Source organism: Pseudomonas fluorescens (assembly GCF_040448305.1).
Lineage (GTDB): Bacteria > Pseudomonadota > Gammaproteobacteria > Pseudomonadales > Pseudomonadaceae > Aquipseudomonas > Aquipseudomonas fluorescens_BH.
The window spans coordinates 3335710-3393380 of sequence record NZ_CP148752.1 but is presented as its reverse complement, the minus strand read 5'-3'; the positions used below and the strand labels follow the sequence as shown (position 1 = coordinate 3393380).

The window sequence follows — 57671 nt, the reverse complement described above, 5'->3', positions numbered from 1 at the left end:
TTACACTTGGATCAAACTGGCGCAACGGGTGCCGGTGCGGATCGAGATCGATGCCGACTATGCCGGTAAAAACAATCTGAGGGCCGGAACCACGGCCACGGTGACCGTCCAGGAAAACCATCGCTAACCCCTGTAGGAGCGAGCCTGCTCGCGATGGTCGACAACGATGACGCGGGAGGCCTGAAAAAACGCGGCGCCCTGGAGTTTTTCGCGAGCAGGCTCGCTCCTACAGGGGTGTGAGGTGTTTTTGAGAGCCAAAAAAAGCCCCGCGACCGAATGAGACGCAGGGCAAAGGAATTTGGTTGGTTGCGGCCAACCAAAGGAGCACTTCAAGACATCGGGTTAATTGCTCGCGACCGTCTCCGGCTGCCAGCCGCCACCGAGGGCCTTGTAGATCGCGACGATGCCGCGATACAGGTCGACTTCGGCCTGGGCCTGGGTGTCTTCGGCCGCCAGGCGTTCACGCTGGGCGTCGAGCAGCACGAGGAAATCGGCGCTGCCTTCGCGGTAGCGGATCTCCGCCAGGTCGGCGGCCGAGCGACTGGACTCGCTCTGGCGAATCAACGAGATCAGGCGCTGCTGGCGTTTGCCGTAGTCGCTGAAAGCGTTTTCAGATTCTTCCAGGGCCAGCAACACTTGCTGCTCGTAGGTCGCCAGGGCGCCTTCGGCATCGGCGTCGGCACCACGCAAACGGGCCTTGACGCTGCCCAGGTCAAACGCCGCCCAAGTAATGCTCGGGCCGAGTGCCCAGGCGTTGGCCGCCGAGGAGCCGATCTGCGAACCGCGCCCTGCCGTAAAGCCCAGGAAGCCGCTGAGGCTGACCCGCGGGAACAGATCCGCCTTGGCCACGCCGATACGTGCCGTGGCCGAAGCCAATTGGCGCTCGGCACTGCGAATGTCCGGACGGCGTTGCAACAATTCACCCGGATCACCGATCGGTAATGCCTTGGCGATCGCCGGCAAGTCTTTCGGGCTCAGGTCCACGGTCAGCTTGTCCGGACGTTCACCCAGCAGGGTGGCGATGCGGTTTTTCTGTCGGATCTGTTCGGCCTGCAGTTGCGGCACGCTGGCTTCAACCGACGCCAGTCGCGCATCGGCGCGCTCCACATCGAGCTGATCGCCGACGCCGGCATCACGCAGGCTGACCGTGATCTTGCGCGACTCCTGCTGGTTCTGCAGGTTGGCCAGGGCAATTTTCTCCCGCAACTGCGCGCCGCGCAGTTGCCCGTAGGAATCCACCAGTTCGGCAATCATGGTGACTTGCAGTTGGTACAGGTCGGCCTCGAACGCCTGTTGCTCGGCGTTGGCCGACTCCAGGTTGCGCTGGATGCGACCAAACAAGTCAATTTCCCAGGCCATGTCCAGGCCCAGGTCATAGCGTTCGCTGTTGACCCGGTCGGTGGTCTGGCCCGGAATCTGGCCTTTGCCCAGGTCACTGCTGACGCGGCTGGTGATGGTTGGCATGGCGTCGTTGCTGACGTCATCGCGGATCGCCCGTGCGGCTTTCCAGCGGGCGAAGGCGACGCGCAAATCGCGGTTGCCTTGCAGGGATTGCGTCACCAGCTGGTTGAGGGTCGGGTCGTCGAACTGCTGCCACCAGATGCCTTCGAAACGCGAACGGTCAAAATTCTTCTGGCCGGCGGCGCCATCGGTGGCGGCCGTGATGTTGGCCGCCTCGGTGGTTGGCGTCTTGTAGTCCGGGCCCACGGCACAGGCACTCAGGGCCAGTACCAGCAGGCTCGGCAGGAAGGCTTTCAAACTCATCAGTGCGACTCCAGCTTCAGGGCGGCCTTGGCGGCTTTGCGCGCTTGGCCGCGCTCGACAAAGTTACGAATCAGTACGTAGAACACTGGCGTCAGCAACAGACCGAAGAAGGTCACCCCGAGCATCCCGGAGAACACTGCCACACCCATGGCATGACGCATTTCGGCACCGGCACCGCTGGAGAACACCAGCGGCACAACACCCATGATGAACGCGAAGGAGGTCATCAGGATCGGCCGCAGACGCAGACGGCACGCTTCGAGTACCGCCGCCAGCGGGCTCAAGCCTTCCTCCTGTTTGTCCTTGGCAAACTCGACGATCAGAATCGCGTTCTTACAGGCAAGCCCCACCAGCACGATCAAACCGATCTGGGTAAAGATGTTGTTGTCGCCACCGGAAGCAATTACCCCGGTAATGGCCGACAGCAGGGTCATCGGCACGATCAGGATCACCGCCAGTGGCAGGCTCCAGCTTTCGTACTGAGCCGCCAGTACCAGGAACGCCAGCAGCACGCAGAGCGGGAACACGAACAGTGCGGTGTTGCCGGACAGAATCTGCTGGTAGGTCAGGTCGGTCCATTCGTACGTCATGCCGTTGGGCAGTTCTTCCTTGAGCAGTTTTTCGATGGCTTTTTCGGCCTGGCCGGAGCTGTAGCCGGGGGCTGCCGCACCGTTGATTTCAGCGGTGATGAAGCCGTTGTAGTGCATCACGCGGTCGGGACCTGAGGTGTCGCTGACCTTGATGAAGGTCGCCAGCGGGATCATCTCGCCTTTGTTGTTACGCACTTTCAGCTGGCCGATCTGGTCGGATTCGAGACGGAACTGTTGCTCGGCCTGAACGTTGACCTGATAGGTACGGCCAAAGCGGTTGAAGTCGTTGGCATACAGCGAACCCAGGTAGATCTGCAGGGTGTCGAAGATGTCACTGACGGCCACGCCGTGGGTCTTGGCTTTTTCACGGTCGATGGCGGCATCGACCTGGGGCACGTTGACCGTGTAGCTGGTGAACAGGCCGGCCAGTTCCGGCACGTTGTGGCTCTTGTTGATGATGTTCATGGTTTCCTTGTACAGCTCTTCGTAGCCCAGGTTGCCCCGGTCTTCGATCTGCAGGCGGAAACCACCGATGGTGCCCAGGCCTTGTACCGGCGGTGGCGGGAAGATCGCCATGTAGGCTTCCTGGATGTTCGCGTACTGGCCGTTCAAGGCTCCCGCGATCGCACCGGCGGACATGCTCGGGTCTTTACGTTCGTCGAACGGTTTCAGGGTCACGAACACGATGCCGGCGTTCGGGCTGTTGGTGAAGCCGTTGATCGACAGGCCAGGGAAGGCCACGGCACTTTCCACGCCGGGTTGTTTCAGCGCCAGGTCGGACATGCGCTTGATCACGTCTTCGGTACGGTCCAGGCTCGAGGCATCCGGCAGTTGCGCGAAGGCCACCAGGTATTGCTTGTCCTGGCCGGGTACGAAACCGGTCGGGGTGCTGGAGAAACCGAAGAAGGTCAGGACCATCAGGCCGGCGTACAGCAGCAGGGCGATACCGCTTGAGCGGATCACGCGAGCAACGGTGCCGACATAACCATGGCTGGCCTTCTCGAAGAAGCGGTTGAACGGACGGAACAACCAGCCGCCGAAAATCTTGTCCAGCACCTTGGAGAAGCGGTCTTTCGGCGCGTCATGGCCCTTGAGCAACACCGCGGCCAGGGCCGGCGACAGGGTCAGGGAGTTGAAGGCCGAGATCACCGTGGAAATCGCGATGGTCAGGGCGAACTGCTTGTAGAACTGGCCGGTCAGCCCGGAAATGAACGCCGCCGGAACAAACACCGCACACAGCACCAGCGCCGTCGCAATGATCGGGCCGGTTACCTCGCCCATGGCTTTTTTGGTCGCTTCGACCGGGGTCAATCCGAGTTCGATGTTCCGCTCGACGTTCTCCACCACCACGATGGCATCGTCCACCACGATACCGATCGCCAATACCAGGCCGAACAGCGACAAGGCGTTGAGCGAGAAGCCAAACAGATGCATCACGGCAAAGGTACCGATCAGCGATACCGGCACAGCGACCAGCGGAATGATCGAGGCGCGCCAGGTTTGCAGGAACAGGATCACTACCAGTACCACGAGGATCAACGCTTCGAAGAGGGTGTGAACCACCGCCTCGATGGAACCGCGCACGAAGATCGTCGGGTCATAGACAATGCTGAAGTCCATGCCTTCGGGGAAGGTCTTCTTCAGCTCGGCCATTTTCGCCCGGACTTCGTTGGAGATTTCGATGGCGTTGGAACCCGGACGCTGGAAGATCGGGATCGCTACCGCCGGCTGGTTGTTCAGCAGGGAACGCAGGGCGTACTGACTGGAACCCAGTTCAACTCGGGCGATGTCTTTCAGGCGAGTGATCTCACCGTTACTGCCTGCGCGAATGATGATGTTCTCGAACTCTTCCTCGGAAACCAGGCGGCCCTGAGTGTTGACCGACAACTGGAAGCTTTGGGCATTCGGGGCAGGGGGCGCGCCCAAGGCACCGGCCGCCACCTGGCGGTTCTGTTCACGAATCGCGGTGACCACATCGGTGGCGGTCAGGTTGCGCGAAGCGGTCTTGTTCGGATCGAGCCAGACACGAAGCGAGTAATCGCCCATACCGAACAGTTGCACGTCACCGACACCGCCCAGCCGCGCCAGCTCATCCTTGATGTTCAGGATCGCGTAGTTGGACAGATAGAGCATGTCGTAGCGTTTGTCCGGCGAGGTTAAGTGCACCACCATCGTCAGGTCGGGCGACGCCTTGTCCACGGTGATACCGATGCGCGTCACTTCCTCGGGAAGCTTCGGCTCGGTGCGGGTCACACGGTTCTGCACCTGCACCTGGGCGTTGTCCAGGTCGGTGCCCAGGGCAAAGGTGATGGTCAGGGTGATCTTGCCGTCAGCGGTGGATTGCGAGGACATGTACAGCATGTTCTCGACGCCGGTGATGGCTTGCTCCAGGGGAGCGGCCACGGTTTCGCCGATGACCTTGGGGTTGGCACCCGGGAAGTTGGCGCGGACCACCACGGTCGGCGGCACCACTTCCGGGTATTCGCTGATCGGCAACTGGAACAGCGAGATCGCACCGGCGATCAGGATCAGCAGCGATAGAACCGCCGCGAAGATCGGCCGCGAAATGAAGAATTGGGAAAAATTCATCGTAAAAATCCCTTAACCGCGTGGGGTCGTGGCAGCCAGTTTCACAGCCGTACCCGGTGCAACCCTGGCAGGCGCGACTTGGGGCAGGTTGCTGGCTTCCAGCGCTTGGCGTTGTTGTGCGAGTGCCGCGAGGGTTTGTTCGCTGGCCATCGGAATCACTTCAGGGGTGACCGGTGAACCAGGGCGTACCCGTTGCAGACCCTTGACGATGATGGTGTCGTCCTTGTTCAGGCCGTTGCGCACGATGCGCAGGCCTTCGATCTTCGGACCCAGTTCCACCGCGCGGTAGGCGGTCTTGTTGTCGCCATCCATCACCAGCACGAACTTCTTGCCCAGGTCGGTGCCGACCGCTTCATCGTTGATCAGCATGGCGCTGTAGGTGCCGCTGCCCACCAGTTTCAGGCGTGCATACAGGCCCGGGGTGTAGCTGCCATCGCTGTTGTCGAACACGGCGCGCCCACGGATGGTGCCGGTCTTCGGGTTGACCTGGTTGTCGACGAAGTTCATCACGCCCTGGTGCGGGTTGCCGTCCTCGTTGGACAGGCCCATGTAGACCGGGGTGGTGGCGCCGCGCTTGCCCTGGCGAGCGAGCTCGGTGTACTTGAGGAACACACGCTCGTCCGCGTCGAAGTAGGCGTACACCTTGTCGGTGGAGACCACACTGGTCAGCGGGGTGGTGTCGGCGGTCACCAGGTTGCCGGCGGTGATTTCCGCACGGCTGACGCGGCCGCTGATTGGAGCAGTCACGCGAGTGAAGCTCAGATTCAGTTTGGCCAGGTCCAGCTGCGCTTGCAGGGCACCGACGGCGGCGCGGGCTTCTTGAGCAGCGCTGGTACGCGAATCGGCCAGTTCGGCGGAAATGGCGTTGCTGGTGCGCAGGCGCTCACCGCGCTGGGCTTCGTTTTCGCTGCGGGTGGCATTGGCGCGCGATTGTGCAACCAGGGCTTCGAGGCGGCGGACCTCAGCCTGGAACGGACGCGGGTCGATCTGGAACAGCAGGTCGCCTTTCTTGACCAGGGCGCCTTCAGTGAACGCCACTTCATCGATCTGGCCGGAGACCCGTGGACGAATCTCGACGGTTTCCGGCGCTTCGAGGCGGCCGGTGAATTCGTCCCATTCGTTGACCGGTTGTTCCAGCACCTTGGCCACGCTGACCTTGGCCGCTGGCATGCTGGCGGCGGTTTCCGGGGCCTTGCCGCAAGCGCTGATCACCACTACGGCCAACAAAGCCAACGGGAAGCGCAAATGTTTGAGTGACTGTTCCATGGATGCATCCGCCAATGTGTTGAGATTGGCGAATGATGCGCGGCGGGTTTGTATCTCACGAATCGAATGGGGCGAAGGTAACTATCATTCGGAATGATATAAGACCCAGGCCAGCCCTCTAGCCTGCGCCTTGTGTTCGGTCGTCATCAACTGGATTGATGACAATTGTGTGTTGCATTGGATGCAATAGTCGGACTTGGAATCGTGTTGCGGCTTTCGCGAGCAGGCTCGCTCCCACAGAGGGATCATGTACACCACAGAACCAATGTGGGAGCGAGCCTGCTCGCGAAAGGGCCGGAAGCCTTCCTGCAAAATCAGGATCAGGCCAGACTGTCCGGATCCCCGAAAAACATCTGGATCCGCGAGCGCAACCAGCGCTCCCCTGGATCGTTATCCTGGGACCCGCGCCAGGCCATGTGCAGTTCGAAGCTGCGCACCGGCAACGGCGGATCTTCGGCCCGTACACCGCCGGCAGCGGTCAGTGCATCGGCGGTGTAGTCGGGCACTGTAGCCACGATATCCGTGCCGGCGAGCAGGGTGCTGAGTCCGTTGAACTGCGGCACGGCGAGCACCACATGCCGCTTGCGCCCGAGCTTCTCCAGCTCTTCATCGATGAAACCGCTGAGGTCGCCGGCGAACGACACCAGTGCATGGGGGCGAGCGCAGTAATCATCCAGGCTCAACGGCCCCGGCACGGTGTCGGCGCGCAACAGCTTCGGCTGGCTGCGGCGCAGTACCTTGCGCTTGGCGTTGGCCGGCAGGTCGGTGGTGTAGCTGACACCGATGGATATCTCGCCGGATGCCAGCAACCCCGGCATCAGAATGTAGTTGACCCGGCGCACCACCAGCACAATCCCCGGCGATTCGGCACGCAGGCGCTTGAGCAGCATGGGCAGCAAGGCGAACTCGACGTCGTCCGAAAGGCCGATGCGGAACACGGCGGTACTTGTGGCAGGATCGAACTCGGCCGCGCGGCTGACGGCAGTGGAAATCGAATCCAGCGCCGGCGAGAGCAGGGCGAAGATCTCGACCGCCCTGGCGGACGGCTCCATGCTGCGGCCGGTACGCACAAACAAAGGATCATCGAACAAGCCGCGCAGGCGCGAGAGCGCCGCACTGATGGCTGGCTGGCCGAGGAACAGTTTTTCCGCAGCACGGGTCACGCTGCGTTCGTGCATCAATGTTTCGAAAACGATCAACAGGTTCAGGTCGACACGACGCAGGTCATTACGATTCATCTGGAGTCCTGGCAGAGTCAGCAAACTTGACGTGGGCGGCCATATGAGAACAATGGCCAGCAGGAATATTACGGGGAAAGGCTGGTACTCTGCACCGGGTAATTCAGATTTCCTGCAAAGGCGGCTTCGGTTTCTCACGGCATTTGACGATGTCGCCGCCGCTGCGGAATCAATGACAGGCATGTCGACTATTAATAGCCACAGATAGTGTTGGGTTGAAAGCCCAGCTAGAGTTCAAGGCATTAGAGGTTCATTTGGCGAGGTTTGCGATGTCCCGCACGATCCGTTTTCACAAGTTTGGTCCTGCCGAGGTGCTCAAATGCGAAGAGCATGCGGCGTCTTTGCCTGCACCGGGCGAAGTGCAGGTGCGCGTCGAGGCGATCGGCATCAGTTGGTATGACACTCTCTGGCGCCAGAACCTGGCCCCGTCCCATGCTCGTCTGCCTTCAGGCCTTGGCCAGGAGATGGCCGGTATCATCACTGCTGTCGGTGATGGCGTCGATGACCTGGAAGTCGGTGACAAGGTCGCCAGCTTTCCGGCCCAAAGCCCGAACGACTACCCGGTCTACGGTGAGCTGATCGTTCTGCCACGCTCGGCAGTCACCCGTTATCCGGATGTGCTCAGCCCGATTGAAGCCAGCGTGCACTACACGCCGTTGTTGATCGCCTATTTCGCCTATGCCGATCTGGCACGGGTCAAGCCCGGGCAATTCGCCCTGGTGACTGACGCGAGTCATTGCGCCGGACCTTCGTTCGTACAACTGGGCAAGGCCTTGGGTGTTCGAGTGATCGCCGCGACCAAGACTGCGGAGGAACGTGAATACCTGCTGTCGCTGGGTGCCGAAAAAGTGATCGTTACCGAGGAAGAAGATCTGCTGATGCGGATCAACAAGATCACCGATAACCGTGGCGTGGACGTGGTGTTCGATGGTTTGGGCGGTCCGCAGATGTCGTTGCTTGGCGATGTGCTGGCACCTCGCGGCAGCCTGGTGCTGTACGGCCTGCAAGGTGGCAACCAGACGCCTTTCCCTGCCTGCGCAGCGTTCCAGAAGAACATTCAGTTCTTCGTGCACTGCATCGGCAACTTCACTGGCAAGCCGGAACTGGGCATCACCCAGGACCAGGCCGCACTGCAACGTGCCTTGCGCGACATCAATCAGCTGACCGCCGACCGCGTTCTGCTGCCGCTCAAGACTCGGGTCTTCCCGTTTGCCGAGTTTGTCGAGGCACACCGCTACATGGACGAATGCCCGTGTCACGAGAGGGTCGCGCTGCAGGTCGAACCGGCCTGACACTCACCCAACAGCCCTCCCAAGAGTCCGTGCCCGCACGGACTCTTTCGTTTCAGCCCCCCTTCCCAAAAAAAGCCGTCGACCCGCAGGCCGGTCCAGCAACTGAACTGGTTTTTGCTCGTAATCTGTAGCTTCTAATCAGCCACTAAGCCCTGATAATTGAATGATTACTTTCATCTCAAGGAATGAGTCATGGCTGGGTGTCAGGCTGAAACTTTTCAATGTGCGCCGTCGGTGCAAATCTCCAAATTAGTTTGTTGTTGTTTAGTTGCCAAAAACACAGCGACAACTTCCTTCTTTATTTCTTGTATTAAGTGTCTGTGGGACTTTGTCGGACATTTCCTAGGACGCCGGTTTCAAACGAACAAACCCTTGCCAGCCGGGCGCTCCGGCCTCACCTTCGTCGTTAAACCGAGGAGGTGTTGCGATCGTTTCAAATGATTTCAAGAAAATTCAAGTGTTAGCATTTGGCAATAAAGTCCATGACTCCATTCGCCCCGACAGTCCAACGGGATTTGCTGTCTGCGCGATGTTGAACTTACGAGTATCAGGTAAATAAAGATGACCAGCATCCATGACCAAGCGATGAACCATGTCTATCAACAAGTGCTGCAGCGACTGCTGGGTTTTTTCTCCCGTGCCGAACGCACTGCATTGCAATTATTGATTCAGCGTCTGGCGGTGGCGGCGGGGGGCATGGAGCACATTGGCGATTACAAGGTGTTGGCGATCCAGTCCGGGGCCCGTGACAACTGCTACACCCTGGCACTGTTGCGTGCTGCGCAGTTGACCATTGCCACTCGGTCGCCGGCGACATTCCAGTTGCGCATCGCCTCGTTGCGGTTGAACGGGGCAAACTGCGCGGCCGTGGAAAACATGCACCGGACCAACAGCGCATTGTTTGTCTATGACGATCCCCGGGTCGAGGTGTTGATGGTCGATGATCGGGAAGTCTTGCCATTCAACCACCTGACACCAATCTCCGACGCCGGTCGCGAGTCCGGTCGCCTGAACCTGCTGCTGATCGGCCATCGCCGGGAGTGGCGTGGCGGGTTCGACCTGTGGGATGACGGTTATCTGGCCACGGGAGAGTTCTACGGACAAATCGCCCGCTGGGACGGTGGTGTCGACGCCTTGCTCAGCAGTGACACGCCGCGTCAGCAGAAGCAGTTCATCGAGGGTTTGAAACGGGCCGCCACCAAGGCAGGGCTCAAGCCTTCGCCCGCAGGCGAGGCCGGTTATGCGGGGTTGTTTGCATTGCTCGATGAACTGGGCAGCGACTGTTATCACGCGTTCTACGCCGATTGCGGCCAGGCCCGGTGGCGTCCGCAAGAGCGCTTTGAGACCTGTCGTCGTACGGCCTGCATCGACATTCACGACCTGCTGGTCAGCAACCTGGAGGAGCGCTGGCCATTGCTGACTGACTTTCTCCGGTTCCAGCCTGACGAACTGTCCGCGCAGATCAGCGACAATGAATTCGTCAGCCCGTCGATCTCGGCGCACGTCAGGGGGTTGCAGGCGTGCTACGTGCAGGGCCGCAATTACGAGTCCGGAATTGCGCAATACCTGCAACGCGCCTTGGTGATGATGCGCCGCAAGCGCTTGCCCGAGCGTTTGTGCGAGCAGGCCATCGAGGTCTTCGGCAACCCGGCGACACGGATCGAGCAGCGCGCCCGAGCTGCGGCCGAAGCGCAAAAGAATCTGGGCCTGAGCGAAGCACAACTGGTGTGCCTGCTTTTTTCTCCTTTCATCGAAAAGGGTGCGGGGCTTGAGCGTTTCCTGCGTCAGTGCCATCCCGGCATGCTGGTGGCCATGCCCGAGTTGCATCGGGCCATGCAGGGGCATCCGGTCGCCGAACAGATCATGCAATGGATGATTGATGTCAGCGGATTGCCCGTCAGCCTGATTGGCCAGCTTTACCGCATGGAGTGGACGCCCGCAGGCGCTGGCGGGGCGGCTGAAGCAAACATCCAGAGGGCCGCGTCGCAACATACGCCGGGCGATCCTGATGCTGACAGCACGTTGGCGGATGAATGGTCAGCGGGTCACTGAGCGTGGGCGGATTTTCAGCCGGTGCGGTTGGCCTTCGCCCATGAAAGGTCCACGAGAAACGGATTTCGCCTATCAGGCGGTTTATCGGTACCTGGTCAGCCTGATCAATGAGTCTGAAGGGGATTCGCGCATCCGCCTGCCGTCGCTGCGGCATCTGGCGGAGCGTCTCAATGTGTCGATCTCGACCATTCAGTACGCCTATTCGTTGCTGGAGAAAGAAGGGCGCGTCTATTCGGTGGCCAAGTCCGGTTACTACGCATTGCCAGTGTCCTCAATCAACCTGCAGGACAGCGGCAGCGATCTGCTGGAAGCGGTCTACGTCAATGCCAGGCGTCCGGGGATGTTGGTCTTGAGCGCCGATGAACCGGCGTTGCTGCAGCCGCTCGACAGTCCTTTGTTGCTGCTGGAGCGGGAGTTGCTGCGCCAGTATCCCCGCCAGCCGCAGTCGCCTTCGCAACCCTGTGGCGAGCTCGAATTGCGCACCGCCCTGGCTGCCCGCTACACCACGTCTCCCATGCGTTACTGGCACGCCGATGATGTCTACATCGGCGCAGACCTTCGCGGTGTACTGGAAATCCTGATCGCCGTGCTGGGCTTGAAAGACGCCACCGTGGTGGTCGAATCGCCGTGCGACTGGACGATCCTGCGTTTTTTTCAAGCCGCCTGCGTGCGGGTTATTGAATTGCCCGTGCAGGCCGATGGCTGCCTGGATCCGGAACGGCTCAACATGCTGCTGGATACCGAGCCGGTAAGGCTGGTGATGCTGTCCTCGGCCCTGAACATGCCCCGTGGCAGCCTGGCGCCTGACGAAAACAGGCAGGCCATTGCCCGGCTGTTGGCCGCGCATGACAGTTGGGTGCTGGAGAACGACTGTTATGGCGAACTCGGATTCGACCTGGGCGGCGTGCGCTTTCGCGACTTGCTGGACCCTGAACGGCTGATGGTGTTTTCCACGTTCGAGAAAATCATCGGGCCTGAAGCGCCCTATGGTTATCTGCTTTCAAGGCATTTGAGCGCTGAACTGCAACGGCACTTTCTGCTGCGCTCCTTCCGTCTCTCGCCGATTCGCCAGAAAGCCATCGCCCGTTTGTACAGCAGCGGTCGCATCGATCAACACCTGCTGGTGCTGCGCCGGCTACTCAAGGAGCGCAAGAGTCAAATGACCCTGTTGTTGCAGGAGCGATTGGGGGATGCCTTGCATTTCGTCGAACCAGAAGGTGGTGCAACGATCTGGGTGCGCTCGTTGCGTCGGGTCAATGTGCGTCGTGTGTTCCAGCGCCTGCTGGCCCATCAAGTGGTCATCGCGCCGGGCGAACTGTTCAGCCTCCACGGTCTGCACGGACAGCATCTGCGCTTGAGTCATACCTTCGGCGGCGATCACAACCTGGCGGCCGCACTGGGACTGCTGGGGGATGCGCTACGCCTGGAATCAATCGAGTGAGCGAGACAAAAAATAACAACCTCCGCTGTGTTGGATCGATCCCATCGCCTTGCGGTCAAACTGCCAGTAAACTGCGACCCAATTCCTGAACCACTCTATTCCAGAGGTTTTGCATGACACTCAGTCCTTTTGCGGGTAAACCGGCACCGGCAGAATTGTTGGTCGACATCCCGCGACTGGTAACGGCCTATTACACCGGCCAGCCGGATGCCGCGATTTCGACCCAGCGCGTTGCCTTCGGCACGTCCGGGCACCGGGGCAGCTCGTTTGACTTGAGTTTCAACGAATGGCACGTGCTGGCGATCAGCCAGGCGATCTGCCTGTACCGCGAAGCTCAAGGTATCGATGGCCCGCTGTTTGTCGGTATCGACACCCACGCGCTGTCCACGCCAGCCGGCGCCAGTGCCCTCGAAGTGCTGGCGGCCAACGGTGTGACCGTGATGATCGCCGAAGGTGACGAATACACGCCGACCCCGGCCATTTCCCATGCGATCCTCTGCTACAACCGCGGTCGCACCAGCGGCCTGGCCGACGGCATTGTCATCACGCCGTCCCACAACCCGCCGCAAAGCGGTGGCTACAAGTACAACCCAACCAACGGTGGTCCGGCCGATACCCACATCACCAAGTGGATCGAAGCCAAGGCCAACGAACTGCTGGCCAACAAGCTCGCTGGCGTCAAGCGCATCAGCTACGAGCAGGCACTGAAGGCCAGCACCACCCATCGACACGATTACCTCAACACCTATGTCGCCGACCTGATCAACGTGATCGACTTCGACGCCATCCGCGATGCCAGGCTGCGCCTGGGTGTCGATCCGCTGGGTGGAGCAGGGGTGCGCTACTGGTCGGCGATTGCCGAGCATTACCGCCTGGACCTGGACGTGGTGAACAAAGAGGTCGACCCGACCTTCCGCTTCATGACCGTCGACTGGGACGGCCAGATCCGCATGGACCCATCGTCCAGCCACGCCATGCAAGGCCTGATCGGCCTGAAACAACGCTTCGACGTGGCGTTTGCCTGCGATCCGGACCACGACCGCCATGGCATCGTCACGCCGTCCGGTGGTTTGCTGGCGCCGAACAACTACCTCGCCGTGGCCATCGACTACCTGTTCCAGAATCGTCCGCAATGGCGCGCCGATGCTGCCGTGGGTAAAACCGTGGTCAGCAGCGGCCTGATCGATCGCGTGGCCAAGCGCCTGGGTCGTCGCCTGTACGAAGTGCCGGTCGGTTTCAAATGGTTTGCCGACGGCCTGTTCGATGGGTCGTTAGGTTTCGGCGGTGAAGAAAGCGCTGGCGCCTCGTTCCTGCGCAAGGACGGCGGTGTCTGGAGCACCGACAAGGACGGTTTGATTCCGGCCCTGCTGGCCGCCGAGATGACGGCCCGGACTGGGCGCGACCCGAGCCAGGCGTATCGTGCCTTGACCGAGGAACTGGGTGAGCCGTTCTCGGTGCGGGTCGACGCCAAGGCCAATCCGGAGCAGAAAGCACTGTTGAGCAAGCTGTCGCCGCAACAGGTCACCTCGACCCAACTGGCGGGCGAGCCGATCCAGAGCATCCTCAGCCACGCACCGGGCAATGACCAGGCCATTGGCGGCCTCAAGGTCATGACCGAGAACGGCTGGTTCGCGGCGCGTCCATCGGGCACGGAAGACATCTACAAGATCTACGCCGAAAGCTTTGTCAGCGACGACCACCTCAAGCAACTGGTGGCCGAGGCGCAAACGCTGGTCGATGGTGCCATTTCCGCGAAGTAAGCGCGGTAACTCCCACTGGAGCTGCATATAACCCTGTGGGAGCGAGCCTGCTCGCGATGGCGGACTGTCAGTCAGTATCAATGCTGGATGTCAGGCCGCCATCGCGAGCAGGCTCGCTCCCACAAGGGGCACGACTTTCAGGAATTACCCTGATCAGCAAAAAAGGGGCGACCAATACGGTCACCCCTTTTTTTGCGTTTGCGTTCAGCGAATCAAGCCAGATCCACCAGAACAATCTCGCTGTCCTCGATGGCCGTCACCCGCAGTACGGTCTCATCGGCAACCGCGACACCATCTCGAGCTTGTGCACGCAAGCCATTGACCTCAATGACCCCGGTGGCCGGCACCAGGTAAGCACGACGGCCCTTGTCCAGCGCGTATTCGGCAGACTCGCCGGCCTTCAGGTTGGCCGCTACCAGCCGGGCATCGGCGCGGATGCGCAGGCTCTGATCGTCGCCTTCCTTGCCGCTGGCCAGGGTGACAAAACCTTCGCGGTTGCCCTTCGGGAACGGCTTGGCGCCCCAGGACGGGGCCAGGCCGGACTCGTTCGGGATGATCCAGATCTGGAAAATCCTCGTCGGCGTCGCTTCCAGGTTGTACTCGCTGTGGGCGATCCCTGTGCCGGCACTCATGACCTGGACGTCACCGGCTTCGGTGCGGCCCTTGTTGCCAAGGTTGTCCTGGTGGGTAATGGCGCCTTCGCGGACATAGGTGATGATTTCCATGTCGCGGTGCAGGTGTTGCGGGAAACCGGTGCCGGGAGCGATCACGTCGTCGTTCCAGACCCGCAGGTTGCCCCAGTTCATGCGCTTGGGATCGTAGTACTCGGCGAACGAAAAATGGTGGTGAGCATCCAACCAGCCGTGGTGAGCGCCGCCGAGCGAGTTGAAAGGTCTGAGTTCAAGCATGATCGTCTCCAGAAAAGGTTCGTCATGGGGCCAGGTGCCTGAGCCACGAAGCGAGACCGGTGAGTGATGACGGCCATCATCCAACAGGCAACAATCGATAAAAAGCGTAAAAAATGCAGCATTCCCATCGAATGGATTGATATAAAACGAACTCGAAAGTTTCTCATCCAGCTTTCACTTCATCGCATAAGCCAATGAGTCATAAGCAATTCACTAGAACTCAAGGGCAAATGCAGACACCATAGCGCTCAACAGCCTCACACCCTGGAGTCAGTCCGCGTGCCGCAACACACCCCCGATCTTCCGCCTGAACTTCGCCCCCTGGCCGAGATGCCGCTGATCAAGCGATTGCTCGCCCGATTCTTCGGCTACAGCCTGACCCGCCTGCACGCACAGCATCGTGCGTCTTGGTTGCATGGCCAGGCCGACGGTTTTCGCAGCGGTCACAGCGCCGGGGTCGATTACGGCTACAGGGAAGGCAAGCTCGAGGGGTTGGAGGAGGGTCGACAGGTCCTGCTGATCCGTGACTCGCGCAGCACTGAGCACCGACCGCCGAATGTCGATGACTTGCTGTTCGACGATTGGCGCCTGCCTTTGAGCGCCGAGCTGAAGAAACGCATGAAGGCCGATGTCGCCCGGTTGTTGCCAGCCCATGCCCAACCCAGCGCCGCACAGTGGAAAATGATCTTCAGCGATACACCGTCCACCTCGGTGATTGCGGGTGCCGGTGCTGGCAAATCGACCACGTTGGTGTTGCGTATCTTGCTGTTGACCCATTACCTGGGCTTTGAACTGAGTTCGATGACGGTGGTGACCTTCACCCGTGAGTCGCGCAAGGACTTCATCAACAAGCTGATCGAACTGTTTGCGCTCTGGGGTCGCGCGATCAGTTTCAAGGAGGCGCGGGACCTGGTGCGCACCTTTCACTCGCGGATCCTGCCGATGGTGCGCAGCCTTCCGGGTTTCGAGCGCCTGCAGGCTTTTGAAAACCTCAGCCTGCGGGCCGCACAGGGTGACGAGGAGGCCGACAGCAATCCGTTCGATCTGCGCATCAACGACGCTCAACGCCAGCAACTCAACGCCTGCTATCACCGGCTGCACAGTAACGACGAGCGTTTTCGCGAGCTGATCAAGCCATTGTCCCGGCATGCCTTGCAACTCAAGGAGCTGGAGCGCGATCACCCGGATGTGCAGAAACGCATGGGCGTTACCGAGCTTGCGGCCAAACGCGATGAAGAACTGTGCGACGCCATTGAGGACCTGTGGTTTCGCGCCGGTGCCTGGCCCATCAAGGGCATCGAACCGAATCGCCAGTCGTTCGATATCAACGGTTCGACATTCCATTGCCACGGCTACATCCCGTCCCTGGATGCCTGGGTGGTGCTGGGGTTCGATCCTAGGGAAAACCCGCAGGTCACGCGACCGAACGCCAAGCTAACGGTACGCGCAGAGTGGGCAGTAAAGCGCACCCTGTTTCAAGCTTTCTGTCGTAAGCCATTGATATGGATTGATAGTTACGAATCATCAAAACGTGTCTTGGCCTCGCTCGCCGGCGATGCCAGCGCCGGGCCGGGCTTCGATTACAAGGTCAAGGGCGAGCTCGCTTCAGCGCCACTGCTCGATTGCTTTGTCGCCGCCGCCGGGTTCATCGAAAACCTCGGGCTGGACGTGCCGGGCGCGGTAGGTCAGATGAGTTTCGCCAAGGACGATCCCGACCGGTTCTTCTTCGAAGCCTTGAGTCTGTACTGGCGGGCGCTGGAAGATCACTTGCTGGACCAGAAGCCGCCGATCATGACCTACAACCGCATGTTCGCCCTGTTCAGCGAGCATTCGCCGGAGAACCTCAAGCTGCTCAGCGATGAGTTGCTGCGGCCGCTGTCACACCTGATGATCGACGAATTCCAGGATGTCTCGCCGCAGATCGTCTCCTGGATCAGGGCCAGCCTGGCAGAGATCCGCAGTCGCGGACCGGCCATGCACGTCGGGCGCGGGGCCCAGCGCTCCTCGCTGCTGTGTGTGGGCGATGACTGGCAGTCCATCTATGGGTGGCGCGGCAGTTCGCCGACCTACTTCATGGAGTTCAACAAGGAATTCCCGTCGCCGAGCACCACCAAGGTCATGCTCAGCGACAACTACCGCAGCCACCAGCACATCATCGATGCCGCCGAGCACATCGTGCGCGCAGCACCGGCGATTGCCGGGAAGAAAGCCAAGGCCAGCGGCGAACCCAAGGCGTTGCTGCCAGTGAACGTCCTCGATCGTGATGACCAGGGCATGGCCCAACGCCTGATGGAGCATTACCGAAAGGGCGATTCGATCTTGATGCTTTATCGTAAAAGCAGCGATAAGTTATTGATAGAGGAGCATATTCAGTCGGTAGTTAATGTTGATTCTAGCTTGCCGCATGAAGCTCGCAGGCTCAAACAACTGACGTATCACAGCGCCAAAGGCCTCCAGGCCGATGCGGTGTTTTTACTGGGCGACTGCCAGCACCTGACCAGCTCACCTTACAAGAATCAGGTCTACCGGATGGCAGGCCTGGGCAAGGCCGGTGACAGCGAACCCTACGACAACGCCCAGAAGGACGAAATCCTGCGGCTGGCCTACGTGGGTATTACCCGCGCCGTCAGCCATTGCTACTGGTACGTCGACGCACAAGACACCCAGGCTGCGAACATGCCAAAGGCCTCCGACCGGATCGGCAAGGGCAAGGCGTTTTTTGTCGATCATCGTAAAAGCCAGACCTCCGCCTGACTCGGGACCCTGTAGGAGCCGGCTTGCCGGCGATGGACTCAAGAGCGCCGCGTTTAGTCAGGGAATACGCATTATCGTTAACGTCCTTCGCGAGCAGGCTCGCTCCTACAGGGGAGCAGCGCTCAACAAAAAGCCCACGTGAAGTGGGCTTTTTTTGTGCATTCAGTCTTCAGGCATAACTCCTGAACGCTTCTGGTGGAACGAAGGCTTCAAGTTCATCCTCCACCGCTTCGATTATCAGTTCTACATCCGCAGCATTCATGACGGTGGCGCACGGAATACCGGCAATGGCGATCATGGTCTCGCCAGTGGCACGATCAAAAAGACGGGCAATCATGCTGCCCGGGGCGTCCATGCTCGCCTCGAAACCCATGGGATGAAAATGCCAGCGCATCAGCTGGCAGGCGTTTGGAAACGTAACCTTACTGAACCCTTTATTCATGTGTTGCCCGCCTTCATTATCGAGCGCGTCCGTTAGCTCATGGTAGGAGGGAAGAACCTTCATTGGTTCAACCAGTGACAGTGTTTAAAAGTAGCAGCCGGATGTGAAAAGAATGTGGATTTTTCAGGCCATTTGGCGATTGCCGTCATTTTTTTGATTCAGATCACGCTTCGTTCGCATTTGCGACCAAAAACCGTTATCCGTTTAGTCGTTGAAGACAAAGCCGAAGTTGGGCAAGCTCGGTGTTTTTCCGTCGAGATGTTCAATGCACGCCGATGATGATGGCCCGCTGCAAACCCAGGCCACGGGCGAGACGGTCATGCGCTATCACTTGCGCTGGAAGCACCGGGATCTGGACGGCGTCATGGCGCTTTATCACCCTGAAGTCCAGTACAACGATTTCTTCCAGAACAAAATCATGGGCCTGGCCGAATTGCGCGAGTACGTACGCAACAGCATGCCCCGGGATCCGGATGAGGCGCTGGAGCATTCCGACCGCATTCGACTGGACGGCAACACGGCGTTCATTCAGTACCGCATCACCCTGCGCGGCGGTGAAGGACTGGTGTCGTTCCGCGCCAGCGAAGCGATCACCGTCAAGGACGGGCTGATCTGGCGGGTCAATGAATATGCGTCATTGGTGCACGAGCAACCCGGCAGCAAAACGTCCGGCAACCAGCGCCCGGCGGTCAGCCGACTCGGCCTGTCGCCGCGCCAATTGAGCTTCATGGCCGATGACCTGCAGCAGTATTTCCAGGGTCAACAGCCTTATCTGGACCCGGAGCTCGATCTGCAACGGGTGGCGAAGGAGTGTGGCTACAGCCGCAACCAGATTTCATACCTGTTGAACCAGGTGCTGGGCCAGAGCTTCTACCGCTACGTCAACCAGGCACGCCTGCGACATTTGCTTGCAGCGCTGGATGCCGCCACACCGCCACTGCGTATCGATGAACTGGCCTTCGCTGCCGGATTCAATTCGCTGTCGGCGTTCTACAGCTGTTTCCGCCAGCACACCGGCCAGTCCCCCAAGGCCTACGTCAAACAAATTTCTTTGCGTGCACGCGCGCAAGACAGCGCCTGAGCCCACGCACTAGGATCGACGCCATCGAAGTTTGAGTGGCGGAGTCTTGCATGCCGGCGTGGCGCACTATCAGTTTGTGGATGGACCAGCTCGACGAGCCGCTATTGGCGCGTCCGGCGCTGGAGCGGGATCTGGATGTCGACGTGGCGATCATCGGCGCGGGCTACACCGGGCTCTGGACCGCGTACTACCTCAAGCAACACAAACCAGACCTGAACGTTGCCATCGTCGAAGCGCAAACCGCCGGTTTCGGTGCATCGGGGCGCAATGGTGGCTGGCTGATGGGCAATTTGCTGGGGGAAGATCGCCTGCTGGCCAACCTGCCGGCCGAAGAACGCCGTGCCTCCTACGATTTGTTGCACAGCATTCCGGATGAAGTGGAGATTGTCCTCGAACGCGAGGGGATCGACTGTGATTACCGTAAAGGCGGGGTGCTGTATTGCGCCGCTCGCTATCCGGAGCAGGAGGCCAGCCTGCGTCACTATCTGGACGATCTCCATCGCCAGGGCCTCAACGACAGCCACTATCGCTGGCTGACCCCGCAACAACTGGCGCAACAGATCCGCGTCGCCAAACCCTACGGCGGCATCTACGCGCCGCACGTGGCGACCATTCACCCGGCCAGACTGGTACGGGGGCTGGCCCGGGCGGTGGAGCGCCTGGGCGTCAGAGTCTACGAAAACAGCCCGGTCACCCATTGGCAGTCCGGCGGCCTGCGCACGGCGAAAGCTTCGGTGCGCAGTCGCTGGGTGGTGCCGGCGGTAGAAGGCTACTCCGTCACGCTGCCGCCATTGGGGCGTTATCAGATGCCGGTGCAGAGCCTGATCGTCGCGACCGAGCCCTTGTCGGCGGCCACCTGGGACGAAATCGGCCTGAGTCACGGCCAGGCGTTCAGCGAGGCCAGTCGCCAGGTCACCTACGGTCAGCGCACCGCTGACAACCGACTGATCTTTGGCGCCCGGGGCGGCTACCAGTTCGCCGGCAAGCTGCGCCACGACTTCGACCTGACTGCTGACGAAATACAGCTGCGGCGCTATCTGTTCGGCGAACTGTTCCCGCAGTTGAAGAACGTGCAGATCACCCATTCCTGGGGCGGCAACCTGGGCATGTCCCGGCATTTCCAGCCGCACATGCTTTGCGACCGGGCCAACGGCATCGCCCTGTCTGGCGGCTATGGCGGGGAGGGCGTTGGCGCCAGCAATCTGGGAGGCCGCACGCTGGCCGACCTGATCCTGGGGCGCGACACCGAACTGGTGCGCCAGCCGTGGGTTATCCCCCAGCGCGGTCTCGACGCACTGCGGGCCTGGGAGCCGGAGCCGATCCGCTGGCTCGGCTACAACGCGATCATCCGCAGCTTTGTCCATGAAGACCAGACCCTGGCCAACCCGGCCACTGCGCCGTGGCGGCGCAAGCTGGCCAGCGGGGTCGCCGGTTTCATGGAAGGTTTCATGCACTAAACGGCGCGCTCTTCATCTACAGGCTACATAGACAGGTATTCCCATGAGCATCACGCAGTTCAAGAACACCGCAACCCTGAAACTGGACGAATCCAATCCGGTCGCCGTGCCCCTGGGTACCCCAGTGGCCGTGGCTTCGACCACCAGCGTCGAACGCGACGACGGCGTCGAGACTGGCGTCTGGGAATGCACCCCGGGGCGCTGGCGGCGGCAGATCGTCGCCCAGGAATTCTGTCACTTCATCCAGGGCCGCTGCACCTTCACCCCGGACGGCGGCGAGCCCCTGCAAATAGAAGCCGGTGACGCACTGATGTTGCCGGCCAACAGCCTCGGCATCTGGGACATCCAGGAAACCGTGCGCAAGACCTACGTACTGATTTTTTGAATTTTCAATTCTTTGAAATTTGAAAGCTGATCCTTTGATTGCCTGCCAACAACAAAAACCTACAGGAATCGACTCATGATCCGAAAGACACTGACCCTGGCCCCGCTGATGCTCGTGGCATCGATCAGCCAGGCCGCCGAAACCGTCAAGATCTACAACTGGTCGGACTACATCGCGCCAGACACCACGAAAAACTTCCAGAAAGAAACCGGCATCGGCTTCACCTACGACGTCTATGACAGCAACGAGACCCTCGATGGCAAGCTGATGACCGGCAAATCCGGCTACGACGTGGTGTTCCCGTCCAATCACTTCATGGCCCGGCAGATTGAAGGTGGCGCCCTGAAGAAACTCGACAAGAGTCAGCTGCCGAACTGGAAGAACCTCAACCCTGTGTTGCTCAAGGCGTTGCAGACCAACGATCCGGGCAACGAGCATGGGTTCCCGTACCTGTGGGGCAGCACCGGCATCGGCTACAACATTGCCAAGGTCAAGGCTGTGCTGGGGGACAACGCCCCGGTGGATTCCTGGGACCTGATCTTCAAGCCCGAGAACATGCAGAAGTTGCAGAAGTGCGGGGTGGCCATCCTCGACAACGGTCCCGAACTACTGCCGGCCGCGTTGAACTACCTTGGGTTGCCGCCACACAGCAAGAACCCGCAAGACTACAAGAAGGCCGAAGCCCTGTTGCTGAAAGTGCGGCCGTATGTCAGCTATTTTCACTCGTCCAAGTACACCAGCGACCTGGCCAACGGCGATATCTGCGTCGCGGTCGGTTTCTCCGGCGACATCCTGCAAGCGGAAAACCGCGCCAGGGAAGCCAACAACGGCATCGACATCGGCTATTCGATTCCCAAGGAAGGCGCCGCGATCTGGTTCGATATGGTCGCGATGCCGGCCGACGCTCCGGACGAAAAAGCCGGTTACGCCTTCATGAACTACCTGCTGCGCCCGGACGTCATGGCTAGCGTCAGCAACTACGTGCATTACGCCAATGGCAACGAGACGGCCGACAGCCTGATCGACCCGGCGATCAAAAACGACACCAAGGTTTACCCAAGCCCGGAAATGATGGGCAAGCTGTTTGCCCTGGAAGCCATGCCGCTGAACATCGACCGGGTGCGTACCCGGGTCTGGAACAAGATTCGCACCGGCAGCTAAAGCGGGGGAGCGGCCATCGGGACAGGACGTCCCGATGCCATCGTCATCAGCCGACCGGCTCGGCTGCGCAACTCATCTGGCCTGAGCCGGGTATCTGGAAAAACACGTCATCGCCCAGTTGCCAGAAGCTGTAGCTGCCTTTGTAATCCTTTCCCGTGTACCGGGTTCCGGAATTGTCGGGCACCTGGTTCAGCGTCACCGAGGTATTGGCCCATTTCAGGAACACCACACCCGGCTCGACGGTAAAGAAGGTCGCGGCGACCAATGCATTAAACCCTGCACAACGATAAGCCAACGGGCCTTCAGTGAGCCTGCTTGGGTCCTTGGTTCTGGCAATGGCCGAACCCTGGCGCAGTTGGAACGCACGCTCGGCATAACTTCGCACGACGCATGCCTTGGCTTGAGTCCCGCCACCACACTGGTTACGGGACTCAATCCAGAACCGCTGATCGATCTCGACTTTATTCGGGCGCGGAACTGAATGGTCGTCGCTGAGCGCCAGGAGATAAAGGCGATTGAGTTCCAGGTCCATGCGCGCCAGTTGAGGGTCGTGACAGATAAGCTTTTCGGCGGATGCCTGGGGCGTGGCGCAATCGAAACTGGTTTTGTACGTTGGCAAAGGCTTTGGCTTTGGTTTTGCCTTTGTGGCGGCGTCACACAGGCTCGCCGTCACGCATGCGCTGACGGCGAGCACAGAGGCCAGAAGTGGCATGACCATTTTCATTTCGGCGTCACCTGAGTCTTTGCGTGATGCCCGTATTGCAACGCCTGTGTCGAAGCGTTGCACAGTCATTCGGTCGCACGGGGTCTATCGAGTGTAAAGCAGTGCTCGAAACCTGCCACATCGTGCCAGGAGAAACGTCAGTCTTCTTCTTCGCGAATCGTCGCCACTTCATCGGCCCTGACTTTCACCATCGCACCGGAAATGTCCTCAAACTCAAAGAACCCGTCCTTGGTTTTGGTCTTCGGTATGTCTTTGGTCAGGTATTGAGTGCCGTTCTGCAGCGTCACCACCGTTGGCGTCGAGCAACCGGCCAGCGCCAGCAGGGCCGCTGCAGCCAGGGGCAAGCCCAATGTCTTGATGTCCATGATCACCTCCCGTTCGTTTAAAGTAGCGCCATCAGCCCGAGGCTGTCACTGCACCTGTATGGCGGTTGGTGCCGCCAGGGGGCAGAAAGTTCTACTGCCCGGAGAAAATTCCGTACAGCGCCGCCATTTATCCTTTTCCGATTGCGCCACGCGGCGTGGAACTGGTATCTGTATGCATAACCAGTACCTCTCGCCATGGCCCATTTTCCAGTGACCGCAAATCCCCTCGACGATCCGTTCTATTACTTGAACAACTTCATGCAAGTGCTTGATTGGCTTGAGCAGCGCTTTGCCGATGTGCTGAGCGTCGACGAGCAGCGTTTCATTAATGAGTTTAAGCGGTTGCCCCGTGAATCGCAGGCACTGCTGGTCAGAATGGTCATGCGCAAGGGCGTTCATTTCAGGGCGAGCAAACTGCACTACGAGGAAATCGGCGATATCGGCTGCGCCGTCGAGCCGCTGTTAGCGCTCGGTTGGGTCGATGAACGAATGCCGTTGACGGTCCAAGCGCTGTTCGAGGTGCTGCTCAAGGGTGAAATCCTCCAGGTCTTTGGCCCGGCAGTCGATCAGCCCAAAGGCAAGAAAGCCGATTGGTTGCCAGCGCTGTGCGAGCAGTTTCCCCAGGCGCAAAACTTCAACGACTGGTGCCCGGCCCTGGACGAGCGTCTGTTCAGCCTGACCATCATGCAATTGTGCGATCGCCTGCGCCTGATGTTTTTCGGCAACCTGTATCAGGACTGGTCGGAATTCGTGTTGGCTGACCTCGGTATCTACACCTACGAAAAAGTCGAATTCTGCGCCGAGTCCCGTGGCTTGCGCAGCCGCGAAGACGTGGATGCCTGCATCCTTCTGCACGGATACCAGCAACAATTCGAGGCCGGTGAAGCGCTGGAGGAGGTGGCGGAACGGATCAAGGAGCTGACGCTGGACAATCCGTGGTTGCAACGCCGGCGCGGCAAGCTGCTGTTCCAGATGGCCCAGTACTGCGAACGCACCGCGGATTTCTCCATGGCCCTGAACCTGTACCGCGAATGCGCTTATCCAGGTGCGCGGGCGCGGCTCATTCGCGTGCTGGAACGCAGCGGCCAGTTCGAGCAGGCCTTGGACCTGGCTGAGCAGGCCGAGCAGGCGCCGGAAAGCGCCGCCGAATACCAGCAGTTGCTCCGCGTGCTGCCACGCCTGCGACGCAAGCTCGGCGGGCCGCCCATCAAGCGGGCTGCGCCTCGGGAAATGCAGCGCCTTGACCTGCAATTGCCCAGGACAGACCCGGCGTTATCGGTGGAGTTCTACGTTCAGGCACATCTGGCGCAAGATTCTGCGCCAGTGCACTACGTGGAAAACAGCCTGGTCAATTCACTGTTTGGCCTGCTGTGCTGGCCGGCGATTTTCGCGCCTTTGCCGGGGGCGTTTTTTCACCCGTTCCAGCGCGGGCCGGTGGACCTGCTCAGCGAAGACTTCCAGGTCCGCCGGGCCGAACTGTTTCAGGCGTGCCTGGCCGAACTCGACGACGGGCGCTACCGGCAGACCATCCGCGAACGTTATGCCGCCAAGTGGGGCGTGCAGTCGCCGTTCGTGTTCTGGAGCGTGCTCAGCGAAGAGTTGCTGGAGCAAGCCCTCGATTGCCTCCCGGCCGAGCACCTCAAGCACTGGTTCAATCGCCTCCTGCTGGACATCAAGGCCAATCGCGCCGGCATGCCGGACCTGATCCAGTTCTGGCCGCAGCAAAAGACCTACCGCATGATCGAAGTCAAAGGCCCGGGCGATCGCCTGCAGGACAACCAGCTGCGCTGGCTGGAGTTCTGCCATGAACACCAGATGCCCATTGCCGTCTGTTACGTGCAATGGGCGGAGCAGGGCGATTGAGCTATAGCATTGCGGTGCGGGCGTTGTGCGAGTTCACCGCCAAGGTCGGCGACCTCGATCTGCGCTTCACGCCGTCGCCTAGCGCGCTGGAAGGCATCGTCGGGCACCGTACGGTTGCCTCACGGCGCAGCGAGGGTTACCAAAGCGAAGTCGCCCTTGAGGGTCAGTATCAGACCTTGACGGTCAAGGGCAGGGCGGATGGCTATGACCCCGGGCAAAACTGCCTGGAGGAGGTCAAGACCTACCGCGGCGACTTGAGCAAACAAGCGGCCAACCACCGTCAATTGCATTGGGCCCAGGTGAAAGTCTACGGCTGGTTGATGTGCCGGAAACTGGATCTGCCGCAGATCAATCTGGCTCTGGTGTACTTCGACATCGTCAGCGAAAAGGAAACCTGCCTGGTCGAGCCTTTCGACGCCACCGAGCTGCAACAATTCTTCGAACGACATTGCGCGCTGTTCCTGCAATGGGCCGAACAGGAAGTCGCCCATCGAGAAGGGCGCAATCTGGCCGCCCAGGGCCTGGCCTTTCCCCATGCCGGTTTTCGACCGGGGCAGCGCCATCTGGCCGAGTCGGTGTTCAAGGCCGTCAGCACGGGGCGCTGCCTGATGGCCCAGGCGCCCACGGGCATCGGCAAGACCCTGGGCACCTTGTTCCCCATGCTCAAGGCCCTGGCGCCGCAGCAACTGGACAAGGTGTTCTTCCTCACGGCGAAAACCCCGGGACGCCAACTGGCCCTGGACGCCGCGCAAGTGATTCTTTCCAGCGCCAATGCGCCGCCGCTGCGGGTGCTGGAGATGATCGCCCGGGACAAGGCCTGCGAACACCCGGACAAAGCCTGCCACGGCGAGTCCTGTCCGCTGGCCCGGGGTTTCTACGATCGCCTGCCCGCCGCACGGCAGGCGGCCAGCCAACTGAGCCTGTTGAACCAGAGCGCCTTGCGCGAGGTTGCCCTGGCGCACGATGTCTGCCCGTATTACCTGAGCCAGGAAATGGCGCGTTGGGCCGACGTGGTGGTTGCCGACTACAACTATTACTTCGATTTCAGCGCGTTGCTGTTCGGCTTGGCTCAGGTCAACAACTGGAAGGTCGCGGTGCTGGTCGACGAAGCCCATAACCTGGTGGAGCGTGGCCGGCAGATGTACAGCGCCAGCCTCGATCAGGCGACCTTCAACGGCGTGCGCAAAACCGCGCCCGACGTGCTGAAAAAACCGATGCAGCGGGTCAATCGCGAGTGGAATGCCCTGCATAACGGGCAAACCGGCGCCTATCAGGCCTATGACAAGGCGCCGGAAAAGCTCCTTCAGGCACTGTCATCGTGCAGCGCCAGCATCGGTGACTACCTCAACGATCACCCTCAAGGGCTGGACAGTGCACTGCAGGGGTTTTACTTCGACATGCTGCACTTTTGCCGGGTCGCCGAACTGTTCGATGAGCAGTTCCTGTTCGACATCAGCAAGCGCGACCTGGAGCGCAAGCGCAACCTCTCGCAGTTGTGCCTGCGCAATGTGGTCCCTGCCGGGTTCATCCGCCCGCGCCTGACTGCTGCGCGTAGCACGGTGCTGTTCTCCGCGACCCTCAGCCCGCGGCACTATTACGCCGATTTACTGGGAACACCGGCGGACACCGTGTGCATCGACGTCGAGTCGCCGTTTCACGCCGATCAACTGCAAGTGCATATCGTCGACCAGATCTCCACGCGGTTCGTGCATCGCCAGTCGTCTCTGGAACCGATCGTGGACTTGATCGCCAGACAGTTCTGCGAGCGCCCCGGCAATTACCTGGCGTTTTTCAGCAGCTTCGATTATTTGCAGCAGGTCGCGCAGTTGCTGGCCGAGAAACATCCGCACATCACTCTCTGGTCGCAATCCCGAGGCATGGGCGAAGCGCAGCGTCAGCAGTTTCTCGACCAGTTTCACGCCGACGGCCAAGGCATCGGTTTTGCGGTGCTGGGTGGGGCCTTTGGGGAAGGCATCGATTTGCCCGGCGCCCGGTTGATCGGCGCGTTTATCGCCACGCTGGGGCTGGCGCAGCTCAATCCGGTGAACGAGCAACTGAAACGGCGCATGGCCGCGATTTTCGGTGCCGGTTATGACTACACCTACCTTTATCCCGGCGTGCAGAAAGTGGTGCAGGCCGCTGGACGGGTGATCCGTACGCAACAGGATCAAGGGGTGGTGATGTTGATCGACGACCGTTTTGGCGAGAGCAAGGTCAGGCAGTTGCTGCCGCGTTGGTGGTCGATTACGACGTCGTTTTTTCGCTCCGCTTCGTAGGTATTTTTACCTTAAAAAACAGATACATACCTTGATTGAAAGAACGGCTTGAACAATCAGCGCAAGCACGTTTTATTGAAAGGGCTGGATATCACAACCCAATTCTTTGATAAGGAAATCAAGGTATGTCAGAAGCACCGAAATACGGCTATTCCGCAGACGACGTGACCAAGGCGTTCGACGAGATCTTCCCCACGCTCTTCGCCGGCATAACTGCCGAAACCATACCCAAGTTGCTGATCACCGCCGGAGTGGAGGGCTCGGGCAAGACTTACCTGCTGGAAAAGAGCTTGCTGCCATCCGGGAATTACGGGAACTACATTCGACTGTACCTGCCCGAATATCGAAAAAAACACCCGCATTACGCCGATATGATCGAGCTCGGTGTCTTGCACGCCTACGAACATTCAGAAGCGTTTACCAGGGAGCTCGGTTCGAAAATATTCGCCAATGCGCTGACTCACAAATACAACATCATCATGGAGTGCGCGTTCGATGACATCGGTTTTGCCGGATTGGCAAAATTTGTTCCCGGCTACCAACTCGAAGTCCATGTCGTGGGTTGTAATCACGCGTTTGCCCATATTTCCAGCATCAAAAGAGCGTTCGCGAGTCTGGAAAAGCAGAAGCTGGAGCGTTTTGTCAGCTATTCGAGGGTTGAATCGAGCATCAGTAACGCTCCGGCGGTTCTGGTCGCGTTCGAGTTCCTGGCAAAGGAAGTGAGCGGTTCACAAATCTTCTTGTATGAGCGCGGTCTGGGCAAACTGAACGACCGAGTGCTGCGCGCTCACAGTACCTACACTCTGGACGCCACGGGCAAGCTGGCCGAAGTTTCGAAGTTGCAGGCATATGCGTATAGCGCCTATGACAAAATTCTCAGGAATACTGTCTATTCAATGGAGGAGCGTGATGAAATGGTCAAGGAATGTCATCTGCAACTATTGAGAACCAGTGCACATGCAGAGCATGTCCCTGATTTTGTGTACAACGACCTGTACTCCTATATCACCAAGTACGTGTATCGCTGAGCTGGCGTAACGATTAATCGATGCAGCCGCGTCCTTGATATCCAGCCTGAGCAATCCCGGCCCTGTCGGCCCGATGACCACTCCGGTGTGGAGCGCTGGAGGTCGTCACGGGTTCAACTTTTCGATGGCGTCACTGTAGGAGCGAGCCTGCTCGCGATGGCGTAGTGTCAGTCACCGACGCCATCGCGGGCAAGTCGGATCACCGCACCGCCGCTCCCACAGGGATCTTCGTTGTCGCTGAAGGGGGGTATCAGGCCTTGAGATGGCGCAAGCTGCGCTCCATCCGCGCAATGCCTTCTTCCAGCAGCGACCGTGGACAGCCGAAGTTCAGGCGTACGAACTGCTTGCAGTCATCGCCGAAGTCCAGGCCGGCGCTCAAACCGACTTTGGCCTGCTCCAGGAAGAACTGCTGCGGGTCGTCCAGCCCCAGTGCCGTGCAGTCGAGCCATGCCAGGTAGGTGCTTTGCGGCAGGTTCATGGTGATGCCCGGCAGACGAGTGCGCACGGCCTCGGCGAGGAAGTCGCGGTTGCCTTGCAGGTAGACCTTCAGCTCGGCCAGCCATGGAGCAGCTTCGCTGTAGGCGACCCGGGTGGCTTCCATGCCCAGCGGATTGACGCTGTCGACCATGCCGCAACGGGCGTGGTTGACCTTCTCGCGCAGGTGGCGGTCCTGGATGATCATGAACGAGGTCTTCAGGCCGGCGATGTTGTAGGCCTTGCTCGCCGACATCAGCGTGATGGTGCGCTGGGCGACTTGCGGGCTCAGGGTCGCCATCGGAATGTGCGTGCGACCGTCGAAGCACAACTCGGCGTGGATCTCGTCGGAAATGATCCAGGCACCGTGCTCAAGGCAGATGTCGGCAATGGCTTGCAGCTCTGCGCGGGGGAAGGCCTTGCCCAAGGGGTTGTGCGGGTTGCTCAGCAGGAGTGCACCGCCACCTTGCAGCGACTGGCTCAGGGTATCGAGCGGTGTGGTGTAGGTGCCGTCGGCTTGCGCATCGAAATTCAGTTCGACCTTGTTCAGGCCCCAATGGCCTGGTGCATGACGCAGCGGCGGGTAGTTCGGCACCTGCACAACGACATTCTGTGGTGCCTGTACCAGTGCCTTCAGCGCCATGTTGAAGCCGGACTCGACGCCCGGCAGGAAAATCAGCTCCTGGGGCTCGACTCGCCAGGCGTACTTGTTCCAGAGGTCAGCAACGATTGCCTCGCGCAAGTCATCCTGGGCCACGCTGTAGCCGACCATCGGGTGTTCCAGTCGCTTTTGCAGGGCCTGGATGATCACCGGCGGCGCGGCGAAATCCATGTCGGCGACCCACATCGGCAACACGTCGGCCGGGTAGCGGCTCCACTTGGTACTGCCGGTGTGGTGGCGGTCGAACACCTGATCAAAATCGAAAGTCATGCGCAGTCTCATGAAAGCTGGGTTGGAATGCTGACCATGATAAACGCCAACCTACTGTAGGAGCGAGCCTGCTCGCGAAGGTGTGTCAGTTGACATCACCGTATCTGACACACCTTCGCGAGCAGGCTCGCTCCTACAAGGATCTTCGCGGCAAGCTGAATTTGTCCGACGGTCGGCTGTCATGGTGAATTCGACAGCATTGACTACAGTTTGTAGTGTCGGCAGCCAGACTGCCGTTACCGTGGTTGTTCAAAAAAGCCCGGCCATGTACCGGGTTCCACCTGATCAGGAGTGCACGATGGATCTCAGCCGTCGTCAGTTCTTCAAGGTCGCCGGTATCGGCCTTGCAGGCTCTAGCCTGGGCGCGTTGGGCATGGCCCCGACGACAGCCTTTGCCGAACAGGTGCGTCATTTCAAGCTCGCCCGCACCCATGAAACCCGCAACACCTGCCCGTATTGCTCGGTCGGTTGCGGCTTGATCATGTACAGCCAGGGCGATGACGCGAAGAATGTCGCGCAAAACATCATCCACATCGAAGGTGACGCCGACCACCCGGTCAACCGCGGTACCCTTTGCCCCAAAGGCGCAGGCCTGCTGGACTTCATTCACAGTCCCAGTCGTCTCCAGTACCCGCAGGTGCGCAAGCCTGGCACCAAGGAGTGGATACGAATCTCTTGGGATGAAGCGCTCGATCGCATCGCCGACTTGATGAAGGCCGACCGCGACGCCAACTTCATCGAGAAGAACGCCCAGGGGCAAACGGTGAACCGCTGGCTGACCACCGGTTTTCTCGCGGCGTCGGCCTCGTCCAACGAATCGGGTTATATCACCCATAAGGTGATTCGCAGTCTCGGCATGCTGGGGTTCGATAACCAGGCACGTGTCTGACATGGCCCGACGGTGGCAAGTCTTGCCCCGACGTATGGCCGTGGTGCCATGACCAACCACTGGACCGATATCGCCAACGCGAATCTGGTTCTGGTAATGGGTGGCAATGCCGCCGAAGCGCACCCTTGCGGTTTCAAATGGGTGACCGAAGCCAAAGCCCACAACAAGGCGCGGCTGATTGTGGTCGACCCGCGTTTCACCCGTACGGCCTCGGTGGCCGACTATTACGCGCCGATCCGCACCGGGACCGACATTGCCTTCATGGGCGGGCTGATCAATTACCTGCTGACCGAAGACAAGATCCAGCACGAGTACGTGCGGGCCTATACGGACGTGTCGTTCATCGTCAAGGCCAGCTACGGTTTCGAGGACGGGTTGTTCAGCGGTTACGACGCGAGCAAGCGCACCTACACCGACAAGTCTGGCTGGGGCTACGAAATAGGCGAGGACGGTTTCGCCAAAGTCGATCCGACCTTGCAAGACCCTCGTTGCGTCTACCAATTGATGAAGCAGCACTACAGCCGCTACACCCTGGAGCTGGCCAGTCAGGTCTGCGGCATGCCCGTGGATGCGATGCAGAAAATCTGGGAAGAGATCGCCACCTGCTCGCAACCGGGCAAAACCATGACGATTCTCTACGCGTTGGGCTGGACCCAGCACTCAACCGGCTCGCAGATGATCCGTAGCGCGGCCATGGTGCAATTGCTGCTGGGCAACGTCGGCATGCCGGGCGGGGGCGTCAACGCCCTGCGCGGGCACTCCAACATCCAGGGCCTGACCGACCTCGGCTTGCTGTCCAACCTGTTGCCTGGTTACCTGACCTTGCCGGCCGAGGCCGAACAGGATTACAACGCCTACATTGCCAAACGTGCACTCAAGCCGCTGCGTCCCGGGCAGATGTCCTACTGGCAGAACTACGGCAAGTTCCACGTCAGCCTGATGAAGGCCTGGTACGGCGCCAATGCCACCGCCGAGAATCACTGGGGTTACGACTGGCTGCCCAAGCTGGACATTCCCGGCTACGACATCCTGAAAATGTTCGACATGATGGGCAAGGGCGATGTCAATGGCTACGTATGCCAGGGCTTCAACCCGATCGCCGCCTTGCCGGACAAAAACCGGGTGATGAAGGCGCTGGCCAAACTCAAGTGGCTGGTGGTGATGGACCCACTGGCTACCGAAACCTCGGAGTTCTGGCGCAACGTCGGGCCTTACAACGACGTGGAAACGGCCAACATCCAGACCGAGGTCATCCGCCTGCCCACCACCTGTTTCGCCGAAGAGAACGGCTCACTGGTCAACAGCGGCCGCTGGTTGCAATGGCACTGGAAAGGTGCCGACGGCCCGGGGCAGGCGCGCACTGACGTGAAGATCATGAGCGAGCTGTTCTTGCGCCTGCGCAAGCGTTATCAGGCCAACGGCGGTGCCTGGGCCGAGCCGATCCTCAAGCTCAACTGGTCCTACAAAATACCTGATGATCCCACGCCGGAAGAGCTGGCCCGGGAATTCAACGGCTACGCCATCGCCGATGTCACCGACGCCTCGGGCGCGGTGGTCAAGGCCGGTCAGCAGCTGTCCGGCTTCGCCCAGCTCAAGGACGATGGCAGCACGGCGTCCGGTTGCTGGATCTTCTGCGGCAGCTGGACCGAGCAGGGCAACCTGATGGCCCGGCGTGACAACAGCGATCCTTTCGGCATGAAGCAGAACCTGGGCTGGGCCTGGGCCTGGCCGATGAACCGACGGATTCTCTACAACCGCGCCTCTTGTGACCCCCAAGGCAAACCGTGGGACGCGAACAAACGGCTGGTGTGGTGGAACGGCAAGGTGTGGACCGGCACCGACGTGCCCGACTACAAAGCCGATGCACCGCCGGAAGCCGGAATGAACCCGTTCATCATGAACCCCGAAGGGGTGGCGCGTTTTTTCGCCCTCGACAAGATGAACGAAGGGCCGTTCCCGGAACACTATGAGCCGTTCGAGACGCCCATCGGTATCAACCCGATGCACCCCAACAACAAGCAGGCGACCAGCAACCCGGCCGGTCGGATCTTCGATTCAGTCTGGGAAACCCTCGGGCAGGCCAAGGACTTCCCGTATGCGGCGACCAGCTACCGGCTGACCGAACACTTCCACTTCTGGACCAAGCATTGCCCGATCAACGCCGTTACCCAACCCGAACAATTCGTCGAAATCGGCGAGGTGCTGGCCAAGGAGAAGGGCATTGCTGCCGGTGACCGAGTAAGGGTCAGCTCCAAGCGCGGGCATATCGAAGCGGTGGCGGTGGTGACCAAGCGGATTCGTCCGCTGCAGGTCAACAATCAGGTAGTTCACCAGATCGGTATCCCCTTGCACTGGGGCTTCACCGGCGCCACCCGTCACGGCTACCTGACCAACACCCTGGTGCCGTTCCTCGGCGATGGCAACACCCAGACCCCGGAATCCAAGTCATTCCTGGTCAACGTGGAGAAAGTCTAAATGGCCAGCCAAGACATCATTGCCCGCTCGGCCACCACCACACCTGCGCCCTCGGTGCGCGGCATGGAGGAAGTCGCCAAGCTGATCGACACCACCAAATGCATCGGCTGCAAGGCCTGTCAGGTCGCCTGCTCGGAATGGAACGAGTTGCGTGACGAGGTCGGCCATAACCATGGCACCTACGACAATCCTCAGGATCTCACCGCAGAAACCTGGACGCTGATGCGCTTCACCGAGCATGAAACCGACGCCGGCAACCTGGAGTGGCTGATTCGCAAGGACGGCTGCATGCACTGCGCCGAGCCCGGCTGCCTGGCGGCATGCCCCAGCCCGGGGGCGATCATCAAGCACGCCAATGGCATCGTCGATTTCGATCAGGATCATTGCATCGGTTGCGGCTACTGCATCACCGGGTGTCCGTTCGACATCCCGCGCATTTCGCAAAAGGATCACAAAGCCTACAAATGCACCTTGTGCTCGGACCGGGTGGCGGTAGGCCTGGAACCGGCCTGCGTGAAAACCTGCCCGACCGGTGCCATCGTGTTCGGCTCCAAGGACGACATGAAGGAACATGCCGCCGAGCGTATCGTCGACCTCAAGAGCCGGGGCTTTGAAAACGCCGGCCTGTACGACCCCGAAGGCGTCGGCGGCACCCACGTGATGTACGTGTTGCACCACGCCGATACGCCAAGACTGTACGCCGGCTTGCCCGATCACCCGGCGATCAGTCCGTTGGTGGGGTTGTGGAAAGGCATCAGCAAACCCTTGGCGCTGCTGGCGATGGGCGCGGCGGTGCTGGCCGGGTTCTTCCACTACGTGCGCGTCGGCCCGCAAATCGTCGAAGAGGATGAACATCCGCAGCCGCCGGACACCGCCGTGCATGAAGTCGATCCGTCGGTGCACACCTTCGATCCCCGTGGGGAGGGCAGGCCATGAGCGACAAGACGATCCTGCGCTACACCAGCAACCAGCGCACCAATCACTGGCTGGTGGCGATTCTGTTCCTGATGGCCGGGTTGTCCGGGCTGGCGCTGTTCCACCCGGCACTGTTCTGGCTGAGCAACCTGTTCGGCGGCGGGCCATGGACACGCATCCTGCACCCGTTCATGGGCGTGCTGATGTTCGTGCTGTTCCTCGGCCTGGTGTTTCGCTTCTGGCGCGCCAACTACTTCATCGCCAATGACCGCCTGTGGCTCAAGCGCATCGACCGGGTGATGAAAAATGAAGAGGAGGGCGTGCCGCCCATCGGCAAATACAACCCCGGGCAGAAGCTGCTGTTCTGGACTTTACTGCTGTGCATGCTGGTGCTGTTGTTCAGCGGTCTGGTGATCTGGCGTGCGTACTTCAGCGAGTATTTCGGCATCACCACGATACGCTGGGCGATGTTGCTGCATGCGTTGGCCGGTTTCGTGCTGATCCTGAGCATCATCGTGCACATCTATGCCGGCATCTGGATCAAGGGCTCGGTCAGCGCCATGTTGCACGGCAGGGTCAGCCGCGATTGGGCCAGGAAACACCACGAACTCTGGTATCGCCAAGTGACTCAAGATGAGACCCGCGACGAAGCTCCCTCGCGACCGATCACTAAAAAGGGCTGACATTTGCCAACCATCCTGGAACCTGGAGAAATCGAAGCGGCGGCCAGTTCGCCGCCGTTTCTGTACATGCCGCCGCCTAACCTGTTCAGCCTGCGCGCGCAGCGCCTGGAAACCCTGGCCGAAGGGCACCCGCTGGCCGACTACCTGCGCCTGATCGCCGGGTTGTGCCGGGTGCAGCAGCAGGTGCTGGACGATCCGCCGCAAAGTGAACCCCTCGACCGACAACGCATCGAATTGTGCCAGCAACACGGCTTGCCGCCGTTCGCGGCCGACAGCCTGGCGCGCGAAGACGATTGGCAGCTTTACCTCGATGCCTTGTTACAGCGCTATAGCGCACCGCCGCAATCCGCCGTGGCCGATGCCGTGGACACCTTGCGCCTGGCCGGCGCCGGGCAACGCCGCGCGTGGGCGGTGGCACTGGTCAGCGGCCAGTATTCACTGGTACCGGCCGCGCTGGTGCCGTTTCTCGGTACGGCGCTGCAAACGGCCTGGAGCCACTGGCTGTTGAGTACGCCGAACCTGGCACTGACCGCCGGCGACAGCCTCAGCCAGTGCCCGGCCTGTGGCTCGCCGGCCATGGCCGGGGTGATCCGCCATCGCGGCAAGTACAATGGCTTGCGTTATCTGGTCTGTTCGCTGTGCGCCTGCGAGTGGCATGTGGTGCGGGTCAAGTGCGTGTATTGCGAGCAGAGCAAGGGCCTGGAATACCTCAGCCTTGAAGATGATCGCCATGCCGCCAACCAGGCGCCGTTGCGCGCCGAAGTCTGCCCCGGTTGTAACAGCTATCTGAAGTTGCTCTATCTGGAGAACGATGCGGACGCCGAAGCATTGTCGGCAGATCTGTCCAGCCTGATGCTCGACATGCGCCTGACCCAGGACGGTTATCAGCGTCTGGCACCCAATCTGTTGCTGGCGCCGGGAGACGAGTAACCGCAGCGTCTACACTCTGGCGCGAGGGTCATTCGTTTTCAGGAGCGCCAGATGTCTGCACGCAGTGCCAGCCACCCCCTGCGTCTACCTTCCATCGACAGTCTGTTACGTCACCCGGCGTGCCAGCCGTTGGCCGAGCGCTATGGACGCGACGCCTTGCTGGGCGCCTTGCGGCAATTGCTGGATGAATTGCGCGAAGGGGTGCTGCAGGGTTTGCTCGAACCTGTGGAAGTCAGCGCTGACGTGCTGGCGGGCAGGGTTGGCGAGCGCTTGGCCATCCAGCATCGCAGCCATGTACGCAGGGTGTTCAACCTCACCGGCACGGTCTTGCACACCAACCTCGGCCGGGCGCTGTTGCCCGAGGAAGCGATCGAGGCGGTGCAAATGGCCGCACGCTATCCACTCAACCTCGAATTCGACCTGCACAGCGGCAAGCGCGGAGACCGCGACGACCTGATCGATGACTTGATCCGCGAACTGACCGGCGCCGAAGCGGTGACCGTGGTCAACAACAATGCCGCTGCGGTACTGCTGACCCTCAACAGCCTGGGCGCGCGCAAGGAAGGGATTATTTCCCGGGGCGAACTGATTGAAATCGGCGGCGCCTTCCGCATGCCCGACATCATGGCCCGCGCCGGGGTGAAGCTGGTTGAGGTCGGCACCACCAACCGCACCCATGCCCGCGACTACGAGGCCGCGATCGGCCCGCGCAGCGGTTTGATCATGCGCGTGCATGCGAGCAACTACAGCATTCAAGGCTTCACCACGAGCGTGCCGACCGCCGAACTGGCGCAACTGGCCCACCAGCACGGCTTGCCGCTGCTCGAAGACCTCGGCAGCGGCAGTCTGCTCGACTTGACCCGCTGGGGTTTGCCGGCAGAGCCGACTGTGCGTCAGGCGCTGCTGGATGGCGCGGACATCGTTACCTTCAGTGGCGACAAACTGCTGGGTGGGCCACAGGCCGGGGTGATTGTCGGGCGCAAGGATCTGATCGCCAGGATCAAGAAAAATCCGCTCAAGCGTGCGCTGCGGGTCGACAAGATGACCCTGGCCGCCCTGGAAGCGGTACTGAGTTTGTACCGCAACCCGGACCGACTGGCCGAGCGCTTGCCGAGCCTGCGCCTGTTGACCCGGCCACAGGCCGATATCCTCGCCCAAGCCGAGCGTTTGCGGCCGGCGCTGGCCCAAGTGCTGGGTGATGGCTGGAGCGTCAGCGCGATGCCAGCACTGGGCATGATCGGCAGTGGCAGCCAACCGGTGGCGAGGCTGGCCAGCGCAGCGCTGTGTCTGCGGCCGCTGACTTCCAAGCGCTTGCGCGGGCGCTCGCTGTTGACGCTGGAAGAAGCCTTTCGCGCCTTGCCGATTGCGGTCCTCGGGCGCATCGACGATGACGCCCTGTGGCTGGATCTGCGGCAACTGGACGACGAGCCGGCATGGCTGGCGCAACTCGATCAATTACAGGTGGAGGGCCGGACAGGGTGATTGTCGGCACAGCAGGGCACATCGACCATGGCAAGACGGCGCTACTCCAGGCGTTGACCGGGCAGGCGGGTGACCGGCGCCGCGAAGAGCGTGAACGTGGCATGACCATCGACCTCGGCTACCTGTATGCCGCGCTGGAGGCGGATGCGCCGCTGACCGGTTTCATCGACGTTCCCGGCCATGAGCGCTTCACCCACAACATGCTGGCCGGGGCGCAGGGCATCGATCTGGTGTTGCTGGTGGTGGCCGCCGATGACGGGGTGATGCCGCAGACCCGCGAGCACCTGGCGATTGTCCAGTTGCTGGGCATCCCTCGGGCACTGGTAGCGATAAGCAAGTGCGACCGGGTCGACAGCGCCCGGGTGCAGGACGTGCGCGAGCAGGTCCGTACCTTGCTGGCGCCCGGACCCTATGCCGATGCACCGCTGATTGCGCTGTCGAGCGTGACCGGCGAGGGCATCGAAACCCTGCGCCAACAATTGCTGCAAGCCCAGCGTGAAGTACAGCAACGCAGCACTGAAGGTGGTTTTCGCCTGGCGATCGACCGGGCCTTCAGCGTGGCCGGGGCCGGTATCGTGGTGACCGGCACAGCGCTGTCCGGCCAGGTCGCGGTGGGCGATACCCTGCTGTTGGGGCCACAAGGCAAACCGGTGCGCATCCGTGGCCTGCACGCGCAAAACCAGGCCGCCGACCATGCCTTTGCCGGCCAGCGCGTGGCGTTGAACCTGAGTGCCGAGCGGCTGGCCCTCGAACATATCCATCGCGGCCACTGGTTACTCGCCGAAGGCCTGTATGCGCCCACCCAGCGCCTGGACATCGACATGCAACTGCTGGCCGGCGAACCCCGGGCCTTCGAGCACTTTCAACCGGTGCACGTGCACCTCGGCACCCAGGACGTGACCGGGCGCGTCGCCTTGCTGGAAGGCACCAGCCTGGCACCCGGTGAACGGATGTTTGCGCAACTGCTGCTCAATACAGCGGTGCATGCAGTGAAGGGTGATCCGCTGATCCTGCGTGACCAGAGTGCCCAACGTACGCTGGGTGGCGGCCGGGTGCTCGATCCGTTTGCACCCACCCGGCAACGCCGCAGCCCCGAACGGTTGGCGCAACTGGACGCGCTGGCGAACAGCGCAACGCTGGAAGATGTGCTGCCGGCATTGCTGGCCCATAGCGACACCGGGCTCGATCCGCAGCGTCTGGAACGGCAGTTCAACCGACCGCGCAGCAGTTGGGTGTTGCCCGCTGACGTGCGCCTGATCGACACCCGCCAAGGCGCGTTGCTGTTCAGTGCAAGTCGCTGGGAAGCCTTGAAAGCGCCTTTAGTGGATCAACTCGCGCGTTTCCATCAACTCGAACCGGATCAAATGGGCCCGGACCGGGACCGCCTGCGTCGATTCACCGGCAGCACGCTGGAACGCCCGACATTCATCAGCCTGCTCGATGAATTGCTGGCCAGCGGCGACATCGCCAGCAGCGGTCCGTGGTTGCATCTGCCCGGGCATCAGGTGCGCTTGAGCGAAGAGGACGAAGCCCTGTGGCTACAATTGCAGCCACTGTTCGACGCGGCGCAGATCAATCCGCCCTGGGTGCGCAACCTGGGGCATGACGAAGCAACCGTCCGCGCATTGCTACGCAAAATGGCGCGCCTGGGCTTGATGCATCAAGTGGTGCGCGATCTGTTTTACACCGACAGCATGATTCGCCGATTGGCGGCTATGCTGTTGCAACTGGCGGACGCCAACCCGGTGATTCAGGTGACGGCGTTTCGTGATGCGGTGGGCCTGGGGCGCAAGCGCAGCATCCAGATACTGGAGTACTTCGACCGTATTGGCCTGACCCGACGCTTTGGTGATCGACGGCAGATACGCCTGGACAGTGCGTTGGCCCAACGCACAGAGCACTGATTCAGGGGCAAGAATTCAAGGAAGGCAATCGCGCCCGGTGGCGCGGCCGGGCTTCAAACCCGGTTGGGGACGGCATCCGTTCCCGGGCAGGTTCGACTCCGGCTGCCTTCCGCCAATCACCCCCAAACCTTCTGACTCAACCCAATCCCCTGTAGGAGCGAGCCTGCTCGCGATGGCGTTGGTCGAAGCAACACATTGCCTCAAGGTCACCCTCTGCGGCAGGCGTTAGACGATACTCAGCCATGCGCGGTCAACATTCTCTGTTTGAATGCAGCTGAATCGAATGGGCGAGGTTTTCCGCTGGATTCACCTTCCCGAAGGGCGGCACGGATCGTTTCGAGTTCAGCGCTGCGCTCCTGTTCACGACGGATCAGATCGCGAATATATTCGCTGTCGTTGGTGTAATGGCCCGCTTCGATCTGTGCTTTGATCCAGTTGTCTTGCTGGTCAGTCACAGTGATGGTTTTTCGTACGGTTCCCATGATTGGGCCTCCACGGAGATGGTCGACTGCGTGCAACCCATCATACTATTGGTGCGCTATCGAGCGGTCGTACCTCTATTGTGATCCATCCAATCCGAACAGAATTTGCAGCTTTGCGGCAAGCCCGCTCCAACAATTGAATGCATTCCAAACATTGCCGAATGCTTTCCTCAGAACCCCAGCGGGTACTGAATCACTACATATATCCGGTCTATGTCATCACCCGCCTGCGCCTCATTGGCCCGGTGCGAAACGTGCGATACCTGCACCGACAGGTCCTTCGCCGCACCCGTTTGGACGATGTACTTCAAATCAATGTCCCGCTCCCAATGCTTGCCGCCATCCCCTTGTTGCGGTACGTAGGTGCCGGTCGCCGGGTCGAACGGGTTGTAGGCGCCACCTTGTGGCGCATGGGTGCCATCAATTTGGTCGCCGGTGACGTAGCGGGTCATGAACTTCAGGCCGGGTATCCCGAAGTTGGCCAGGTCCAGGTCGTAACGAACCTGCCAGGAGCGTTCGCCGGCGCCGTTGAAGTCGGCGTACTTGATCGAGTTGGCCAGGTAGATGGAATCGCCACCGACGAAATCGAACGGCGTATCACCGTCGACCTTTTGATAAGCCAGGGTGAACCCATGGGCGTCCAGCGTGTATCTGCCGGACAGGCTGTACGCCGTGTTGTCGATGGCACCGGCCAGCGCCTGACCGGTGTCCCGGGTGTGATAGAGGTTGGCGTCTAGGAACACCTCGGACTGCTTGAAGTGCAGGTTGCCGTAGTACTGATTCCAGGTATCGGTCAGCTCCGAGGCATACAGGGCACCGCCGATAGGACTTTGGGTAAACAGATCGGCGCCGACAAACGAAATGCCGCCGGCCTCGGTGTTGGCGCCATAACCGAAAAAGTTGCCCTTGCCTGAAGCACTGTCCTGATTCTTGAACGCCGTGAAGTGGCCGGCCTGCAGGTTCATGCCATCGATTTCGCGGCTGTTGAGCAGAAAACCTGTGGCGTACTCCGGCTGCAGGCGTTTGTCCGCGGTGTCGAACACCGGGGATTCGACCTCCATTTCGCCAAACGCCAAGGTGGTATTCGATGCCTTGAGCTTGATCGCGCCGCCACCGCTGGAGTAGTCGCTTGCGCTGCGGCCGTCACTGCCCACTGGCAACAGACCGGTTCCGGAATGGCCCTTGCCGCCATCAAGCTTCAATCCCACAAAAGCATGGGCATCGAGGCCGAAGCCGACCGTGCCCGGTGTAAAGCCGGATTCAAAAGCGCTGATAAAACCTTGAGCCCATTCGGCCTGGTAGCTCTTGCCGGTCGGCGAGGGCGATCGATAGTCGCTGTTCAGATAAAAGTTTCGGTTGAGCACGCCAAGAGTCGCCCCCTCGAAAAAACCTTCTGTGCCTTGTGCCGGTTCATCGGCCAGTGCGTGGGTGGCCAGCAGGCAGAAAAACAGGGCAATGGCCGCCCTGAAGTCTTGCGGGAAGAGGGTCATCAATGGCTCACCACAGGGGGTAGCGACTGCGATGATTCACTGTAGGAGCGAGCTTGCTCCTACAGGGTTCGTCCGCAGTCGCCGGTTTTTTTCAACGGACCTTAATGGCCTTCGGACGCACCAAACATGGTCTTGGCGTAGATCAGGCCCAGACCGTAGGCACCACCGTTGGCAATCGAGGTTTTCACCGTTTCGTCGTAGGTCTCGCTGCGGGCCCAGTCGCGTTGCAGTTCCAGCAGGTATTGCAGCGAGGTCATCGGTCGGGCACCGATCTGGATCATGCGCTGCATGGCCATTTCATGGGCTTCGGTGCTGACGTCGCCGCAGGCGTCGGCAATTACATACACCTCGAACCCCTGGTCAATCGCCGACAACGCCGGGCCAACGATGCACACGGACGTCCACAGACCGGCGAGGACAATCTTCTGCTTGCCGATGGCGTTGACTTCCACGGCAATGCGCTCGTCTTCCCAGGTGTTCATGCTGGTGCGGTCGATCACGTTGTGTTCCGGGAACACAGCCTTGATTTCGTCGAAGATCGGCCCGGAAAAGCTCTTCTCGGCGACGGTGGTGAGAATGGTCGAGACCTTGAAGCCACGCGCTGCCTTGGCCACCAGTGCGGCGTTGTTGCGCAGGGTGACAGCGTCGATCGACTTGGTCGCGAAGGACATCTGCGACTGGTGGTCGATCATGATCAGGGTGTGGTCGGTCGGGGTCAGCAGGGTTTTGTCAGGTACTGCCTTTGCAATGGCCATGACACTGTCCTTACGGGGGTGAGTGAGGTGGTCATGGTTACGTAGATCGGGTCGGGAATATTGAATCGGTGTGCTGTCTTTGATGCCTGGTGCGCACAGTGGTTTGAACCTCAATCCGGTTGTCCATCGGCCCGGTCCTGCACGCGGCCGGCTATCCATTATTCTGGTAATGATGCAAGAGCTAACGGACGAGGAGGGGACGCAATCATGTCTGCACAGGATCGCGAACTGCTGGACCAGGTACTGACCGCTCATGGCGGCCTGGTGCGCTGGAACAGTTTCAATAAAGTCTGCGCCACGATCGTCACCGGCGGCTCGCTCTGGGGCATGAAAGGGTTGACCCAGGACAGCGCGCCACGCCAGATGACCGTGTGGCTGCATGAACAAAGAGCCTCGGTGACACCCTTCGGCTCACCGGAGCAATTCACGGCCTATACGCCGAATCGAATCGCCATCGAGAATACCGCGGGCAAGGTGATTGCCGAGCGCCAGGCACCCCGGGCATCCTTCAAGGGCCATGGGGAACACACGGCCTGGGACCCGTTGCACCGGGCCTACTTCAACGGCTATGCGATGTGGTCCTACCTGACCATGCCCTTCCTGTTCACCTTGCCGGGCGTAACCAGCGAGGAAATCGAGCCCTTGCAAGAGGGCGCCGAGCTCTGGCGGCATTTGCGGGTTCACTTCCCCGACAGCATCGCAACCCACAGCGCCATCCAGGACTTCTACTTCGGCGATGACTTTCTGCTGCGCCGCCACGACTACAACGTCGATGTGAGCGGCGGCATGCCCGCTGCCCAACTGGTTTATGACTACGTCCAGGCCGACGGATTGCGCATGCCGGGCAAGCGGCGAGCCTATCGGCGCAAGGCCGATGGGCACATCAACAAGGAGGCGTTGCTGGTGTCGATCGACTTGAGTGAGATCCATTACTCGTAGCAAAAGTTGTGTTTTGGTGTAACCAGATTTGATTATCCAATTCCAAATGCTGACAGGGCCGCTGAACGCTGGATGACTGTTCAGGCTCCCACCTTTGTTTGGCGGTGTAGCGAGCCTTTGTGGGCGCCACTGAAACCTGTGGGAGCGAGCTTGCTCGCGATGAAGCCGGCGCATCCAGCATTGATGTCGGCTGACACTCAGCCATCGTCGGAACGCCGCCCGGAGCAAGCTCGCTCCCACAGGGCTTTGGGAATTTCCATGCCGCCAAAATGAAATGAGTGCCACGTGGGCGCTCATTTTTTCAGATCCTGTTCAGTTGGTTTTCACAACGGCCGGCGGGGTCCAGTCGCCGTCGAGGGCATCGGCTTGCGGCCAGTAGGCGCGGATGTACAGCGAGAATTCGGCGCCTTTAGGCGAGGGCAGCCAGTTGCTTTCCTTGTCCTTGCCCGGTGATTCGCTTTGCACGTAGATAGTCAGCGAGCCGTCAGGGTTGGTTTGCAGGGATTTGTTCTTGGTGCCGATGGAATAACGCTTGAGCTCGTTCGGCGAGAAGAAGTGCTGTTCGTTGTACAACGTCAGCGACCAGAACCCCTTGACCGGCGGCAGCTTGCCTTTGGCGAACGTGACGCTGTAACCGTACTGACCGTTGAGGCGCAGGCCGTTCTCATCCAGGTCCTGGTAGAAGTATTTGGTCTCTTTCTGCTGATTGACGAATATGTTCGAGCGCGCGACGGCGGTACGGGTGAAATAGTCGGTGCCGAACGCTGCGCCGTTGCTGACGGTGCTCCAGTGATTGGGCAATTGCAGGCCGTAGTTGCGGAACTGCAACAGCGGGTCGATCACTTCTTTGTCGGCCTTTTTCGCCTCGTCGATCATCGCGGCGCGCAGTTGCGGGTCGGCCTTGGCGATGGCAGCCAGGGCGGCCATTTGCCCGTAGCGGGCTTCTTCGCCCGGCAATGGCTTGGCGTCCTTGAGCAGGGCCGGCAATTCGTCGAAGAACTTCTCCGGTACCACCCATTTGGTTTCGGCGTTGCCATCAGAAGCCTGGGCCGGGAATTTCGGCAGCCTGGCCCAGTTGCGCTTCTTCATCTTGCCGTCGTATTGCGACAGCGGGTACATGTCGATGCCCGACAATGCCGGCTGCACGGCCTGGCGGTCGGCGGCGGTGTCGTCCTGGAACACCCGGGGGATCACGAACCCGGTGTTCGTGCGCGAGCGGTACACCCGTTTAATGCCGGGCGGCACCTTGCCATTCCAGTCCGGGCCGACCAACAGGTAGAAACCTGGCTGGGTGTTATACATTTTGCCCAGTTCGGCGAAGCTGTCGGAACGCAGGTCGACCACCTGATACACCCAGAAGCGGCCGTCGAAGTCCGGCACTTGCAGCACCACCGGCTCAAGGTCCAGGGCGATGCTACCGGCGCCGTACACCACGTCCTGGTTCGGGCAGGCCACCAGCCGCTCGGCCGGGTCGATGTAGTCGCTGAGCATCGACAGCCGATTGATCGGGGCCACGGGTACGATGCCGCCCATCAAGCCGGGTTCGCGAAGGTCTTTGAACGCCTGGCGACGATTGAAGATGTTGGCCATCGGCCAGGCCCAGAAATACGCCTCGCGCGCCATCAAGCGCACGTACGGTTCAGTTACTTTGGTGCCGGCGACAGGGCCCGCGACCGCGCTGGCGGCGGTGGCTTCGACAGCGCGGTTCTGTGCCCCCGGCAGAGGAGTGGCGGCGAGCGTACTGGCAATGGTCAAGGCAAAGAGAGCGTGGCGTCGGGGCAAACGAATCATAAAACGTCCTGACTTGTCAGCGGTCACCTGATGCAGGTGAGTTGCTGAAAAGATAGCTCATGTTTGCCGCAGCAATACCTGTAGGAGCCGGCTTGCCAGCGATGGACTCAAGTGCACCGCGTTTATCCAGTTCACACGCGTTATCGTTTACGACCATCGCCAGCAAGCTGGCTCCTACAAGGGACCGTGCCCACGAAGGTGGTTATTCGGGAACAGCAGGCGAATGCCGGATCCGCCCTTAAAGATGATCCGCATCAATCACCGCCTTGGCGAATGCCTGCGGATCTTCCTGCGGCAGGTTATGGCCGATGCCGCCATTGATCAGCCGGAATTCGTATTTACCGGTGAAGCGCTTGGCATAGTCTTCAGGCGCCGGGTGCGGTGCGCCGTTGGCATCACCTTCAAGGGTGATGGTCGGCACGCTGATGGACGGCGCCGTGGCCAGTTTCTGCTCCAGTGCTTCGTATCGGCTTTCACCCTGGACCAGGCCCAGGCGCCAGCGGTAGTTGAACACGGTGATCTCGACATGGTCGGGGTTGTCCAGCGCCTTGGCGCTGCGGTCGAAGGTGGCATCATCGAACGCCCATTTCGGCGAAGCCAGTTGCCAGATCAGCTTGGCGAAGTCGTGGGTATTTTTCTCGTAACCGGCGCGACCACGGTCAGTGGCGAAGTAGAACTGATACCACCACTGCAATTCCGCCTTGGGTGGCAGCGGGTTCTTGCCGGCCGCCTGGTTGCCGATCAGATAGCCGCTGACCGAGACCAGCGCCTTGACCCGCTCCGGCCACAACGCCGAGACAATGTCGGCCGAACGCGCACCCCAGTCATAGCCACCGAGCACCGCTTGCTTGATCTTCAGGGCATCCATGAAGTCGATGACATCACTGGCCAGTGCGGCTGGTTGGCCATTGCGCAGGGTTTTGTCGGACAGGAAATGCGTATCGCCATAGCCGCGCGCATAGGGCATCAACACCCGATAACCTTTGGCGGCCAGCAACGGCGCGACCTCGTCATAGCTGTGAATGTCATACGGCCAGCCGTGCAGCAGGATCACCACCGGCCCGCCGGCCGGGCCTGTTTCGGCGTACGCCACGTCCAGCAGCCCGGCGTTGACATGCTTGAGCGGGCCGAACGGCGAGGGCGCTGCCTGGGTGGTGCCGGCAGGGGCTACCGCCGACTGCGCGGTGGCAGCCGTTTGTGCGTGGGCCGCGCCGAGGACGCCGAACAGCGTCAGCGCGAAGATAGAAGGGCCGACCAGGTGGCGGCGTGTCTTGCCGGGGTTGCTGTTGCGCAGTGCCATCTTCATGGGATCTCTCCTTTACCAGCCATGGGTCAGGGGTTCCGTCCGAGCCCCTTCAAACCTTGCATGCATTGAAGCGCGGCAACGTATCTGGCCTGTGTCCGATCGTCGGCCGGATGAAAGTCTGTGTATCGAGGTGTCGTGCTGACACACTGTGATACCAAGTCCCAGGGCCGAGTCGGCAGCAGTCATAAGCTTGGATAGTCGAGCAGTCTGCTGATTGTCGGTGCATCAATCCACTGCATGGGAAAGTCCCCAAAGTGCCAGCAACGGCTTGTCGGTTGACCTCATGGAATGGACAGCCGATGGTGGGTTGAACACTACGCCGCCCGGCCCGGGATTCCACCAGCCAACATCTTCCCGGTACCAGTAACCTTCCGATAAAACGACATAAAACTCTGCCGGAGGATGCTTGTGGTACGGATAGCAAAGTTCGGGCTCCATTACCGCCAGCCCCACTGTCAATGTTGAACATTCAAGCAGTGCGCCCTTGCCGAGAATCAGCGCATGTCGGTGTCTTTCTTCAAACGCATCATCATCCCCTTCTGAAGCGGATCGCTTTATCCAGCGACTACTGGACAGCAGGGTCTCAAGAGCCGATAGCAGAATCTTGAAGTCCCGATCCGTTCGGGGAGCATCCGCCAATGCCCGCTCTACCGTGGGCTCCAGGCAAGCGGGCAGGGAAGTACCCGAGTACGGAGGCAAGCCGATGTCGAGGCGCGCATTGCTCAATGAGCGAACATAGATTTCTGTATCCACGCCATCAACACCACTCACTTGAGAATGCCGGGCCAGGATTCGCATGAGTGCCTCCCGCATCACCACTCCCTGTATCAGGAGTTCTTGTTCCGACATCTGTGAATACGACTGCATGACCGTTTACCTCTTGAACGTACCTGGCAGGTCACTTTGAGAATTCAGTGATCCATCCATCGAGATGCCTTCTGGTTTTCTGGGCGAAGAGTTCGATTCGCAATGGCCAATGCTGAAATCGCGCCGAAAACGATTGGGTTAACTGCGAAGAAATCGTGCTGTTGCACTGACAAAAACGAGGAGAACAATCAGACAGCCCATAGCGAACGACAAGGTGCTCAGATGAGCGATCGCCCCAATACACACTGGACCGATCAGAATGCCCGCGTAGCCCATCGAGATGACAGCGGGGATGGCTACCGCCTGTGGCATACGTTGCTGCCGGCCTACAGCGGTAAAGAGCACTGGGACAATGTTCGAGCAGCCAGCCCCGACCAGGGCGTAGCCGATCAAGGACGCGGGCCAGCCATCGATTCCAAGCGACACAATCATGCCCGCGGCTGCGCAAAGCCCGCCAAGCGCAACGACGCGCACGCCGCCCAGTTTGCTGACGATGGCGTCCCCCGTCAGGCGGCCCACCGTCATCGCAGCGGCGAAGGATGCGTAGCCCAAACCGGCGATGCTCGGCTCTAACCCTCGGTTTGAGACAAGAAAGACTGCGCTCCAGTCAAGCATTGCACCTTCGGTGAGGAAGACGATGAAGCAGAGCGTCCCTAAAAGCAGCACGATACCTCTGGGCACCGCGAACAATGGCCCACCCCGTTCAGTGCCATAAGTCAGCAAAGCAGGCGCAGCCTTGTAAAGCGATCCCAAAACGGTGGCAACGATACAGAGCGCCGCAATCAGTGGATCCAGCCCTAAGGTCAATAAAGCGGTCATGGCCCCGGCGCCCACTATGCCTCCGACGCTGTAAAGGCCATGGAAGCCGGACTGAAGCGCCTGCCCGCTGTTTTTCTCGACGATGACGGACTGTATGTTCATGGCGCAATCAAGCATGCCCATACTGGCACCGAAGAGAGTGACAGCTATGACCAAGCCAGGCAGCCAAGCCACGGTGCTCAACAGCGGAAGAACGGCACACAAGACAATCGTCGCCCAGATTACGACCGGTCGGCATCCATAGTGTGCAGTGAGATACCCAGCGAAGGGCATGGCCACAATAGATCCACCGCCAAGGCCAAGCAGCAGCAACCCCAGGCCACCATCGTCCAGGCCGGCGCGTGCTTTAACCAATGGAACCAGAGGTGCCCAAGCGGACATGAGTAAGCCCGCGATGAGGAAGGCAATGCGTGTAGACATCCGCTCGCTGTGGTTAGCCGTGGGTATTAACACCGGCGATGGAGCATTCATAATTCTCGGTAATCCTTATCGATGATGCCAGCCATCATTTACTCGGCTTGGACATTGCGGGTTTCGTATGTTTTTCGCGTGCACGGGTTTCGAAACTTAGCGCCTGCGCTCATACGTTGCTCTATAACTGCTTGGCGCTACGCCAAAGAAGTCACGAAAGCGCATATGGAAGTTGGCGAAACTACAGAAGCCGGTCGCAATCGCGATATCGGTGATCGGCCGATTGCTCTGCAAAATAAGCTGTCGTGCTCGAGTCAAGCGCAGTTCAAGGTAGTAGCGTGTGGGCGTGGCGCCCACGAAACGGCAGAAGCGCCGCTCCAATTGTCGTCGGGAAATTTTCACACATTCAGCCAGTTCGTCGATCGATAGTGGCTCTTCGATGTTCCTTTGCATCAGTTCTAAAGCGAGCTTCAGGGTTTGTGGCAAGGTGGGGTCAGTGTCAACGATGACAGTCGATATCCCGGAGACTTCAGCGGTTTGATCGCAACTGAGTATTTCCTCGACAGCGTGGGTCAGCGACACGCCTTGTTTAGCGGTGATGAGCTCCAGCATCATTCGTAACGAACTGCTGGCGCCGGCGCATGTGATACGGTTCCTATCTAATACGTGAGTCCGACAAGTGATCAGGACTTTGGGGAAAACATCCTCCATCATCGCTCGCCCATCTGGATGGAAGGCACACTCGACACCGTCCATCAACTGAGCTTCCGCCAGAAAAAACGCACCATTCCACAAACCGCCCATGGTCGCGCCAAGAGAGGCGACGTTACGTAGCTTGCGCCGTAATAGCGGGTCGCTGACCAGCTTCACTCGCAAACCACCGGCGACGATGAGAACGTCGATACGATCCGGTAGTTGGGATAACTCCTGGTCCGCTGAAATTGCGATTCCCAGATCGCTCATCACAAGACGGTTCTTGATGCCGACCGTCAACACCTCAAACGCCGGTGTCTCGCTAATCAGGTTGGCGGTCACCAGCGCATCGATAGCGCCGGTGAACGACATCATCGAGAAATTGTTCAAAAGCACGAAAGCTACACGAGTCACCGCCTGCGGCATTAATGGTTTCTCCGCCGTATAGGAGTACCCCATGTTCTTGTCTTTAAGCACGCTCTCGAATACGAATGGCATAAATCCTCTTTGACACCTTTACCAATAGCTACGAAACCGTTGCTCAATCTAGGCAGCGGTTTTTGGAGCAGACAGCAACAAATCAAAGAATGACTGGCAGTCATCGCTCTCAGGCAGTGCTTCAACACTGTTCTTGATCGCATTGCTGAGCGTGGATCCCAAGCTGTCATCAGCCAGCAAATGATATTTAGCCGTGAGTTCGGCACTCGACATAGGGTTGCCGGGATCGCCCTTGGCCGTCGCGGTTGGGCTCGTAAGACGCGTGCCGTCTTTCAGGGTAACGGTGACGCGGGAGAGAATTTCCTCAGGGAACCTGGCGGACAGGTCGGGCGCCTCATGAAGGGTTATCTTCCCGCTGATGTTCAAGATGTCCGGCTCATGAATGGAGTCCCCGGTGACTTCGTCCGGGCCCAGCTTTCCACGGACGATCAAGGCGGCCAGTGGAAATGCGAGCGCATACTGGGCCTCATCCGCATTCTTCGGAAAATGCCCCTGCAGGCACACAGACTCGTGGAATGTCTCGACATCGATGGTCTCGATCAACTCAGCAGTGATGACTGGATGTGCTCGCATCAAATCGGTCATGGCCGTGAGTGCCGGTTGCGCCCAGCGGCATACCGGCCACGGTTTGAAATATTGCTCGTCGATCTCCCAACGGGTTCCGATGTCCTGCCAGAAAGTGGAAATCTCCAAAGGTTCAACGGTGGCGGCTGGAGCGCCAGTGACACCGAGCTGTGCCATCAGTAATGCGTTCAGTCCGGCATACGCCCCGGCACCGTGGGCATCACGCAACATCGTCGGAAAACTCACCAGACGCATCATCGGACACCTGGGGCCAAAGTATTCCGCGATACCCAGTGCATGACGGAACGTCGTTTCATCAAGCTTCAGCAAGCGGGCGCCAACGCAAACGACCCCGATCCCGGAAAAGGCACCTGAGGCATGATATTCCGGGGCAGTGGCCATCAATGCCTGGCCCGCCCGCAAAGCAGTCTCGTAACCGATGCACAGTGCGCTGAGGAATTCTTCGCCGCTGATGTCTTTGCCCTGACTGCGAAACGCGTCTACCAATGCAACAATGGCCGGGACTACGGTTGCACCCGCATGCCCCTTGGAGGTGAAGTGACCTTCATGGGCATCCAGGCTATCAACGCAGAAACCGCCGGCATACGCGGCGCCCAATGGATGTACGGTTCTGCCGTCGAACCAAAGGCGACTGGACAACTTATTGGCAGAGTAGTGGGCGTCAGCGTAAGTTTTGAGCATCACGCTGGTTTGATTATTGCGAGCTCCGGCGGCCACGCCAATGATGTCGAGCAGGCAAGTTTTGACCAACTCGCGTGTATGCAGAGGAGCGTCCTTGTAACTGAAATTCTGGACGAATGAATACAACTGCATTTCAATATTCCCGAGTAATGAACGCCGAAACGGATAAAAAAGTTGCCCGATGAAGGGCAACCTTTTACGTGGCTTTATAAGAAGGGACTAGTTCTTTGCGGTGGCGGTATTTGCCGCGGCGCGTGCGTCTGCCAGCCAGCTGTCGTATTTCGCGCGATGAGCCGCGATCCATTCTTTGGCGTGCCGGGTAATGTCAGCTGCACTTTTTTCGCCATCGTGCATTTTGAGATTTTGCGCGCTTTCATCGTCGGTAGTGATCTGCATTTCAGACAGGAACTTCACGGCCGCCGGATTTTTCTCGGCGAACTCTTTGTTGATTACCGCTTTGACACTGTCTACCGCGAAACCAAGGTTTTTACCATTGAAGGTAGTGTTGACATCGTTTTTGCCACCTGGAAGATCCGTACGCGGCACGGTCAGCCATACAACATCTTTACCTTCGACCAGAACACCGGAGATCCACTGAGGCACCCAGGTGTAATAGAGAATCGGCTTGCCTTGTTTATAACGAGCGATGGTGTCAGCCATCAAGGCAAAGTAGGAGCCTTGGTTATTTGTGACGGTTTTTTCCAGGCCATAGGCTTTCATATGGTGGGCAATGATCAGCTCACAGCCCCAACCGGGGTTGCAACCAGTGAGGTCAGCTTTACCGTCACCATTAGCATCGAACAGTTTGGCAATTTCCGGTTTCTGTAAATCTTCGATAGAGGTGATGTGGTGTTCATCAGCCGTTTTCTTGTCAATCATGTAGCCCTGCAACACGCCCGGCATAATGTCGCCGGTTTTCACCATCGTCTCATCGCCACCGGCCTTCTCGTAGAAAGATTTGTGCAGTTCCTCCCACAGATGTACCGAGAAATCAGCGTCACCATTGGAAATCGCCACCATCATGGTGGAGTACTCGGTTTCCTTGGGGGTCTCAACGTCGTAGCCCAATTCCTTGAGACCCGCCATTGCAATCTCTCCGCGGAATCGCTCTTCGGCGATTGACGGGAAAATGGGAGTGATCGATACCCCTTTTCCGGGCAACTGCGCCGTGGCGGCCGATGCGAAAACAGGTGAAGCCGCTAGTACTAAAAGCGCCACAGAATGAATGAATTTCTGTTTTATTCCGACTGTTGTGAAGTTCATTATTGTTTACCTTGGCTGGATTACGAAGTTGGCATTTCTTTTGGTTCACGACGCGCCACTGAGCGGGTTAACTTTCTTTGGGACTAACTTCTATTTTTGTAATCGCGTTTTTTCTTTTCAGGCGATAAATGACACCCGCCGGGCCGGTCTGGTACCAGTGCTCACCTTTGGTTGCTCTGTTACTGCGCTCGCCCATCGCCTGGGTCAGGCGGTCAAGGAAAATCGCCAGCAATACCAGGCCCAAGCCACCGACGGTTGCCAAGCCCATATCAAGACGGCCAATCCCGCGAAGCACCATCATCCCCAACCCACCAACCGAAATCATTGATGCGATCACCACCATCGAAAGTGACAACATTAATGCCTGATTCAAACCCGCCATGATCGTTGGTGCAGCTAAAGGAAGTTGAACTCGCCTCAGCATCTGGCGTGGGGTACATCCGAAAGCCCGGGCGGCCTCAACCTTGTCTTCCGGTACCTGGCGAATTCCCAGATTGGTGAGCCTGACCAGTGGTGCTACCGAAAAGATGATCGTGACCAGTACCCCCGGTACGTTGCCGATACCAAACAGCATCACCACGGGTACCAGATAAACAAAAGCAGGCAGTGTTTGCATTGCATCGAGCACTGGCCGCAGAAGCATCTCCAGCCGGTCACTCCGGGCACACAGGACGCCCAGCGGTATGCCAATTACTGCACAGAAAAACAGTGAAGTGAGCACCAGAGCAAGGGTAATCATGGCGTCATTCCACACGCCGATCACGCCTAATAGCGTAAGAGTAACAAAGCAAAGAATACCTATTCTTTTTCCGCCTACCTGCCAACCAAAGAGCGTGGCGATAATAATGAATATTGACGGAGGAATGGCCAGTAGTCCGTACTGAATACCATTAAGTACCTGGTCGATAGGCCATCTTATCGAGCGAAATATCTCGCGGAAATTATGGACCATATAATTCAGGGCAACTTCTACCCATTGGCCCAAAGGGACGTTGATGGATTGAAACGGGTCTAGAAAACTGAATTCGTTCATGCTAATCACCTGAATGTCCGAGCCTGGCAAGCCAGCTAATAGAGACTATTAGTGTCGGCTCATTGTCTGAAGCAGTAGGCTCTTGGAGATCGTGCCTTTGAACACACCCTGGCGATCCAGGACGGCAACTGGATTAACTGCATCAGCAACGATGTGAAAGACGTCCTGCAGGAGTACATCGTCGCGCAGCGTAGGCGTGGATTGATCCACGGCGTACGGATGCTCTGCACAAATCCTGGCAACATCGCCAGCCTTGAGGATCTTCGAGGCATCGAAACCTTTGAAGAAGGCCCTGACGTAATCGTTCACCGGGTTGCAAAGCAGTTCTTGCGGGGTACCGATCTGTACTACCCGACCACCCTCCATGATCGCAATGCGATGGCCGATGCGAATCGCCTCGTCAATGTCATGGGAGATGAAGATGATGGTGCGATGCTGTTCTGCCTGCAGGCGGATCAGTTCTCCCTGCATTTCGTGGCGAATCAACGGGTCGAGTGCCGAGAAGGCTTCATCCATCAGCAGGATGGCTGGGTCGTTAGCCAGCGCTCGGGCCAGGCCTACCCGCTGTTGCATACCGCCGGACAGTTGGTGCGGGTAACTGTAGGCGTGGCCATCGAGCCCCACCTGTTTAAGTGCCTCGAGTGCACGTTTATGCCGTTCGCTTTCCTCGACACCCGAGATTTCCAGGCCGAAAGCAACGTTGTCGATCACACTCATGTGGGGCATCAGGGCAAACGACTGAAACACCATGCTCATGTCTTTGCGACGAACGCTGAGGAGATCAGCATCCGACAGACCGGTGATTTCCTGGCCGTTGAGATGGATTGTTCCGGAGGTTGGCTCGATCAGTCGATTGAACAAGCGGACCATCGTCGACTTCCCGGAACCGGAAAGCCCCATGATGACAAAAATCTCTCCACGTTTTACGGAGAAACTGGCGTCAAAAACGCCAACGACTTGACCGGTTTTGCTGAAAATTTCACTTTTATCAGCACCGCGCGCCAGCATCTCCATCGCGAGTTTTGGCTGAGCACCAAAGACTTTGTAAATGTTTTTTACCGAGAGTATCTCGTCACCAAGACTCATAACCCCTCCTGCTGCAATTACGACATAAGATCAAGAATTCAGGTGTACGTGTCTTGATCAGTTCAGACGGTGCTTGTGGGGGCAGTCAAGCTGGGAGAAAGGTTGGGAAATAGTCATAGTGACCATCCTCTTTATTATGTGATGTTTATTATTTTTGTTTTTATCGGCGCTGAATTAAGCAGCACCTTGAGAACCAAGTTATTACCTTATAGAGTCAGCGTCTAACAACATTTCTTCCAGCCAATCAATAACGCCATGTTATCAATTATTGAATCATGTCAATTTGCGACTGCGGCAGTGCTAGTTGCGAAGACGACTACGGCTGGCCCTGTCTTAGACCCTTTGTTTCAGCTACGCTCCAGCATTGGCTCTAGGTGGAACCCTCTCGCCGATCTCGTCCCTAACGGCCCTCCAAAGGGCCCCGAACCGGATATTCAATACTCTAGGTTATGGTTAAGCACATCGATCCAGACATGACGCTGCTGAAAATGCCGTCTCTGAAAGCAGTGAAGTCATTCGTAGCCGCCGCCAAATATCAGAGCTTTACGCGTGCGGCTGAAGCGCTGTGCGTTACTCAAGCGGCGATCAGCCGTCAGATTCGGGAGCTTGAGGCGTACCTTGGGGTGGATCTCTTCAAGAGGGTGGGGCGAGCTGTCGAGTTGACGGAAGCCGGATCCATCTTTTTTGATGCGGCACAGCTATCTTTCGTCAACATTTCCCAGGCGGCGGAGCGCATTCGCACCAACAATGCAGGCAAGCGCACGTTGACGCTTTGCTGTTCTCCCGCGTTTTCAGCCCTCTGGCTCGCAGCGAAGCTGCCAGGTTTTTTTACCAAGAACGCAGACATCGACCTCAATCTGGTCACCACTCAAAACTTTTTGTCGATGGAACCGGGTGTAACTCCGGACATCTTCATCACCAAAATGGCCAGGATTCAGGATGGCTACCGCAGTTATCCGTTGTTTCATGACGTCATCTATCCTGTGTGCACACCTCGTTACAAAGAGGAGCACCCTGAGCTGTCCAGCCTGGAAGGGTTACGCGACGGGGTTTTGCTCAACCTCAGCCCCTATGGCAGATCCCAGGTAGCGGAGCACGTTGACTGGGGCGTTTGGCTGGCTTATCACGATGTTGATATCGAGAAACGCCCCCACGACAGCCCTCACGTTTTCAATGCGAACGACTACAACCTGGTCATCAGCATGGTGTTGACCCATCAGGGCGTAGCCCTCGGATGGAATCACCTGGTTGCAAACCTGATCGAAAACGGCACGCTGATTCGGCCGATAGAAGAGGAAGTGGTTCTCCATGAAAGTCAGCACTATCTGACATTTCGTGAAGACCGGATCAATGACGACGCGTGTTGTCGGCTACGAGACTGGATTCTCGCCCAGTTTTCCTGAGCTGTCTGGAAGACAGGAGTGCTGATTGAGCCGTGACTCGGGGTGCGAGGAGGGGAGAAGTGTGGGTATGCCGGTGGTGATCATTCGTGGTTCTCACCACCGGCAGTTTTGCTCTTAGCCGACAGATCTTAACGGGATCGTGTCATTGAGTTGCTCAAGCATCGTTTTGCAGTACCAATCATCAAACTGACACACACCAATTTCGCTGGCCACCGACAATGGGCCCGGCTCGTAAGCAGGAGAGCTGACGCCGACCTGTGCGCCTTCAACCAAGGTGCGATCCTGGTCATTGGTTGCAAGCCAAACCTTGGTCAGGCGATCGATGTCGTAGTCGACACCTTCCTGCGCGTCCTTCTTGACGATCCATTTTGTAGTGACCAACGTTTCGCCCGGACCGATGGGCAGAACGCGGAAGCTCAGCGCGTGATCGCCCAGAAAGTGGTTCCAGGTTGATGGGTAGTTGAAATAAAGCAGCGCACCGATGTTGGCTTCACCGGTTGTGTCCAAGCGACCGGCAACCGCAGGCTTGCCATCCATTGTGTAGCTGACGGCACCGGAAAAAAGGGGGATGCGCGTCATGCGGAAGCGACCGTCTTCGTCCATGACCAATTGGCTGGGCAGGCCTGCCGCTTCGCAACGATCCCAATGCTCTTTGAGTTCAAGATCCTCATCGCCGCCGGCGCCACCCACTGATGGGTTGTCAACGAATGAGTGCATCAATTCCGGGTGAGTAAAATCGCAGTGGTAACACTCGCGGTTGTTCTCGAAAACCAGTTTCCAGTTACCTTTCTCGATGATGTTCGACTCAAACGCGACTTTGCAGTCGTCCAGGTTATGAGGCGCAACGAAAGGCGTCAGAGATTTTCTGAATGACGAAAAGTCAGGAGCCACATCAGCGACGCACACATAGATGTACGTTTCGACGACCTCACAATGCACGGACTTCAACCCATGCTGAGACTTGTCGAAGTCCTCCCCCATGTTTCCGGCGAAAAGCAGTCTGCCATCCAGCTCGAAGGTCCATTTGTGGTAAGGGCATACCAGCTTGGCGACCTTGCCGCTTGCTTCCGGGCACACCTTGGAGCCGCGATGACGACAAGCGTTGTGGAATGCACGAATCTGTTTATCTGCGCCACGGACGATCGCGACAGGGTAATCGCCGATTTGCAGCGACAGGTACTGACCCGACTTCTCCAGCTCAAATGTGTGCCCTGCGAAGATCCAGCTTTTGTGCCAGATCTGTTCCAGATCCTGCCTGTAAACGTCTGGATCGCTATAAAGGGCACCTGGCAGCGCGTGGTCAGGCTTGCGCTGCGCAACAAGATTTGAAACTGCCGATTTAGTGCTCACGGTCAACACACTCCAAAATACCAAAGGGACGACAAAAGACCATTGTTTGCATCAATCTCGATATTGGGTAACGTCATTTCGCCGATAAAATATCGCTGTTGTAAAGACTACGTCTGCAATCACACCCCAACAAGAAACTTTTACGCTTATCAATGCATAAACAAATGTTATCGATCGATAGCGTAGCTTTAAGATGCTGTTCGTAACCAATTGAATTTAAAGGATAAATATTTTTCGACTCTGTGCGCTATATCGCTTTAAAGATGTCTATGCGAGGAAGACACGCTATTGACCACTCTATTGCCCCATGCCAGTCTGGATTCAACAGCTAACGGTACTTAGTCAGTAAAACAACCTCTGGCGATCTCGTGTTTGAGCATTGGGAACTGTCCCGTGAAAACATAGAGATCTTTATCGCGCCTCAAGGCATCAAAGCTGGCGCGCTCGTTGATCTTCCACCTAACTCCCATTCGGAGCATTTATCTTGAAATTTGAAGGTATTTATACGCCAGCAGTAACTCCTTATAACTCTGATGGGGAGATTGACTGGGATGTGTACTCGGAAGTTTTGGAGTCGCTGATTGAGGCGAAGGTGCACGGCATTATTATCGGCGGGTCGACCGGCGAGTATTATGCGCAGACGTCGGAAGAACGCACCGAGTTGGCGGCCTACGCCAAAGACGTGATCGGCACTCGGGTGCAACTGATCGTCAGTACCGGGGCGATTCGCACCGAAGATGCGGTTCAGTACGCCAAGGATGCCAAATCGATCAAAGCGGACGCGATTCTCGTCACGTCCCCGCCTTACGCGCTGCCAACCTCACAGGAAAACGCGATTCACGCGCTCACTATCGATCGCGCAGCGGACTTGCCGATCATGCTTTACAACTATCCGGGGCGCATGTGCGTTTCGATGGATGAAGAGTATTTCACGCGTGTCAGCCAATCGAAAAACGTCGTCGCCATCAAGGAAAGCTCCGGCGACATGGGCCAGGTGCATATGCTGGCCCGGCAGTTCCCCAACATCGCCTTGTCCTGCGGATGGGACGACCAGGCCCTCGAGTTTTTTGCCTGGGGCGCCCGCAGTTGGGTGTGCGCAG

At 59.1% G+C, this 57671-nt stretch carries 45 protein-coding genes, 1 tRNA gene and 2 pseudogenes (2 of these 48 only partly in view); 25 read left to right on the top strand and 23 right to left on the bottom strand.

Going from position 1 to position 57671, the window contains the following annotated elements; genetic code table 11:
• Positions 1–127: the 3' portion of an HlyD family secretion protein gene (locus tag WHX55_RS15295; RefSeq protein ID WP_150753616.1), read on the top strand. The gene continues 824 nt to the left of window position 1, outside the view; only the last 127 of its 951 coding nucleotides appear in the window; the start codon falls outside the window, past its left edge; its stop codon occupies positions 125–127.
• A gap of 26 nt (positions 128–153) precedes the next feature.
• A pseudogene (locus WHX55_RS15290) lies at positions 154–231 on the top strand (outer membrane lipoprotein carrier protein LolA); the annotation flags it as partial.
• Positions 232–342: 111 nt separating this feature from the next.
• On the opposite strand, the gene WHX55_RS15285 reads toward WHX55_RS15290, so the two are convergent.
• From WHX55_RS15285 to WHX55_RS15270, 4 genes are all read right to left on the bottom strand, one after another.
• Complete coding sequence (locus WHX55_RS15285) at positions 343–1764, bottom strand: TolC family protein (protein WP_353740715.1); 1422 nt, start codon at positions 1762–1764, stop codon at positions 343–345.
• On the bottom strand, positions 1764–4943 hold the full coding sequence (locus WHX55_RS15280; RefSeq protein WP_151213558.1) for an efflux RND transporter permease subunit: 3180 nt from the start codon (positions 4941–4943) through the stop codon (positions 1764–1766). Before WHX55_RS15280 ends, WHX55_RS15285 begins: the two co-directional genes overlap by 1 nt.
• Positions 4944–4955: 12 nt before the next feature.
• The gene (gene mexE, locus WHX55_RS15275) at positions 4956–6209 is read right to left on the bottom strand and encodes a multidrug efflux RND transporter periplasmic adaptor subunit MexE (protein ID WP_223448641.1); all 1254 of its coding nucleotides are present in this window, start codon (positions 6207–6209) and stop codon (positions 4956–4958) included.
• Between the two features lie 320 nt (positions 6210–6529).
• A complete protein-coding gene (locus WHX55_RS15270; RefSeq protein ID WP_090455287.1) occupies positions 6530–7447 on the bottom strand; it encodes a LysR family transcriptional regulator in 918 nt (305 codons plus the stop codon).
• A gap of 269 nt (positions 7448–7716) precedes the next feature.
• Here WHX55_RS15270 and WHX55_RS15265 point away from each other — a divergent pair, with 269 nt between their 5' ends.
• The 4 genes from WHX55_RS15265 (at position 7717) to pgm (ending at position 13992) form a co-directional block, all read left to right on the top strand.
• Positions 7717–8739 (top strand): zinc-dependent alcohol dehydrogenase family protein, encoded by a 1023-nt coding sequence (locus WHX55_RS15265; protein WP_150723799.1) that lies wholly within the window; start codon positions 7717–7719, stop codon positions 8737–8739.
• A 561-nt stretch (positions 8740–9300) separates the two neighbouring features.
• Positions 9301–10791: a hypothetical protein gene (locus WHX55_RS15260; protein WP_353740714.1), complete on the top strand. Its 1491-nt coding sequence runs from the start codon at positions 9301–9303 to the stop codon at positions 10789–10791.
• A gap of 40 nt (positions 10792–10831) precedes the next feature.
• Positions 10832–12232, top strand: a complete 1401-nt coding sequence (locus tag WHX55_RS15255; RefSeq protein ID WP_353740713.1) for a PLP-dependent aminotransferase family protein — start codon at positions 10832–10834, stop codon at positions 12230–12232.
• A 113-nt stretch (positions 12233–12345) separates the two neighbouring features.
• Positions 12346–13992, top strand: a complete 1647-nt coding sequence (gene pgm, locus WHX55_RS15250) for a phosphoglucomutase (alpha-D-glucose-1,6-bisphosphate-dependent) (protein WP_151213547.1) — start codon at positions 12346–12348, stop codon at positions 13990–13992.
• A 212-nt stretch (positions 13993–14204) separates the two neighbouring features.
• Here the strand turns inward: pgm and WHX55_RS15245 are convergent, their stop codons facing one another.
• Positions 14205–14900 carry a pirin family protein gene (locus WHX55_RS15245; protein WP_353743015.1) on the bottom strand — a complete coding sequence of 232 codons (696 nt, stop codon included), beginning with the start codon at positions 14898–14900 and terminating at the stop codon, positions 14205–14207.
• A gap of 279 nt (positions 14901–15179) precedes the next feature.
• Between WHX55_RS15245 and WHX55_RS15240 the strand changes: the two genes are divergently transcribed.
• Positions 15180–17654, top strand: coding sequence for a UvrD-helicase domain-containing protein (locus tag WHX55_RS15240; RefSeq protein ID WP_353743014.1), 2475 nt, complete (start codon positions 15180–15182; stop codon positions 17652–17654).
• A gap of 169 nt (positions 17655–17823) precedes the next feature.
• Here the strand turns inward: WHX55_RS15240 and WHX55_RS15235 are convergent, their stop codons facing one another.
• On the bottom strand, positions 17824–18096 hold the full coding sequence (locus WHX55_RS15235) for a DUF1652 domain-containing protein (RefSeq protein ID WP_150755521.1): 273 nt from the start codon (positions 18094–18096) through the stop codon (positions 17824–17826).
• A 265-nt stretch (positions 18097–18361) separates the two neighbouring features.
• On the opposite strand from WHX55_RS15235, the gene WHX55_RS15230 reads away from it, so the two are divergent.
• From WHX55_RS15230 to WHX55_RS15215, 4 genes are all read left to right on the top strand, one after another.
• On the top strand, positions 18362–19177 hold the full coding sequence (locus tag WHX55_RS15230) for a helix-turn-helix domain-containing protein (RefSeq protein WP_150755515.1): 816 nt from the start codon (positions 18362–18364) through the stop codon (positions 19175–19177).
• Positions 19178–19227: 50 nt separating this feature from the next.
• Positions 19228–20634 carry an FAD-dependent oxidoreductase gene (locus tag WHX55_RS15225; RefSeq protein WP_353743013.1) on the top strand — a complete coding sequence of 469 codons (1407 nt, stop codon included), beginning with the start codon at positions 19228–19230 and terminating at the stop codon, positions 20632–20634.
• A 43-nt stretch (positions 20635–20677) separates the two neighbouring features.
• A complete protein-coding gene (locus WHX55_RS15220) occupies positions 20678–21019 on the top strand; it encodes a cupin domain-containing protein (protein WP_353743012.1) in 342 nt (113 codons plus the stop codon).
• A 75-nt stretch (positions 21020–21094) separates the two neighbouring features.
• On the top strand, positions 21095–22180 hold the full coding sequence (locus WHX55_RS15215; protein WP_353743011.1) for a polyamine ABC transporter substrate-binding protein: 1086 nt from the start codon (positions 21095–21097) through the stop codon (positions 22178–22180).
• Positions 22181–22226: 46 nt separating this feature from the next.
• Here the strand turns inward: WHX55_RS15215 and WHX55_RS15210 are convergent, their stop codons facing one another.
• On the bottom strand, positions 22227–22904 hold the full coding sequence (locus tag WHX55_RS15210) for an MliC family protein (protein WP_150724298.1): 678 nt from the start codon (positions 22902–22904) through the stop codon (positions 22227–22229).
• A gap of 137 nt (positions 22905–23041) precedes the next feature.
• On the bottom strand, positions 23042–23269 hold the full coding sequence (locus WHX55_RS15205) for a YgdI/YgdR family lipoprotein (protein WP_150723809.1): 228 nt from the start codon (positions 23267–23269) through the stop codon (positions 23042–23044).
• A gap of 195 nt (positions 23270–23464) precedes the next feature.
• Here WHX55_RS15205 and WHX55_RS15200 point away from each other — a divergent pair, with 195 nt between their 5' ends.
• The 3 genes from WHX55_RS15200 (at position 23465) to WHX55_RS15190 (ending at position 28436) form a co-directional block, all read left to right on the top strand.
• Positions 23465–25132 (top strand): VRR-NUC domain-containing protein, encoded by a 1668-nt coding sequence (locus tag WHX55_RS15200; protein ID WP_353743010.1) that lies wholly within the window; start codon positions 23465–23467, stop codon positions 25130–25132.
• Positions 25129–27408: an ATP-dependent DNA helicase gene (locus tag WHX55_RS15195; protein WP_353743009.1), complete on the top strand. Its 2280-nt coding sequence runs from the start codon at positions 25129–25131 to the stop codon at positions 27406–27408. The genes WHX55_RS15200 and WHX55_RS15195 overlap by 4 nt, the downstream gene beginning before the upstream one ends.
• Before the next feature lie 125 nt (positions 27409–27533).
• On the top strand, positions 27534–28436 hold the full coding sequence (locus tag WHX55_RS15190; protein ID WP_353743008.1) for a zeta toxin family protein: 903 nt from the start codon (positions 27534–27536) through the stop codon (positions 28434–28436).
• A 250-nt stretch (positions 28437–28686) separates the two neighbouring features.
• Here the strand turns inward: WHX55_RS15190 and WHX55_RS15185 are convergent, their stop codons facing one another.
• Positions 28687–29841, bottom strand: a complete 1155-nt coding sequence (locus WHX55_RS15185; protein WP_353743007.1) for a PatB family C-S lyase — start codon at positions 29839–29841, stop codon at positions 28687–28689.
• A gap of 298 nt (positions 29842–30139) precedes the next feature.
• On the opposite strand from WHX55_RS15185, the gene fdnG reads away from it, so the two are divergent.
• The 7 genes from fdnG to WHX55_RS15150 all read left to right on the top strand — a co-directional run bounded on the left by fdnG (position 30140) and on the right by WHX55_RS15150 (position 39234).
• Positions 30140–33205 (top strand): formate dehydrogenase-N subunit alpha, encoded by a 3066-nt coding sequence (fdnG, locus tag WHX55_RS15180; RefSeq protein ID WP_353743006.1) that lies wholly within the window; start codon positions 30140–30142, stop codon positions 33203–33205.
• Complete coding sequence (gene fdxH, locus WHX55_RS15175) at positions 33206–34141, top strand: formate dehydrogenase subunit beta (protein ID WP_151213537.1); 936 nt, start codon at positions 33206–33208, stop codon at positions 34139–34141.
• Positions 34138–34803 carry a formate dehydrogenase subunit gamma gene (locus tag WHX55_RS15170; protein ID WP_150755505.1) on the top strand — a complete coding sequence of 222 codons (666 nt, stop codon included), beginning with the start codon at positions 34138–34140 and terminating at the stop codon, positions 34801–34803. Before fdxH ends, WHX55_RS15170 begins: the two co-directional genes overlap by 4 nt.
• Positions 34804–34806: 3 nt before the next feature.
• The gene (gene fdhE / locus WHX55_RS15165; protein WP_150755504.1) at positions 34807–35733 is read left to right on the top strand and encodes a formate dehydrogenase accessory protein FdhE; all 927 of its coding nucleotides are present in this window, start codon (positions 34807–34809) and stop codon (positions 35731–35733) included.
• Positions 35734–35784: 51 nt separating this feature from the next.
• Entirely contained in the window at positions 35785–37215 is a 1431-nt protein-coding gene (selA, locus tag WHX55_RS15160) for an L-seryl-tRNA(Sec) selenium transferase (protein WP_353743005.1), read from the top strand.
• Positions 37212–39119, top strand: coding sequence for a selenocysteine-specific translation elongation factor (selB, locus tag WHX55_RS15155; RefSeq protein ID WP_150757206.1), 1908 nt, complete (start codon positions 37212–37214; stop codon positions 39117–39119). The genes selA and selB overlap by 4 nt, the downstream gene beginning before the upstream one ends.
• A 19-nt stretch (positions 39120–39138) precedes the next feature.
• Positions 39139–39234, top strand: a tRNA-Sec gene (locus WHX55_RS15150).
• Between the two features lie 121 nt (positions 39235–39355).
• Here the strand turns inward: WHX55_RS15150 and WHX55_RS15145 are convergent.
• The 3 genes from WHX55_RS15145 to WHX55_RS15135 form a co-directional block, all read right to left on the bottom strand.
• Entirely contained in the window at positions 39356–39601 is a 246-nt protein-coding gene (locus WHX55_RS15145; protein ID WP_353743004.1) for a type II toxin-antitoxin system ParD family antitoxin, read from the bottom strand.
• Between the two features lie 170 nt (positions 39602–39771).
• Positions 39772–41091, bottom strand: a complete 1320-nt coding sequence (locus tag WHX55_RS15140; protein WP_353743003.1) for an OprD family porin — start codon at positions 41089–41091, stop codon at positions 39772–39774.
• 101 nt (positions 41092–41192) lie between these two features.
• A complete protein-coding gene (locus WHX55_RS15135) occupies positions 41193–41846 on the bottom strand; it encodes a hydrolase (RefSeq protein ID WP_353743002.1) in 654 nt (217 codons plus the stop codon).
• Positions 41847–42053: 207 nt separating this feature from the next.
• Between WHX55_RS15135 and WHX55_RS15130 the strand changes: the two genes are divergently transcribed.
• Complete coding sequence (locus WHX55_RS15130; RefSeq protein ID WP_150755500.1) at positions 42054–42785, top strand: hypothetical protein; 732 nt, start codon at positions 42054–42056, stop codon at positions 42783–42785.
• Between the two features lie 312 nt (positions 42786–43097).
• Here WHX55_RS15130 and WHX55_RS15125 read toward each other — a convergent pair whose 3' ends face one another.
• The 10 genes from WHX55_RS15125 to WHX55_RS15080 form a co-directional block, all read right to left on the bottom strand.
• On the bottom strand, positions 43098–44576 hold the full coding sequence (locus tag WHX55_RS15125; protein ID WP_150723822.1) for a DUF1254 domain-containing protein: 1479 nt from the start codon (positions 44574–44576) through the stop codon (positions 43098–43100).
• A gap of 16 nt (positions 44577–44592) precedes the next feature.
• Positions 44593–44742, bottom strand: coding sequence for a hypothetical protein (locus WHX55_RS15120; protein WP_191624889.1), 150 nt, complete (start codon positions 44740–44742; stop codon positions 44593–44595).
• Between the two features lie 72 nt (positions 44743–44814).
• Positions 44815–45882, bottom strand: a complete 1068-nt coding sequence (locus WHX55_RS15115) for an alpha/beta hydrolase (protein WP_353743001.1) — start codon at positions 45880–45882, stop codon at positions 44815–44817.
• A 225-nt stretch (positions 45883–46107) separates the two neighbouring features.
• Positions 46108–46749 (bottom strand): dimethylsulfonioproprionate lyase family protein, encoded by a 642-nt coding sequence (locus WHX55_RS15110; protein ID WP_224789034.1) that lies wholly within the window; start codon positions 46747–46749, stop codon positions 46108–46110.
• A gap of 138 nt (positions 46750–46887) precedes the next feature.
• The gene (locus tag WHX55_RS15105; RefSeq protein ID WP_353743000.1) at positions 46888–48039 is read right to left on the bottom strand and encodes an MFS transporter; all 1152 of its coding nucleotides are present in this window, start codon (positions 48037–48039) and stop codon (positions 46888–46890) included.
• Positions 48040–48135: 96 nt separating this feature from the next.
• On the bottom strand, positions 48136–49170 hold the full coding sequence (locus WHX55_RS15100) for a helix-turn-helix domain-containing protein (RefSeq protein ID WP_150755497.1): 1035 nt from the start codon (positions 49168–49170) through the stop codon (positions 48136–48138).
• A gap of 48 nt (positions 49171–49218) precedes the next feature.
• Positions 49219–50568 carry an MmgE/PrpD family protein gene (locus WHX55_RS15095; protein WP_353742999.1) on the bottom strand — a complete coding sequence of 450 codons (1350 nt, stop codon included), beginning with the start codon at positions 50566–50568 and terminating at the stop codon, positions 49219–49221.
• A gap of 87 nt (positions 50569–50655) precedes the next feature.
• On the bottom strand, positions 50656–51699 hold the full coding sequence (gene proX / locus WHX55_RS15090; RefSeq protein ID WP_353742998.1) for a glycine betaine/L-proline ABC transporter substrate-binding protein ProX: 1044 nt from the start codon (positions 51697–51699) through the stop codon (positions 50656–50658).
• A 67-nt stretch (positions 51700–51766) separates the two neighbouring features.
• Complete coding sequence (gene proW / locus WHX55_RS15085; RefSeq protein WP_353742997.1) at positions 51767–52732, bottom strand: glycine betaine/L-proline ABC transporter permease ProW; 966 nt, start codon at positions 52730–52732, stop codon at positions 51767–51769.
• Positions 52733–52780: 48 nt separating this feature from the next.
• Complete coding sequence (locus WHX55_RS15080; RefSeq protein WP_353742996.1) at positions 52781–53818, bottom strand: glycine betaine/L-proline ABC transporter ATP-binding protein; 1038 nt, start codon at positions 53816–53818, stop codon at positions 52781–52783.
• 449 nt (positions 53819–54267) lie between these two features.
• Here WHX55_RS15080 and WHX55_RS15075 point away from each other — a divergent pair, with 449 nt between their 5' ends.
• Positions 54268–55221, top strand: coding sequence for a LysR family transcriptional regulator (locus WHX55_RS15075; protein ID WP_172435296.1), 954 nt, complete (start codon positions 54268–54270; stop codon positions 55219–55221).
• Positions 55222–55335: 114 nt separating this feature from the next.
• On the opposite strand, the gene WHX55_RS15070 is transcribed toward WHX55_RS15075, so the two are convergent.
• The gene (locus WHX55_RS15070; protein ID WP_150723828.1) at positions 55336–56571 is read right to left on the bottom strand and encodes an aromatic ring-hydroxylating dioxygenase subunit alpha; all 1236 of its coding nucleotides are present in this window, start codon (positions 56569–56571) and stop codon (positions 55336–55338) included.
• Positions 56572–56933: 362 nt separating this feature from the next.
• Here WHX55_RS15070 and WHX55_RS15065 point away from each other — a divergent pair.
• A pseudogene (locus WHX55_RS15065) lies at positions 56934–57059 on the top strand (GntR family transcriptional regulator); the annotation flags it as partial.
• A protein-coding gene (locus WHX55_RS15060) for a dihydrodipicolinate synthase family protein (RefSeq protein ID WP_150755494.1) crosses the window boundary here: on the top strand, positions 57056–57671 show its 5' portion. 296 nt of this gene lie beyond the right edge of the window; the window shows 616 of its 912 coding nt (coding positions 1–616); the start codon lies at positions 57056–57058; its stop codon lies beyond the right edge, outside the window. The pseudogene WHX55_RS15065 and the gene WHX55_RS15060, both read left to right, overlap by 4 nt.

Excerpts from the sequence above, each read along its gene's own strand:
- WHX55_RS15285 (WP_353740715.1), bottom strand. The coding sequence starts at position 1,764 with ATGAGTTTGAAAGCCTTCCTGCCGAGCCTGCTGGTACTGGCCCTGAGT.
- WHX55_RS15280 (WP_151213558.1), bottom strand. The coding sequence starts at position 4,943 with ATGAATTTTTCCCAATTCTTCATTTCGCGGCCGATCTTCGCGGCGGTT.
- mexE (WP_223448641.1), bottom strand. The coding sequence starts at position 6,209 with ATGGAACAGTCACTCAAACATTTGCGCTTCCCGTTGGCTTTGTTGGCC.
- WHX55_RS15270 (WP_090455287.1), bottom strand. The coding sequence starts at position 7,447 with ATGAATCGTAATGACCTGCGTCGTGTCGACCTGAACCTGTTGATCGTT.
- WHX55_RS15265 (WP_150723799.1), top strand. The coding sequence starts at position 7,717 with ATGTCCCGCACGATCCGTTTTCACAAGTTTGGTCCTGCCGAGGTGCTC.
- WHX55_RS15260 (WP_353740714.1), top strand. The coding sequence starts at position 9,301 with ATGACCAGCATCCATGACCAAGCGATGAACCATGTCTATCAACAAGTG.
- WHX55_RS15255 (WP_353740713.1), top strand. The coding sequence starts at position 10,832 with ATGAAAGGTCCACGAGAAACGGATTTCGCCTATCAGGCGGTTTATCGG.
- pgm (WP_151213547.1), top strand. The coding sequence starts at position 12,346 with ATGACACTCAGTCCTTTTGCGGGTAAACCGGCACCGGCAGAATTGTTG.
- WHX55_RS15245 (WP_353743015.1), bottom strand. The coding sequence starts at position 14,900 with ATGCTTGAACTCAGACCTTTCAACTCGCTCGGCGGCGCTCACCACGGC.
- WHX55_RS15235 (WP_150755521.1), bottom strand. The coding sequence starts at position 18,096 with ATGAATAAAGGGTTCAGTAAGGTTACGTTTCCAAACGCCTGCCAGCTG.
- WHX55_RS15230 (WP_150755515.1), top strand. The coding sequence starts at position 18,362 with ATGCACGCCGATGATGATGGCCCGCTGCAAACCCAGGCCACGGGCGAG.
- WHX55_RS15225 (WP_353743013.1), top strand. The coding sequence starts at position 19,228 with ATGCCGGCGTGGCGCACTATCAGTTTGTGGATGGACCAGCTCGACGAG.
- WHX55_RS15220 (WP_353743012.1), top strand. The coding sequence starts at position 20,678 with ATGAGCATCACGCAGTTCAAGAACACCGCAACCCTGAAACTGGACGAA.
- WHX55_RS15215 (WP_353743011.1), top strand. The coding sequence starts at position 21,095 with ATGATCCGAAAGACACTGACCCTGGCCCCGCTGATGCTCGTGGCATCG.
- WHX55_RS15210 (WP_150724298.1), bottom strand. The coding sequence starts at position 22,904 with ATGAAAATGGTCATGCCACTTCTGGCCTCTGTGCTCGCCGTCAGCGCA.
- WHX55_RS15205 (WP_150723809.1), bottom strand. The coding sequence starts at position 23,269 with ATGGACATCAAGACATTGGGCTTGCCCCTGGCTGCAGCGGCCCTGCTG.
- WHX55_RS15200 (WP_353743010.1), top strand. The coding sequence starts at position 23,465 with ATGGCCCATTTTCCAGTGACCGCAAATCCCCTCGACGATCCGTTCTAT.
- WHX55_RS15190 (WP_353743008.1), top strand. The coding sequence starts at position 27,534 with ATGTCAGAAGCACCGAAATACGGCTATTCCGCAGACGACGTGACCAAG.
- WHX55_RS15185 (WP_353743007.1), bottom strand. The coding sequence starts at position 29,841 with ATGACTTTCGATTTTGATCAGGTGTTCGACCGCCACCACACCGGCAGT.
- fdxH (WP_151213537.1), top strand. The coding sequence starts at position 33,206 with ATGGCCAGCCAAGACATCATTGCCCGCTCGGCCACCACCACACCTGCG.
- WHX55_RS15170 (WP_150755505.1), top strand. The coding sequence starts at position 34,138 with ATGAGCGACAAGACGATCCTGCGCTACACCAGCAACCAGCGCACCAAT.
- selA (WP_353743005.1), top strand. The coding sequence starts at position 35,785 with ATGTCTGCACGCAGTGCCAGCCACCCCCTGCGTCTACCTTCCATCGAC.
- WHX55_RS15145 (WP_353743004.1), bottom strand. The coding sequence starts at position 39,601 with ATGGGAACCGTACGAAAAACCATCACTGTGACTGACCAGCAAGACAAC.
- WHX55_RS15140 (WP_353743003.1), bottom strand. The coding sequence starts at position 41,091 with ATGACCCTCTTCCCGCAAGACTTCAGGGCGGCCATTGCCCTGTTTTTC.
- WHX55_RS15135 (WP_353743002.1), bottom strand. The coding sequence starts at position 41,846 with ATGGCCATTGCAAAGGCAGTACCTGACAAAACCCTGCTGACCCCGACC.
- WHX55_RS15130 (WP_150755500.1), top strand. The coding sequence starts at position 42,054 with ATGTCTGCACAGGATCGCGAACTGCTGGACCAGGTACTGACCGCTCAT.
- WHX55_RS15125 (WP_150723822.1), bottom strand. The coding sequence starts at position 44,576 with ATGATTCGTTTGCCCCGACGCCACGCTCTCTTTGCCTTGACCATTGCC.
- WHX55_RS15115 (WP_353743001.1), bottom strand. The coding sequence starts at position 45,882 with ATGAAGATGGCACTGCGCAACAGCAACCCCGGCAAGACACGCCGCCAC.
- WHX55_RS15110 (WP_224789034.1), bottom strand. The coding sequence starts at position 46,749 with ATGCAGTCGTATTCACAGATGTCGGAACAAGAACTCCTGATACAGGGA.
- WHX55_RS15105 (WP_353743000.1), bottom strand. The coding sequence starts at position 48,039 with ATGAATGCTCCATCGCCGGTGTTAATACCCACGGCTAACCACAGCGAG.
- WHX55_RS15100 (WP_150755497.1), bottom strand. The coding sequence starts at position 49,170 with ATGCCATTCGTATTCGAGAGCGTGCTTAAAGACAAGAACATGGGGTAC.
- WHX55_RS15095 (WP_353742999.1), bottom strand. The coding sequence starts at position 50,568 with ATGCAGTTGTATTCATTCGTCCAGAATTTCAGTTACAAGGACGCTCCT.
- proX (WP_353742998.1), bottom strand. The coding sequence starts at position 51,699 with ATGAACTTCACAACAGTCGGAATAAAACAGAAATTCATTCATTCTGTG.
- proW (WP_353742997.1), bottom strand. The coding sequence starts at position 52,732 with ATGAACGAATTCAGTTTTCTAGACCCGTTTCAATCCATCAACGTCCCT.
- WHX55_RS15080 (WP_353742996.1), bottom strand. The coding sequence starts at position 53,818 with ATGAGTCTTGGTGACGAGATACTCTCGGTAAAAAACATTTACAAAGTC.
- WHX55_RS15075 (WP_172435296.1), top strand. The coding sequence starts at position 54,268 with ATGGTTAAGCACATCGATCCAGACATGACGCTGCTGAAAATGCCGTCT.